60 protein-coding genes and 1 tRNA gene (1 of these 61 only partly in view) are annotated in these 55,126 nt (G+C 60.8%); 38 read left to right on the forward strand and 23 right to left on the reverse strand.

Translation table 11 applies throughout. The annotated features are described in order from the left end of the window. The 4 genes from ACM64M_RS06780 to purB all read right to left on the reverse strand — a co-directional run. A protein-coding gene (locus tag ACM64M_RS06780) for a phosphoribosylanthranilate isomerase (RefSeq protein WP_416227916.1) crosses the window boundary here: on the reverse strand, window position 1 shows a 1-nt sliver of it. 635 nt of this gene lie to the left of the window's left edge; just 1 of its 636 coding nucleotides falls inside the window; only part of the start codon is in view: it crosses the left edge, with 1 base visible at window position 1; its stop codon lies beyond the left edge, outside the window. 18 nt (window positions 2–19) lie between these two features. Further along, entirely contained in the window at window positions 20–694 is a 675-nt protein-coding gene (gene pyrF / locus ACM64M_RS06785; RefSeq protein WP_416227917.1) for an orotidine-5'-phosphate decarboxylase, read from the reverse strand. After that, entirely contained in the window at window positions 691–1,068 is a 378-nt protein-coding gene (locus ACM64M_RS06790; RefSeq protein WP_416227918.1) for a LapA family protein, read from the reverse strand. The genes pyrF and ACM64M_RS06790 overlap by 4 nt, the downstream gene beginning before the upstream one ends. Window positions 1,069–1,136: 68 nt before the next feature. Next, complete coding sequence (purB, locus tag ACM64M_RS06795; protein ID WP_416227919.1) at window positions 1,137–2,456, reverse strand: adenylosuccinate lyase; 1,320 nt, start codon at window positions 2,454–2,456, stop codon at window positions 1,137–1,139. 193 nt (window positions 2,457–2,649) lie between these two features. Here purB and ACM64M_RS06800 point away from each other — a divergent pair, with 193 nt between their 5' ends. Further along, window positions 2,650–4,863 carry an FAD-dependent oxidoreductase gene (locus ACM64M_RS06800; RefSeq protein WP_416227920.1) on the forward strand — a complete coding sequence of 738 codons (2,214 nt, stop codon included), beginning with the start codon at window positions 2,650–2,652 and terminating at the stop codon, window positions 4,861–4,863. A 2-nt stretch (window positions 4,864–4,865) separates the two neighbouring features. On the opposite strand, the gene radC is transcribed toward ACM64M_RS06800, so the two are convergent. Further along, the gene (radC, locus tag ACM64M_RS06805; RefSeq protein ID WP_416228060.1) at window positions 4,866–5,564 is read right to left on the reverse strand and encodes a RadC family protein; all 699 of its coding nucleotides are present in this window, start codon (window positions 5,562–5,564) and stop codon (window positions 4,866–4,868) included. A gap of 120 nt (window positions 5,565–5,684) precedes the next feature. Here radC and ACM64M_RS06810 point away from each other — a divergent pair, with 120 nt between their 5' ends. The 8 genes from ACM64M_RS06810 to ACM64M_RS06845 all read left to right on the forward strand — a co-directional run bounded on the left by ACM64M_RS06810 (window position 5,685) and on the right by ACM64M_RS06845 (window position 12,360). Continuing rightward, window positions 5,685–8,975, forward strand: coding sequence for an intermembrane phospholipid transport protein YdbH family protein (locus ACM64M_RS06810; RefSeq protein WP_416227921.1), 3,291 nt, complete (start codon window positions 5,685–5,687; stop codon window positions 8,973–8,975). Window positions 8,976–9,043: 68 nt separating this feature from the next. Next, window positions 9,044–9,232: a YnbE family lipoprotein gene (locus ACM64M_RS06815; RefSeq protein ID WP_416227922.1), complete on the forward strand. Its 189-nt coding sequence runs from the start codon at window positions 9,044–9,046 to the stop codon at window positions 9,230–9,232. A gap of 59 nt (window positions 9,233–9,291) precedes the next feature. After that, window positions 9,292–9,690, forward strand: coding sequence for a YdbL family protein (locus tag ACM64M_RS06820; protein WP_416227923.1), 399 nt, complete (start codon window positions 9,292–9,294; stop codon window positions 9,688–9,690). Between the two features lie 125 nt (window positions 9,691–9,815). Continuing rightward, entirely contained in the window at window positions 9,816–10,142 is a 327-nt protein-coding gene (locus ACM64M_RS06825) for an AtpZ/AtpI family protein (protein ID WP_416227924.1), read from the forward strand. 81 nt (window positions 10,143–10,223) lie between these two features. Continuing rightward, a complete protein-coding gene (locus ACM64M_RS06830; protein ID WP_416228061.1) occupies window positions 10,224–10,982 on the forward strand; it encodes a F0F1 ATP synthase subunit A in 759 nt (252 codons plus the stop codon). A gap of 50 nt (window positions 10,983–11,032) precedes the next feature. Next, on the forward strand, window positions 11,033–11,260 hold the full coding sequence (locus ACM64M_RS06835; protein ID WP_027442220.1) for a F0F1 ATP synthase subunit C: 228 nt from the start codon (window positions 11,033–11,035) through the stop codon (window positions 11,258–11,260). A 97-nt stretch (window positions 11,261–11,357) separates the two neighbouring features. Further along, window positions 11,358–11,852 (forward strand): ATPase, encoded by a 495-nt coding sequence (locus ACM64M_RS06840; protein WP_416227925.1) that lies wholly within the window; start codon window positions 11,358–11,360, stop codon window positions 11,850–11,852. Next, window positions 11,845–12,360, forward strand: coding sequence for a hypothetical protein (locus ACM64M_RS06845; protein ID WP_416227926.1), 516 nt, complete (start codon window positions 11,845–11,847; stop codon window positions 12,358–12,360). Before ACM64M_RS06840 ends, ACM64M_RS06845 begins: the two co-directional genes overlap by 8 nt. Here the strand turns inward: ACM64M_RS06845 and ACM64M_RS06850 are convergent. The 6 genes from ACM64M_RS06850 to aroA all read right to left on the reverse strand — a co-directional run bounded on the left by ACM64M_RS06850 (window position 12,357) and on the right by aroA (window position 18,611). Beyond that, a complete protein-coding gene (locus ACM64M_RS06850; RefSeq protein WP_416227927.1) occupies window positions 12,357–13,337 on the reverse strand; it encodes an NADPH:quinone oxidoreductase family protein in 981 nt (326 codons plus the stop codon). The two genes, ACM64M_RS06845 and ACM64M_RS06850, sit on opposite strands and share 4 nt — an antisense overlap. A 6-nt stretch (window positions 13,338–13,343) precedes the next feature. Further along, window positions 13,344–14,099 (reverse strand): hydroxyacylglutathione hydrolase, encoded by a 756-nt coding sequence (gene gloB, locus ACM64M_RS06855; RefSeq protein ID WP_416227928.1) that lies wholly within the window; start codon window positions 14,097–14,099, stop codon window positions 13,344–13,346. 95 nt (window positions 14,100–14,194) lie between these two features. Then, complete coding sequence (gene rpsA / locus ACM64M_RS06860) at window positions 14,195–15,901, reverse strand: 30S ribosomal protein S1 (protein ID WP_416227929.1); 1,707 nt, start codon at window positions 15,899–15,901, stop codon at window positions 14,195–14,197. Between the two features lie 370 nt (window positions 15,902–16,271). Beyond that, window positions 16,272–16,910: a (d)CMP kinase gene (cmk, locus tag ACM64M_RS06865; protein WP_416227930.1), complete on the reverse strand. Its 639-nt coding sequence runs from the start codon at window positions 16,908–16,910 to the stop codon at window positions 16,272–16,274. Next, window positions 16,907–17,167, reverse strand: coding sequence for a CBU_0592 family membrane protein (locus ACM64M_RS06870; RefSeq protein WP_416227931.1), 261 nt, complete (start codon window positions 17,165–17,167; stop codon window positions 16,907–16,909). Before ACM64M_RS06870 ends, cmk begins: the two co-directional genes overlap by 4 nt. 124 nt (window positions 17,168–17,291) lie before the next feature. Continuing rightward, window positions 17,292–18,611: a 3-phosphoshikimate 1-carboxyvinyltransferase gene (gene aroA, locus ACM64M_RS06875; RefSeq protein ID WP_416227932.1), complete on the reverse strand. Its 1,320-nt coding sequence runs from the start codon at window positions 18,609–18,611 to the stop codon at window positions 17,292–17,294. A gap of 158 nt (window positions 18,612–18,769) precedes the next feature. On the opposite strand from aroA, the gene ACM64M_RS06880 reads away from it, so the two are divergent. The 22 genes from ACM64M_RS06880 to ACM64M_RS06985 all read left to right on the forward strand — a co-directional run bounded on the left by ACM64M_RS06880 (window position 18,770) and on the right by ACM64M_RS06985 (window position 36,978). Beyond that, complete coding sequence (locus ACM64M_RS06880; RefSeq protein ID WP_416227933.1) at window positions 18,770–19,114, forward strand: TIGR02300 family protein; 345 nt, start codon at window positions 18,770–18,772, stop codon at window positions 19,112–19,114. A 121-nt stretch (window positions 19,115–19,235) separates the two neighbouring features. Beyond that, a tRNA-Ala gene (locus tag ACM64M_RS06885) sits at window positions 19,236–19,311 on the forward strand. 140 nt (window positions 19,312–19,451) lie between these two features. Then, window positions 19,452–20,915, forward strand: coding sequence for a signal recognition particle protein (ffh, locus tag ACM64M_RS06890; protein WP_416227934.1), 1,464 nt, complete (start codon window positions 19,452–19,454; stop codon window positions 20,913–20,915). Window positions 20,916–20,961: 46 nt separating this feature from the next. Continuing rightward, window positions 20,962–21,483 carry a 30S ribosomal protein S16 gene (rpsP, locus tag ACM64M_RS06895; protein ID WP_416227935.1) on the forward strand — a complete coding sequence of 174 codons (522 nt, stop codon included), beginning with the start codon at window positions 20,962–20,964 and terminating at the stop codon, window positions 21,481–21,483. A 30-nt stretch (window positions 21,484–21,513) separates the two neighbouring features. Continuing rightward, window positions 21,514–22,023: a ribosome maturation factor RimM gene (gene rimM, locus ACM64M_RS06900; RefSeq protein WP_416227936.1), complete on the forward strand. Its 510-nt coding sequence runs from the start codon at window positions 21,514–21,516 to the stop codon at window positions 22,021–22,023. Window positions 22,024–22,028: 5 nt separating this feature from the next. Further along, on the forward strand, window positions 22,029–22,610 hold the full coding sequence (locus ACM64M_RS06905; protein WP_416227937.1) for a glycine-rich domain-containing protein: 582 nt from the start codon (window positions 22,029–22,031) through the stop codon (window positions 22,608–22,610). Next, the gene (locus tag ACM64M_RS06910; RefSeq protein WP_416227938.1) at window positions 22,610–23,434 is read left to right on the forward strand and encodes a TIGR04222 domain-containing membrane protein; all 825 of its coding nucleotides are present in this window, start codon (window positions 22,610–22,612) and stop codon (window positions 23,432–23,434) included. The genes ACM64M_RS06905 and ACM64M_RS06910 overlap by 1 nt, the downstream gene beginning before the upstream one ends. A 22-nt stretch (window positions 23,435–23,456) precedes the next feature. Further along, window positions 23,457–23,783: a hypothetical protein gene (locus tag ACM64M_RS06915; RefSeq protein WP_416227939.1), complete on the forward strand. Its 327-nt coding sequence runs from the start codon at window positions 23,457–23,459 to the stop codon at window positions 23,781–23,783. Continuing rightward, a complete protein-coding gene (locus tag ACM64M_RS06920; protein WP_416227940.1) occupies window positions 23,780–24,736 on the forward strand; it encodes a carbon-nitrogen hydrolase family protein in 957 nt (318 codons plus the stop codon). Before ACM64M_RS06915 ends, ACM64M_RS06920 begins: the two co-directional genes overlap by 4 nt. Next, window positions 24,729–25,097: a hypothetical protein gene (locus tag ACM64M_RS06925; protein ID WP_416227941.1), complete on the forward strand. Its 369-nt coding sequence runs from the start codon at window positions 24,729–24,731 to the stop codon at window positions 25,095–25,097. Before ACM64M_RS06920 ends, ACM64M_RS06925 begins: the two co-directional genes overlap by 8 nt. Beyond that, window positions 25,094–25,948, forward strand: a complete 855-nt coding sequence (gene trmD / locus ACM64M_RS06930; RefSeq protein ID WP_416227942.1) for a tRNA (guanosine(37)-N1)-methyltransferase TrmD — start codon at window positions 25,094–25,096, stop codon at window positions 25,946–25,948. The genes ACM64M_RS06925 and trmD overlap by 4 nt, the downstream gene beginning before the upstream one ends. Then, entirely contained in the window at window positions 25,945–26,313 is a 369-nt protein-coding gene (gene rplS / locus ACM64M_RS06935; protein ID WP_416227943.1) for a 50S ribosomal protein L19, read from the forward strand. Before trmD ends, rplS begins: the two co-directional genes overlap by 4 nt. Window positions 26,314–26,516: 203 nt before the next feature. Beyond that, the gene (locus ACM64M_RS06940) at window positions 26,517–28,790 is read left to right on the forward strand and encodes a DPP IV N-terminal domain-containing protein (RefSeq protein WP_416227944.1); all 2,274 of its coding nucleotides are present in this window, start codon (window positions 26,517–26,519) and stop codon (window positions 28,788–28,790) included. 142 nt (window positions 28,791–28,932) lie between these two features. Then, window positions 28,933–29,958, forward strand: a complete 1,026-nt coding sequence (locus tag ACM64M_RS06945) for an aspartate-semialdehyde dehydrogenase (protein WP_416227945.1) — start codon at window positions 28,933–28,935, stop codon at window positions 29,956–29,958. A gap of 5 nt (window positions 29,959–29,963) precedes the next feature. Beyond that, a complete protein-coding gene (locus tag ACM64M_RS06950) occupies window positions 29,964–30,509 on the forward strand; it encodes an aspartate-semialdehyde dehydrogenase (RefSeq protein WP_416227946.1) in 546 nt (181 codons plus the stop codon). Between the two features lie 19 nt (window positions 30,510–30,528). Continuing rightward, window positions 30,529–31,179, forward strand: coding sequence for a 2-hydroxychromene-2-carboxylate isomerase (locus tag ACM64M_RS06955; protein ID WP_416227947.1), 651 nt, complete (start codon window positions 30,529–30,531; stop codon window positions 31,177–31,179). Continuing rightward, entirely contained in the window at window positions 31,176–31,931 is a 756-nt protein-coding gene (locus ACM64M_RS06960; RefSeq protein ID WP_416227948.1) for an alpha/beta fold hydrolase, read from the forward strand. The genes ACM64M_RS06955 and ACM64M_RS06960 overlap by 4 nt, the downstream gene beginning before the upstream one ends. Before the next feature lie 80 nt (window positions 31,932–32,011). Next, window positions 32,012–33,892 (forward strand): M2 family metallopeptidase, encoded by a 1,881-nt coding sequence (locus tag ACM64M_RS06965; RefSeq protein WP_416227949.1) that lies wholly within the window; start codon window positions 32,012–32,014, stop codon window positions 33,890–33,892. Next, on the forward strand, window positions 33,886–34,959 hold the full coding sequence (locus ACM64M_RS06970; RefSeq protein ID WP_416227950.1) for a beta-propeller fold lactonase family protein: 1,074 nt from the start codon (window positions 33,886–33,888) through the stop codon (window positions 34,957–34,959). The genes ACM64M_RS06965 and ACM64M_RS06970 overlap by 7 nt, the downstream gene beginning before the upstream one ends. A gap of 14 nt (window positions 34,960–34,973) precedes the next feature. Continuing rightward, window positions 34,974–35,444 carry an ATP-dependent zinc protease gene (locus ACM64M_RS06975; protein WP_416227951.1) on the forward strand — a complete coding sequence of 157 codons (471 nt, stop codon included), beginning with the start codon at window positions 34,974–34,976 and terminating at the stop codon, window positions 35,442–35,444. Next, window positions 35,441–36,346, forward strand: a complete 906-nt coding sequence (rimK, locus tag ACM64M_RS06980) for a 30S ribosomal protein S6--L-glutamate ligase (RefSeq protein WP_416227952.1) — start codon at window positions 35,441–35,443, stop codon at window positions 36,344–36,346. Before ACM64M_RS06975 ends, rimK begins: the two co-directional genes overlap by 4 nt. Window positions 36,347–36,456: 110 nt before the next feature. Continuing rightward, the gene (locus tag ACM64M_RS06985; RefSeq protein ID WP_416227953.1) at window positions 36,457–36,978 is read left to right on the forward strand and encodes a YbjN domain-containing protein; all 522 of its coding nucleotides are present in this window, start codon (window positions 36,457–36,459) and stop codon (window positions 36,976–36,978) included. A gap of 9 nt (window positions 36,979–36,987) precedes the next feature. On the opposite strand, the gene ACM64M_RS06990 is transcribed toward ACM64M_RS06985, so the two are convergent. The 8 genes from ACM64M_RS06990 to rpsF all read right to left on the reverse strand — a co-directional run bounded on the left by ACM64M_RS06990 (window position 36,988) and on the right by rpsF (window position 43,434). Then, entirely contained in the window at window positions 36,988–38,490 is a 1,503-nt protein-coding gene (locus tag ACM64M_RS06990; RefSeq protein WP_416227954.1) for a methyl-accepting chemotaxis protein, read from the reverse strand. Beyond that, a complete protein-coding gene (locus ACM64M_RS06995; protein ID WP_416227955.1) occupies window positions 38,487–38,750 on the reverse strand; it encodes a hypothetical protein in 264 nt (87 codons plus the stop codon). The genes ACM64M_RS06990 and ACM64M_RS06995 overlap by 4 nt, the downstream gene beginning before the upstream one ends. 145 nt (window positions 38,751–38,895) lie before the next feature. Continuing rightward, entirely contained in the window at window positions 38,896–40,332 is a 1,437-nt protein-coding gene (locus tag ACM64M_RS07000) for an AMP nucleosidase (protein WP_416227956.1), read from the reverse strand. Between the two features lie 97 nt (window positions 40,333–40,429). Then, on the reverse strand, window positions 40,430–41,092 hold the full coding sequence (locus ACM64M_RS07005; RefSeq protein ID WP_416227957.1) for a Fe2+-dependent dioxygenase: 663 nt from the start codon (window positions 41,090–41,092) through the stop codon (window positions 40,430–40,432). A 2-nt stretch (window positions 41,093–41,094) separates the two neighbouring features. Beyond that, a complete protein-coding gene (locus ACM64M_RS07010) occupies window positions 41,095–42,156 on the reverse strand; it encodes a hypothetical protein (RefSeq protein ID WP_416227958.1) in 1,062 nt (353 codons plus the stop codon). 49 nt (window positions 42,157–42,205) lie between these two features. Beyond that, complete coding sequence (gene rplI, locus ACM64M_RS07015) at window positions 42,206–42,832, reverse strand: 50S ribosomal protein L9 (RefSeq protein ID WP_416227959.1); 627 nt, start codon at window positions 42,830–42,832, stop codon at window positions 42,206–42,208. A 12-nt stretch (window positions 42,833–42,844) separates the two neighbouring features. Then, a complete protein-coding gene (rpsR, locus tag ACM64M_RS07020; protein WP_416227960.1) occupies window positions 42,845–43,069 on the reverse strand; it encodes a 30S ribosomal protein S18 in 225 nt (74 codons plus the stop codon). Next, the gene (gene rpsF / locus ACM64M_RS07025; RefSeq protein ID WP_416227961.1) at window positions 43,069–43,434 is read right to left on the reverse strand and encodes a 30S ribosomal protein S6; all 366 of its coding nucleotides are present in this window, start codon (window positions 43,432–43,434) and stop codon (window positions 43,069–43,071) included. The genes rpsR and rpsF overlap by 1 nt, the downstream gene beginning before the upstream one ends. 197 nt (window positions 43,435–43,631) lie before the next feature. Between rpsF and ACM64M_RS07030 the strand changes: the two genes are divergently transcribed. After that, window positions 43,632–44,573, forward strand: a complete 942-nt coding sequence (locus tag ACM64M_RS07030) for a DUF808 domain-containing protein (protein ID WP_416227962.1) — start codon at window positions 43,632–43,634, stop codon at window positions 44,571–44,573. On the opposite strand, the gene ACM64M_RS07035 is transcribed toward ACM64M_RS07030, so the two are convergent. The 3 genes from ACM64M_RS07035 to ACM64M_RS07045 are packed head-to-tail and all read right to left on the reverse strand — an operon-like array spanning window position 44,555 to window position 47,825. After that, entirely contained in the window at window positions 44,555–46,087 is a 1,533-nt protein-coding gene (locus ACM64M_RS07035; RefSeq protein WP_416227963.1) for a class I adenylate-forming enzyme family protein, read from the reverse strand. The genes ACM64M_RS07030 and ACM64M_RS07035 overlap by 19 nt on opposite strands. Before the next feature lie 35 nt (window positions 46,088–46,122). Beyond that, entirely contained in the window at window positions 46,123–46,404 is a 282-nt protein-coding gene (locus tag ACM64M_RS07040; protein WP_416227964.1) for a hypothetical protein, read from the reverse strand. Then, the gene (locus ACM64M_RS07045; protein ID WP_416227965.1) at window positions 46,401–47,825 is read right to left on the reverse strand and encodes a Mur ligase family protein; all 1,425 of its coding nucleotides are present in this window, start codon (window positions 47,823–47,825) and stop codon (window positions 46,401–46,403) included. Before ACM64M_RS07045 ends, ACM64M_RS07040 begins: the two co-directional genes overlap by 4 nt. Window positions 47,826–47,881: 56 nt before the next feature. Here ACM64M_RS07045 and ACM64M_RS07050 point away from each other — a divergent pair, with 56 nt between their 5' ends. The 6 genes from ACM64M_RS07050 to ACM64M_RS07075 all read left to right on the forward strand — a co-directional run bounded on the left by ACM64M_RS07050 (window position 47,882) and on the right by ACM64M_RS07075 (window position 53,351). Continuing rightward, a complete protein-coding gene (locus tag ACM64M_RS07050) occupies window positions 47,882–48,712 on the forward strand; it encodes an LD-carboxypeptidase (protein WP_416227966.1) in 831 nt (276 codons plus the stop codon). Window positions 48,713–48,738: 26 nt separating this feature from the next. After that, window positions 48,739–49,677: an ACP S-malonyltransferase gene (gene fabD, locus ACM64M_RS07055; protein ID WP_416227967.1), complete on the forward strand. Its 939-nt coding sequence runs from the start codon at window positions 48,739–48,741 to the stop codon at window positions 49,675–49,677. After that, the gene (gene fabG / locus ACM64M_RS07060; protein WP_416227968.1) at window positions 49,677–50,429 is read left to right on the forward strand and encodes a 3-oxoacyl-[acyl-carrier-protein] reductase; all 753 of its coding nucleotides are present in this window, start codon (window positions 49,677–49,679) and stop codon (window positions 50,427–50,429) included. Before fabD ends, fabG begins: the two co-directional genes overlap by 1 nt. Before the next feature lie 174 nt (window positions 50,430–50,603). Then, on the forward strand, window positions 50,604–51,731 hold the full coding sequence (dnaN, locus tag ACM64M_RS07065; RefSeq protein WP_416227969.1) for a DNA polymerase III subunit beta: 1,128 nt from the start codon (window positions 50,604–50,606) through the stop codon (window positions 51,729–51,731). A gap of 61 nt (window positions 51,732–51,792) precedes the next feature. Further along, on the forward strand, window positions 51,793–52,200 hold the full coding sequence (locus ACM64M_RS07070; RefSeq protein ID WP_416227970.1) for a hypothetical protein: 408 nt from the start codon (window positions 51,793–51,795) through the stop codon (window positions 52,198–52,200). Window positions 52,201–52,265: 65 nt separating this feature from the next. Beyond that, the gene (locus ACM64M_RS07075; RefSeq protein WP_416227971.1) at window positions 52,266–53,351 is read left to right on the forward strand and encodes a DUF2855 family protein; all 1,086 of its coding nucleotides are present in this window, start codon (window positions 52,266–52,268) and stop codon (window positions 53,349–53,351) included. 8 nt (window positions 53,352–53,359) lie between these two features. Here ACM64M_RS07075 and ACM64M_RS07080 read toward each other — a convergent pair whose 3' ends face one another. Then, the gene (locus tag ACM64M_RS07080; protein WP_416227972.1) at window positions 53,360–55,126 is read right to left on the reverse strand and encodes an N-acyl-D-amino-acid deacylase family protein; all 1,767 of its coding nucleotides are present in this window, start codon (window positions 55,124–55,126) and stop codon (window positions 53,360–53,362) included.

The raw sequence follows: 55,126 nt of genomic DNA on the forward strand, positions 1-55,126 counted from the left end.
TCGTCTAACCAGCCATTGTCTAAAGCGTCGCTTCGATCGCCCGTGCGGCTGCGACCGGGTCCTCTGCGCGGCTGATCGGGCGACCGATCACCAGCACGCTCGCGCCATCGTCGCGTGCTTGGCGCGGGGTGACAGTGCGTTTCTGGTCGCCCGTTTGCGAACCGGCAGGGCGCAGGCCGGGGACGACGAAAAATCCGTCTTTCCATTGGCGGCGCACCTGCTTCACTTCTTGCCCCGAACAGACAATACCATCCAGCCCGGCGGTGTGTGCGAGTTCGGCCAGCCGCAAGACGTGATCGTGCGGCGTCCCGCCAACTCCGGTGCGCGCCAGATCGGTTTCATCGAGGCTGGTTAGCATGGTTACGCCCACCACCTTGCAGCCTTCCGCTGCCGCCGCCTTGGCATCTTCCATCATTGCGCGTCCGCCGCTGGCATGGACGGTCACAATCCGCGGTTCATAGAGATGCACCGCTTGCATCGCGCTGGCGACGGTGTTGGGGATATCGTGAAATTTGAGGTCGAGGAAGACTGGCAGCCCCATATGCGCAATTTCGCGGACCCCGTGGGGACCATGCGCGCAGTAAAATTCCAGCCCGAGCTTTACCCCGCCGATATGCGATTTCACCTTTTCGATGAGCGCCTTGGCAGGTTCGATTTGCGGAACATCCAGTGCGAGATAGATGGGATTGCTCATGCTTCGGGGCGGTCCGGGTTGGGCTGCGATGGCGCAAGGTTGTTTTCGCTATCCGCCGCATTATCCTCCGGCCTGTCCACAGGCTGCTGAGCCGGTTCTGCCGTGCGCGGTTCGTGCCGATGCGCCAGCGCGGTGGATTTGATCGACGCCTCCAGACTGCGGATACGGCGCCCAAGGCTCCATTTGACGCTGCGGTGATACAGCCAGAGCGGCACCAGCCCCAGCAGGAAAGCGACAATCACCAGCACGGGAATCTTGGTTTCCAGCACCAGATTTTCCCACAGGTTCACTTCGACCGTATCCCAATTGAAGAAGGAAAAAGTCAAAATCCCGAACAGGATCAGGACCCAGATAATGGTGCGTATAATCTGCACTGGTTTCGACCCCCTCTTGGTCATTCTTCAATGGACAGAATCCTAGGGCTTTTGCGGCTCGAGTCCAGTCAGAGCGTTTTGCCGAACACCCGCGCAAAGATCGTATCGACCTGGCGGAAGTGATATTCGAGGTCGAATTTCTCCTCCAATTCGGCATGCGATAGCGCAGCTGTGACCTCTTCGTCGGCTTTCAGCAGGTCGAGCAGCGACAGTGCGCCGGACGATTCCCACACTTTCATCGCATTGCGCTGCACCAGTCGATAGGCGTCTTCGCGGCTGACCCCGGCCTGTGTCAAAGCCAGCAGCACGCGCTGTGAATGGACAAGCCCGCCCATCGCATCGAGGTTCTTCTGCATCCGTTCGGGGTAGACCAGCAGCTTTTCAACCACGCCCGTCAGCCGCGCGAGCGAGAAATCGAGCGCAATTGCCGCATCTGGGCCGATGTAACGCTCCACCGAAGAGTGTGAGATGTCGCGTTCATGCCACAGCGCGACATTCTCAAGCGCGGGCATGGCATAGGCGCGGATCATGCGCGCCTGTCCGGTCAGGTTTTCGGTCAGCACCGGGTTGCGCTTGTGCGGCATGGCGCTGGAGCCTTTTTGCCCCGGAGAGAAATACTCCTCTGCCTCCAGCACTTCTGTGCGCTGCAAGTGGCGGATTTCCACCGCGAGCCGTTCAATGCTGCCCGCAATCACGGCGAGTGTGGCGAAATACATCGCATGCCGGTCGCGCGGGATCACCTGCGTGCTGATCGGTTCTGGCGTCAGGCCAAGCTGCTGGGCAACATAGGCTTCGACCGCCGGGTCGATATTGGCGAAGGTGCCGACCGCGCCCGACACCGCGCAAGTGGCGATTTCGGCACGCGCTGCGATTAGGCGCGTCTTGCATCGGTCAAATTCGGCGTAAGCTTGTGCCAGTTTCAGCCCAAACGTTACCGGTTCGGCATGGATACCGTGGCTGCGACCGATGGTGGGTGTGTATTTGTGTTCCTCTGCGCGCATCCGAATCGCCGTCAGCAGCGCGTCGAGATCGGCCAGCAGAATATCCGATGCCCGCGCCAACTGCACCGCCAGCGTGGTGTCGAGCACGTCGGACGAGGTCATGCCCTGATGCATAAAGCGTGCTTCATCGCCGACCTGCTCTGCGACCCATGTCAGGAAGGCGATCACGTCATGCTTGGTAACGGCCTCGATCGCGTCGATGGCTTCGACGTCGATTTTGGGATTGGTCGCCCACCAATCCCACAGCGCCTTGGCCGCGCTGGCGGGGACGACGCCCATTTCGCCGAGTTTTTGCGTGGCATGCGCTTCAATCTCGAACCAAATGCGGAATTTCGCTTCCGGTTCCCACAGTGCGGACATTTCGGGGCGGGCATAACGCGGGACCATGGGGTGCGATCTTTCCTGAACTGGGATGGGCGACAGGCGGTGCTTTGCCGCGCGGCTATTCCCGCTGCGCGCATTTTGCAAGCGCATGGGCGGCGCGCAATGCATGCGTGTCCCCGGTTGCGCCGTTCAAGCGCGCGCTTTGGTGTAACGCATTGGCAGCTTTCTACGTAAGAGGCGGCAGGAGGAACAATTCATGTCAAGCGCATCGCAGACGGGCGAGAGGGGCGCAGCTGCGCCCACTTCGCAGCCGGAGAAATTGCAGGAGGAGCTCTATTCGCCCTTTGTCCGAGTGACTTTGCGGCGCTGGGTGAAATGGTATCTGGATGGGGCGGAGACGTTCTGGCCGTTCACCGATGCGATCACGCGATTGTTTATCGCCCTATGGTTTCTGCGTTCTGGAATGGTCAAGGCTGCGGATTGGGATACCGCGCTGTTCCTCGCCGCAAATGAATATCCTGTCACCTGGATGGAGCCGTCGACTGCGGCGGTCACCGGTCTTGCGATTGAGCTGATCGGACCGTTGCTGCTGATTGCCGGATTCTTCACCCGGCCAGCGGCAATTGCGATGGCGGCGCTGATGCTGGTTTCACAGGCGGTCTATGTTCCCACCACGAGCAATCTGATCGTTGCTGCGCTGTTGATCTGGTATGCGGCCCATGGACCGGGTGCGTTGTCGCTGGACCGGGCGATGGCATCGGGATTCAAATCCAGCGCCCTGCCTTTGGCGCGCCCGATGATCGCCGCAGGCGATTGGCTGCGGATGCATGCTGCGCCGCTGGTCATGGCGCTTACCCGGCTGTGGCTGGGAGCGACCCTGATCGCCCATGCCGGATTGATCGAGCCGTCAGTGGCAGTGCAAACATGGCTGCCGGTGACGGTTTTTGAAGGATTTCCCGCATGGCTCGCAGTCCTGACCGCCCTATTTTTCATTTCAGGCTTTGCTGCGACATTCGTGTCCTATGCGCTGGCTATCCTGATCGCAGTGTTGATGATAACCGGAGCGCATCCCGATGTGACGCTGTTCCCTTTTCTGTTTCTGGCGCTTTATGAAGCGCGCGGGGCTGGGGCGCTATCGGCTGACCGTGCAATTCTTGCATGGCTGGAAAAAAACATCCTGTTCGACCGCGAATATTCCGAGGTTCCCGCACGCTGGCCGCATATTGTCGTAGTGGGCGCCGGATTTGGCGGATTGGCGGCGGTGGAGCGGTTCAAGCGGCTGCCCTTGCGGATAACCTTGATCGACAAACGCAATTATCACCTGTTTCAGCCGCTGCTTTATCAAATTGCCACCGCCACGCTTAACCCGGCCGACATCGCCACGCCGATCCGCAGCCTGTTCCGCGGCGATGGCAACGTGCGCGTGTTGAAAGGTGAAGTCAGCGCTATTGATGCAACGGCAAAATCGGTCACTTATGGCGATGGTCAGACCCTGATCTATGATCGCCTCGTGCTGGCGACCGGGGCCACGCACAGCTATTTCGGGCGCGATGAATGGGGGCCATTTGCGCCCGGTTTGAAATCGGTTGAAGACGGTGTCGCGGTGCGCGGTTCGATCCTCAACGCATTTGAGGAAGCAGAAGCTTCGGGCGATCCGCTGCGGGTCAAGAGGTTGCTGACGTTTGTCATAGTTGGCGGCGGACCGACCGGGGTTGAACTCGCCGGTGCGATTGCCGAACTGGCAAAGGTCAGCGTGGAGCGCGAGTTTCGAACCATCGATCCGGCCAGCGCGCGGGTTATTCTGGTGCAATCGGGCCCGCGCATCCTTCCCGCTTTTCCAGAGGCCCTATCGCACGCCGCAACCCTTGCGCTCGAAAAGCTCGGCGTTGAAGTCCGCACCGAAAGCCGCGTGACCGAAATCGCAAAAGCGCATGTGCGCATTGATGAGGGCGATCAGATCGAGACTGAGACGGTGCTGTGGGCAGCGGGAGTGGCGGCATCGCCCGCAGCGCGCTGGCTTGGCGCAAAGGCAGACCGCGCGGGCCGCGCGCTGGTCGATGACCGGATGCGCGTGCTGGGCCCCGACGGCGAACCGATCAAGCATGTCTATGCGATTGGCGACACCGCTGGCAGCAATGGCTGGAATGGCAGACCAGTGCCGGGGCTTGCCCCGGCTGCGAAACAGGCGGGCGCCTATGTCAGCCGCGTTGTTGAGGCTGAATTGCTGGGCAAACCATGCCCCGGCCCGTTTTCCTATTGCCATCAGGGAAGTCTGGCGACGATCGGGCGCAAATCGGCGGTCGCGGATTTTGGCTCGATCAAGATGTCGGGCGCGCTTGCGTGGTGGCTGTGGGGCCTGGTCCACGTCGGATTCCTGACCGGGACGCGCAACCGGGTTACTGTTGTGGTGAATTGGGCTTGGAATTTCTTTGCACAGCATTCCGGCGTCCGGCTGATCACCGGGCGATAGATTCAGATCAGCCCTTTGGCGCGCAGGCTGACATGGCCTTCGCGTCCGATGATGACATGGTCATGGACAGTCACGCCCAACAGCCGTCCGGCTTCGGCGATGCGCTGAGTTATCTGGATGTCGGCACGGCTGGGTTCAGGGCTGCCGCTGGGGTGATTGTGAACCAGAATGAGCGCCGATGCCCCCAGATCCATCGCCCGGCGGATGACTTCGCGCGGATGGATCGCCGCCTCGTCGATTGACCCTTCGGAGGCGTGGTGATCGTCGATCAAGCGGTTTCTGGTGTCGAGATACAGCACCCGCACCCGTTCAAAGGTCAGGTGCGCCATGTCGATCGACAGATAATCGATCAGCGCCTGCCAGCTTCCCAGAACCGGCTTTTCGCTGACTTCGCTGCGGGCCATGCGGCGCGCGGCAATCGCCACAATCTTGAGCGCGGCGGCGCTCGATTCGCCCATGCCCTTGACCAACTGCAACGCTGCTGGGTCGGCATTAAGCACACCTGCAAGCGACCCGAAGCGCGCGATTAATGTCTTTGCCAAGGGCTTGGTATCGCCCTGCTTGATCGCGGCGAATAAAAGGTATTCGAGCACTTCGTAATCGGCCAATGCCTCTGCGCCGCCTTTCAGCAGGCGTTGGCGCAATCTTTCGCGGTGTCCTTTGCCTGCCGCCTTGCTCGAATCCGAGGCAGGCGCAACCACGGGTGCGCCGTTGACGCCGAAATCAAAAATGTCTTCAGATTGTGGCAATCTGCGCCTCACCACTTTTGTGACCCCGATCTCATTGCCTTTGGCAGGCGATCTGCGCAAGTGAAGACGAGAATGACCCTGGCCGCATCTTCATCAGAATCGAGCACAGCGCCGTCTGCACCCGGTCGCCGTCTTTGGCGGCAAGGGCGGTTAGCGCAGATTGCAGCGGTCATTCTGGGCGTTCTTGCAATTGCGCTGGCCATTGTGTGGTTCAGTCGGGATCGGATTGCGGCCGACTTCATCGATCAGGCGCTGACTGAATCTGGCATCGCCGCAACTTATGAGATTGAAGAGATTGGCCCGCAGCGGCAGGTCCTGCGCAATCTGGTGATCGGCGATCCCGCTGCGCCAGACCTGACCGCAGAACGGATTATCGTCGATATTGCTTATAGCTTTGGCTCGGCAGGAATCGGCGAGGTGCAATTGGTGAAGCCGCGCCTGTTTGGTCGCTATCGGGAAGGGGTGTTCAGCCTCGGTGCGCTTGATCCATTGATCTTTAGCGAAAGCGATGAGCCCGCGGCGTTACCCGCTCTCAACCTCAGGATTATCGATGGCCGCGCGCGGTTTGACAGCGATTTTGGTGTGATCGGGGTGAAGCTTGATGGAGCAGGGCGGCTGGACGATGGCTTTGCCGGGAAACTTGCAGCGACCGCTCCGGGGCTTGATTCAGATGGCTGCAAAGTCCGGACTGCGACGTTGTACGGCGATCTTTCCTCTGCCGCTGGGGCGCTGAAATTCGAGGGGCCCGTCCGCCTGCGCGGCGCGGCCTGCGCAGGGGCAAGCGCGGCCCGCATGGATGCGCAGATTACCGCCAATTTGCTCAAGGATTTCGGAGCAGTGACCGGCGAGGCGCGGTTAGTGGTGGAGGACGCGGCCTACGCCGACGCAACGCTTGACCGTGTCGCGGGACAGTTGAGCGGCGCGTGGCGCTTTGCCGGGGATGAGGGCAATGCGGCGGGCGAGATCAGCGCGACGCACGCACTGATCGCGACCGGGCTGCGCACGCCCTATTTGCGGCTGGAAAGGCTTGCCGCCTATGGCAATCTGGCCAGCACCACGGGACTTTCTCGGACCGAATGGACCACCTCGCTCAGCGGGGAGGCCATCGAACTGGAGCGTGACTATTTCGCCGGATTGACTGATGCCCGCGTGGGGGCCGCGGGCACACTGATGGGGCCGTTGCTGGAAAAATTTGAGCGCGCCCTTGATCGAGCCTTTCGGGGTGGGCGGCTTTCGGGCGATATGTCGCTGCGGGTCAATGACCAATCGTTCAATATCAATATCCCCGAAGCGCGCTTGCGAGGCGCGAGTGGTGAAACCGTGCTGGCGCTATCCCGCCTCGGCTACACCAGCCGCGACGCGCGGCTGTCGGGCAATATCATGACCGGGGGCGAGGATATGCCTCGCATCGCTGGACGGATGGAGCAGATCGCGGGGGGCGATTTCGCTTTGCGGCTGACCATGGCGGAATATCGCGCCGGGCAAAATGCACTGGCAATCCCTCGGTTGCAGGTGCGGCAGGATATTCGCGGCCAGTATGCATTTGATGGGGTCATAGAGGCCGAAGGAGCTATCCCCGGCGGTGCATTTCGGGGCGCGGTGGTGCCGGTCATAGGAAACTGGGCGCAGTCAACCGGTCTCGCCATCGCTCCGCGTTGCACTGATGTGCGCTTTTCTGGCCTTTCCTATTACAACCTCACCGTGTCAGGCCGCGCAATCACGTTTTGCCCGGTCGATGGCCAGCCGATGATTTCATACCGCGATCAATTGCGAATCGCTGCGCAAACCGTCTCACTCTCACTTGGCGGAGAAATTGGCGGTTCGCCCGCGCAAATAGACGCTGCTCGTGCCGTGCTGCGCTATCCCGGAACGTTCGAGGTTGAAGCGCTGGACGCAGCAATTGGCGCGCAGGACAATGCTGTGCGATTGTCGGCACGAACACTCTTGGGCGAAATTGGCGAGGCTACGGGCGGCACTTTCGAGGGCGGAACGGCGGCGCTTGACGTGGTGCCGCTCGACCTGACTGACCTGTCAGGCGCATGGAGTTTTGCCGACAGCGTGCTGAACATCGGTGGGGGGGCCTTTACCCTGACCGAACGCACCGGAGAGGGGCTCGCACCAGAGGCACGGTTTGAACCGCTGCTGGCCGAAGGGGCAACGCTAAGTCTGCGGGACAATGTCATCGAAGCCTATGCTCCGCTGCGGGCCAGAGCAGGGGGGCAGATCATTACCGCCGCTACCATCCGGCACGGTCTGTCCGACGGGATTGGCCATGCGGATATCGAAGTGCCCGGAATTCGGTTCAACAAATCGTTTCAGCCCGATAATCTCAGTTACCTGACCTTTGGTGTTATCTCGCTCGCCGAAGGGACGGTGCAGGGCGAGGGCCGGATCGACTGGAACGCCGATGACATCAGAAGTTCGGGAAGGTTCCGCACCGATAATTTCGATTTCGCCGCCGCCTTTGGCCCGGTGCGCGGTGTGGCGGGTGAAATCCATTTCACCGATCTCATCAATCTCACCACCGCACCGTCGCAGGTCATTGATATTGCTTCGGTCAATCCCGGGGTAGAGGCGCTGGGCGGGCGCATCACCTATTCGATGACTAATGGCGAGATCATCAATGTTGATGGCGGGCGCTGGCCGTTCATGGGCGGCGAATTGATCCTGCGCCCCACTTCGATCGAATATGGCACAAGCGGCGGACAAAGCTATGTGTTTGAGCTCATCGCGCTCGATGCGGCGACCTTTGTTTCGCAGATGGAACTGACCAATCTGGCGGCGAGCGGCACGTTCGACGGGACCATCCCGATCTATTTCGACGCAGAGGGCAATGGCTCGATTCAGGGCGGTCTGCTGATCTCGCGTCCGCCTGGCGGCAATGTCGCCTATGTTGGCGAACTGACCTACGAGGACCTCGGCACAATGGGGAATTATGCGTTCCAGACACTGCGCTCGCTCGATTACCGTCAGATGAGCGTTGAGCTCAACGGCGATCTGGCAGGTGAGATTGTCACCAATTTCCAGATTGACGGCGTGCGGCAGGGAAGTGGAACGAGTCAGAATTTCATCACCCGCGAAATCGCCAAGCTGCCGATCCGGTTCAAGATTAATGTTCGGTCGGACAATTTCTATCTGCTGGCGACGATTGTGCGCGGGCTTTTCGATCCGACGGTGTTTGGCAATCCGGTGGATCAAGGATTGCTGGGGGTCGAGGGTGGACGATTCGTGCCGCGCAGGCCGTTTGCCGGTCCACGTCCCGATACCCCGGTACCGCCGACTGAAAAAACGCCAGAGCCCGTCGATGCCGACCGGCGTGATGAATTGTCCGTTCAACCTCCAGAAAGCGATGACCTGCCATGAAAGAGCCGAAATTGACCCCAACCGGCGCTGATGCCACATTCGCAAACCGATCTGGCAGAGGGGCAGGGATGAACAGGATTGCGGCGCGGGCCGGATTGATGATTGCAGCCATTGCGGCGCTGGGCGGATGTATCAATATCGCCGCACCCGATGAACCGATTGTCATTCAGCTCGACATCAATATCCGGGCCGAAGTTCTTTACCGGCTGGCAGAGGACGCCAGCAACACGATTGACGAGAATGCGGATATTTTCTGATCCCGCGCAGACACGCCCGATGCGGCAAAAGGCCCGATGCGGCAAAAGGAACGATTGAAATGACCACTCTTCGCCATTTCGGGCTTGCCAGCGCCGCCGCGCTTGCGGCCATTGTTGCTGTCACGGGATTTGTTGCCCCGGCACAGGCGCAGCGCGATCCAGCCTATGCCGCAGCACGCGCAAGCGGCGCGATTGGTGAAAAAACCGATGGCTATATCGGTATCGTGGGTACGGCGACGCCCGAATTGCAGCGATTGGTGAACGATATCAACAACCGCCGCCGCACCGTTTACACAGACAAGGCCAACGAAAATGAGGCGACGGTCGAACAATATGCAATCACCGCCGGGTGTCAGGCGATTGCCCGCACCGTGCCAGGCGAGAAGTATCAGGCCCCCGATGGATCGTGGAAAACGCGCACCGACGCCCCGCCTGAACGGATGACGATCTGCCCTTAAGGCGCTTGCGTTCAAAACCACTGCGCCGCAGCCATTGACTTGAGTTTTGCCCTCTTCTAGGGGGCAGTCGCCCTCGGCGGGCACCTTTATGCTGTGTGCCTGGCGTCTCCTAACAGGAACCAAGCATGCGCGACGAGAAGCCCGCCCGAGAACCAATCGCTGAGGATGCGCGGATCGACGCGCTCGAAGCGCGGCTGAAAGCCGCACGCGAGCGTGAAGAGAAGCGCAATCGTTCGTCAGTGCAGGGGACCGATGCGAATTATCGCAGCGGAAACCGAGTGCTGGCGGATTTGTTAGGCGGTATTCTTGGCGGCACGGTTATCGGCTGGGCGTTTGATGCGCTCGCGGGAACCTTGCCCTGGGGTCTGTTGGTCGGCCTGTTCGTTGGAATTGGCGTCGCCTTCAGAAACATTATTCTTGCGGCAAACTCTCGCCCTGAGGACCCACAATAGGGTTCGCACATTCGGGGCGCGTTTTTACAGGTACTAGGGATACAAGAGATCGTGGCAGCCGAAGAAGGCAAAGTCGATCCAATGGCGCAATTCCAGATCGAGCCGATGTTCGGCTCGGCTGACTGGGAAATCGCAGGGTTCGACATCGCATTCACCAATTCCGCATTGTGGATGGCAATCACGGTCGCCCTGTTGTGGGTGTTCGTTGCCGGCGGCATGAAACGCGAACTGGTGCCGGGTCGCTGGCAGATGGCGGTGGAGACCTTCACTGGGTTTATCGACGATATGCTGGAGGCAAACGTTGGCAAGGAAGGGCGCAAATATGTGCCCTATATCTTCAGCCTGTTTATGTTCATCCTGTTCGCCAACCTGCTGGGTTTGCTGCCGATCGGGGTGTTGGGCCTGCATCCATTTACCTTCACGAGCCATTTCACAGTGACCGGCGTGCTCGCAGCGATCAGTTTCAGCATCGTGCTGATCGTGGGTTTCTGGAAGCACGGGATCAAGTTTTTCGCGCTGTTTGTGCCGCACGGCACACCGCTGCCGATGATCCCCGCGATTTTCCTGATCGAGTTGTTTTCGTTCATGATCCGCCCGTTCAGCCTCGCCTTGCGGCTGTTTGTGGCGATGATGGCAGGGCACGTTCTGCTCAAGGTGCTGTCGAGCTTTGTCATTGACGGGCTTAATTTCGGTATCGGCACCAGCCTGATCGTGGCAATTCCCAGCTTTGCGCTGATGGTGGCGATCAGCGCGCTCGAAATTCTGGTCGCAGGCATTCAGGCCTACGTCTTTGCCCTGCTTGCATCGCTGTATATCAACGACGCTGAGCATCTTCACTGATTTTCACAATTTCCCTTTCCAACAGAATTGATTTTTAAGGAGTTTTTATAATGGAAGCAGAAGCAGCCAAGCTCGTCGGCGCAGGCCTTGCAGCAATCGGTGCCGGTATGGCCGCGATTGGCGTGGGCAACGTCTTTGGATCGTTCCTTGAAAGCGCGCTGCGCAATCCGGGCGCTGCCGATGGTCAACAGGGCCGTCTGTTCATCGGCTTTGCCGCAGCCGAACTTCTCGGTCTGCTGGCATTCGTCGTTGCAATGATCCTGATCTTCGTCGCTTAATACGCGTGTGAAGATGTGCGGGCCGGTCTGCACGGCAGATCGGCCCGGCACGTTCTGATTTGACGATTTTCCGGACCCTCAAAAGGCAACACTGACCATGCCTCAGATAGCCCAATTGGCCGAGACCTATTCCAGCCAGATATTCTGGCTGCTGGTGTTCTTTGGCATCACCTTCTTTCTTATCGGTCGGGGCATGGTGCCCAAAGTGATGAGCACGGTGGCGCTGCGGGACAAACAGATCGCAGACGATCTTGCCGCTGCACAAGGCGCGCGGGAAGCTGCGAATGAACAGGAAGACGCCTGGCGTGAGCGCGAGAATGAAAATCGCGCCGCTGCGCAGGGCTTAATCGCGGAAGCCAAGGCCAAGGCGGCTGCGGCATCGGAAAAGAAGCTGGCGGCTGCACAAAAGCGGCTCGATACCAAACTTGCCAAGGCTGAAGCCGAGATCGAGGAAGCGCGCAACAGTGCGATGACCGAAGTTGAGGATGTCGCTGCCGAAGCCGCGCAGGACATCGTCGCGCGGCTCGCTGGTGCGAAGGTCGACATCCGTTCCGCGCGCTCTGCGGTAAAGAAAGTGCTCGCCCATGGTTGATATCATCACCCTGACCGTCGCCGAAGGGCCGTCGGCCTTTGGCATTCAGGATTACGTCTGGGTGTCGCTGTCGATGCTCGTGTTGATCGGCGTGTTTGTCTGGAAAAAAGTTCCGGGCATGATCGTGGCCGGGCTCGACAGCAAGATTGCCGAGATCAAGCAGCAGCTCGACGAAGCCAAGGCCCTGCGCGCCGAAGCCGAAGCCTTGCGCGACGAATATGCCGCCAAGATTGCGGGCGCTGAAAAAGACGCCGAGGCGATGATGGAAAACGCCGGCCGCGAAGCCGAAGCGATCCTCACCAAGGCCGAGGCCGATAGCGAAGCGATGGTTGCGCGCCGCAAACGAATGGCCGAAGACAAGATCGCCGCGGCCGAACGTGAAGCGGTCGACGCGGTCCGCGCCAGTGCCGCCAACGCCGCCGCAGCTGCCTCGCGCAGCCTGATCGCCGAACGTCACGACAGTGCAGCTGACAAGGCGCTCGCCGATGAGGTCATCGCCTCGCTCTAGACGCCCGGTTCGAACACCACTTTGCCAATCAGCGCGCGGTCAGCCATCGCGCGAAATCCTTCGCGCCAGCGGGTAAGGGGCAGGATCCGGTCGATCACCGGCGTGATACGCCCAGCGGCTGCGAGATCTGCGATGGCGGTGTTTATGGCTACTCCGCGATCGGGGAAGCGGCGCGCATATTCCCCCGCACGCAGACCGACGATGGAAAATCCTTTGATCAACGGGATGTTGGTCGCAACATCGGCGATCCTTCCGCTGGTGAAGCCGACCACCACCAGCTTCCCGCCGAAGGCTACGCAGCGGGTTGATTCGTCGAAAACGTCACCGCCCACCGGATCGAACACAAGGTCACACAGCGCGCCGCCAGTGATTTCGGTCACTGCTTCCCTAAATCTTCCCTGTGCCAGAACGACGGCATCGGCTTTGGAGCATTGGGCTAACTTTGCGCGCTTGGCTTCGCTCCCGGTTGCTACGATCACCCGTGCACCCATTGCTTTGGCGAGGTCAGCGGCGGCCAGTCCCACACCTCCGCTTGCGCCGTGGACCAGCACCCACTGGTTCTGTTTCAAGGCGCAGAGCTCGACAAGCCCGGTGTAAGCGGTGGAATAGGCCGCGCCCATTGCGGCAGCTTGAGCGAAATCCTGCCCCTCGGGAATGTGTGACAATCCGCGCGCCGGGATGCTTGAATACTCTGCAAAGCCCCCGGTCTTGTTACCGCCCATAACCCGGTCGCCAGCCGCAAAGCCGGTGTCAGCATCAGCTTCGATGACTTCGCCTGCGCATTCCAGCCCGCTGATGAAGGGCAACAGGGGTTTGAATTGGTAGGTGCCGCGCGTCATCAGCAGGTCAGGATAGTTGAGCGACGCCGCGCGCACCCGGATCAGCACCTCGCCTGCGCCGCGCCTAGGTTGGGGCGCATCGACCAGCGCTACGCCGGACAGATCCTGCGACAGAGATTCGACTCGCAATGCCTGCATCGGGTGCTAGAAATTGTCCTTGGCCGCACGCAGCGCCGCAAATGTCTCGTGCGGGGCATTGCCGCCCCAACGTGCCTGCATTGCCGGATCGTCGGCGCGCAGGAAGGGGTTGGTCGCCAACTCGCGTTTCAGCACTGTCGGCACTGTCCATTCGCCCCGCGCCCGTTTGGCGTCGATCTCGGCGGCATAGTCCCTGAGCTCGGCATTGTCCGGATCAGCATGCAGCGCGAATTTCGCATTCGCCTGCGTATATTCATGCGCGCAATAGAGGACCGTGGCGGTGGAAAGGCGCTTGATCCGCTCAAGACTGCGCCAGAACTGCTCCGGTTCGCCTTCGAACATGCGCCCGCATCCCAATGCGAACACGCTGTCGCCGACGAAGGCTATGCCTTCTTCGACGACGTGATAGGCAATGTGACCGTTGGTGTGGCCCGAAACGTCGATGACGTCGGCGCGGTGTTCGCCCAAATTCACCGTGTCACCGTGGCTCACAATCCGGTCAATCGGAGAAAGCTTCTCGACCTCTTGGGGAGCCAGTACCCGCGCACCGGTGGCCGCGACAATCTCGACATTGCCGCCAGCGTGATCGGGGTGCCAATGGGTGTTCCAGATGTGGGTGATGGTCCATCCCTTTGCCGCCGCTTGACGCAGATATTCCTTGGCATCGGGTGTGTCGATTGCGGCAGTCTCTCCCGTCACTGAATTGTTCAGGAGAAATCCGTAATTGTCGGACAGGCAGGGAAATTGATGAACGGTAAGCATGGCGGGCATAGTAACCCGTTCGCCGCACGTAGGAAAGGCCCGCTCTCCGTTTTGGAGAGCGGGCCTTTCTGTTTTCACGTGATGTGAAGTGGGCTTTACTCGCCCTTCTTCAGTGCCGCACCCAGAATATCGCCCAGCGATGCGCCGCTGTCGGACGAACCAAACTGCTGCACGGCTTCCTTTTCCTCGGCGATCTGACGCGCCTTGATCGAGAAGTTGGGCTTTTTCGAACGGTCGAAACCGATGACCATCGCGTCGACATGGCTGCCGACCTGGAACCGGTCGGGGCGCTGTTCGTCGCGGTCGCGGCCAAGGTCGCTGCGCTTGATAAAGCCGGTTGCGCCATCGTCGCCAACCTGCACTTCGAGCCCGCCATCGCGCACTTCGAGGACCGTGACGGTAACCGTCTGGTTCTTGCGGAGCGATCCGGCTGCGGCGGCACCGGCTTCGGTCGGCGCGCCCTTTTCAAGCTGCTTCATGCCGAGGCTGATGCGTTCCTTTTCGACGTCGACATCGAGCACGACCGCTTTGACCATTTCACCCTTGCGGTGAAGCGCCAGAGCGTCTTCGCCCGAGATACCCCAGGCGATATCCGACATGTGGACCATACCGTCGACATCGCCGTCGAGCCCGATGAACAGGCCAAACTCGGTGGCGTTCTTGACTTCGCCCTCGACTTCCGCGCCGACCGGGAACTTCTCGGCGAATTCGTCCCATGGATTGCGCTGAGCCTGCTTGAGGCCAAGCGAAATGCGGCGCTTTTCGCTGTCGACTTCGAGCACGATGACTTCGACTTCTTCCGAAGTGCTGACGATCTTGCCCGGGTGGACGTTCTTTTTGGTCCAGCTCATTTCGGAAACATGGACGAGGCCTTCAATGCCTGCTTCCAGTTCGACGAAAGCACCATATTCAGTGATGTTGGTGACCTGACCCGACAGCTTCATGCCAACCGGATATTTGGCTGCGACGCCGTCCCACGGATCGCTTTCAAGCTGTTTCATGCCAAGGCTGATGCGCTGCGTATCGGAATTGATGCGCACGATCTGCACGGTCACAGTCTGGCCGATTTCGATGATCTCGCTGGGGTGGTTGACCCGCTTGTAGCTCATGTCGGTGACGTGCAGCAGGCCGTCGATGCCGCCCAGATCCACAAACGCACCGTAATCGGTGATGTTCTTGACAACGCCGTCGATAACCTGACCTTCGACCAGATCGTTGATCAGTTCGCTGCGCTGTTCGGCGCGGGTTTCTTCGAGCACGGCGCGGCGCGAGACGACGATATTGCCGCGGCGACGATCCATCTTGAGGATCTGAAACGGCTGCGGCACTTCCATCAGCGGCGTGACATCGCGCACGGGGCGGATATCGACCTGGCTGCCGGGCAGAAACGCCACTGCGCCATCGAGATCGACCGTAAAGCCGCCCTTGACCCGGCCAAAGATGCGGCCATCGACGCGCTTGCCTTCGCCAAATTCGCTTTCCAGCTTGTCCCAGGCGGCTTCGCGGCGGGCGCGGTCGCGGCTGAGCATGGCTTCGCCATCGGCGTTTTCGACGCGGTCGACATAGACTTCGACTTCGTCACCGACCGACAGGCCGTGATCGTCATCGCCGCGCGCAAATTCCTTGAGGCTGACGCGGCCTTCGCTTTTGAGGCCAACGTCGATGACGGCGCTGCCGCCCTCGATTGCGGTGATCGTGCCTTTGACGACGCGGCCTTCAAAGCCGCCATCGTCGGCGCCGCCGAGTTGTTCGTTGAGAAGCGCTTCGAAATCGTCGCGCGTGGGCATGGGAGAAGTTGCCATAGGTTAAGGCGTATCCTGTTTCATTGTGCTACCGGCCACCGGTTTTTCCGGGGTCTTAAACTGTCTCCCTCGCACCATTGCGCAGGCTGACAGGGCAAGAGGCCGAAGTCTCCGCACCGCCGAATGCAAGTGCGAAGGTCCCTTCAATCCAGCAGATTGCGAGAACGAGCGCGCGCCTAGGCCAAAGGCGGGCGGAATGCAAGCCATTTGGGGCTTCGATTCCCTACAGGATGGAACACATGGAACACAGTCCAGCAGCAGAAATTGCGGGCTGGGCACAAGCTTGGAAAGCGGCGGATTTGCGCGGAAAAGAGCATTGGGTGAAGCCATCGCCAGACCTTGCCATCGCCGCAGAATGTAGGAAAGCCTGCTATTCCCCCGCCAGCACGGCTTCGACCGCTTCCAATACCGTTTCAAACGCCTGATCGGCATCAAAGCTGGTGGTGTCGATAATCAACGCATCCGGCGCGGCTTTCAGCGGTGCGTCCTTGCGGCTGATGTCGCGGGCATCGCGGCCCACGATGTCGCGTTCGATTTCGATCAACGGGATTTCCTCCTCATGATCGATCCGTTTGGCGACCATTTCCAGCCAGCGCCGCCGCGCGCGTTCAGTCACGCTGGCGGTGATGAACAGCTTTACGTCGGCGTCGGGCGCGATGACGGTGCCGATATCGCGCCCGTCGAGCACCGCGCCGCCGGGCTGGGTGGCAAAGGCGCGCTGGCGTTCAAACAAGGCCTTACGCACTTCGGGATGGACCGAGACCCGGCTTGCCAGCCCTCCGACTTCTTCGCTGCGCAGGATAACGTCCTGCATCAATTGATCGGGAAAGGCGCAGGCGCTGAACGCATCGGCGGGATTATCAGGATCGCCATCGTTGATCGCCACCTGCCGCCCGACCGCGCGATAGAGCAGTCCGGTATCAAGATGCGGAACACCAAAATGCGCGGCTAGCCGCCGTGCAATGGTGCCCTTTCCGCTAGCGGTGGGACCGTCGACCGCGATGATCATGGCACCGCCTTTCGCATCCGCATCGCCTTCACCAGCCCGAACACCGCAATCGCCGCCCAGAACCCTTCGAGCACAAGGCTGGGCCAGTTGGTGTGGACCAGCAGGCTGACCGTCAGCAAGGCCGCACCGAGCAGATTGGTGCCGTGCAGGAAATAGGGGTTCGGTTTGTCGACATAGGTCAGATAGGCATAGGCCCCGATGATGCAGACGGTTCCGGCAAAGCCTACCATGCTCGCCCAATCAAACGGTGCGGTCATGTCCGATCACCCCAATTCATCCCGTCACCCTGAACTTGTTTCAGGGTCCATTTTCCGGCTTGCGCAGCGCCTGAACGATCAATGGATGCAGAAACAAGTTCAGCATGACAAAGGAGGAAAGCCATTATCGCGCCGCCTCGTTCAGCAGGCCCATGAAGGTGGGAAAGCTGGTGTTGATCGGGCTGGTATCGTCAACGCCCACCCCGTCGCGGCTGACGAGGCCAGCGACCGCCATGCTCATCGCTATGCGGTGATCGAGCCGGGTGACGACGCTTGCGCCCGCAGCTGTGCCGGGGAACGGATCGCCGCCGGAGCCGTGGATGGTCAGCCCGTTTTCATGCTCTTCGACGCGCGCGCCTGCCAGCGTCAGCGCCGCCGCCATGGCTGCCAGCCGGTCGCTTTCCTTGACCCGCAATTCCTCTAGCCCCGTGGTCCGCGTAACGCCCTGCGCCATTGCGGCCGCGACAAACAGCACGGGAAATTCATCGACCATGCTGGGGACGATGGCGGGATCGACGTCAACACCGCTCAGCGCCGAATGCCGCACGCGCAAATCGGCCACCGGCTCGCCGCCGACTTCGCGGGGGTCAAGTTCCTCGATAGAGCCGCCCATTTGCCGCAGCACGGTGACGATCCCGGCGCGGGTCGGGTTGAGGCCGACGTTCTCGATCACCAGATCGCTGCCCGGCACCAGCAATGCAGCCACGATGAAAAACGCAGCGGAAGATGGATCGCCCGGCACGATCACGTCCAGCGGACGCAAATCGGCCTCTCCGTGGATGGCGATGATCCGTTCGCCTTTTTCCTCACCCACTTCCAGCGCCGCGCCAAAGCCGCGCAGCATCCTCTCAGTGTGGTCGCGCGTCGGCACCGGCTCGATCACGCGGGTGATTCCGGGGGTATTGAGCCCCGCCAGCAGCACCGCGCTTTTGACCTGCGCGCTGGCCACCGGCAGGCGATAGGTGATCGGCACCGCTGGCGATGCGCCGCGGAGCATACAGGGCAGCGTGCCGCCTGACGAAGCCTCGAACGAGGCACCCATCTGGCTCAGCGGTTCGATCACCCGGTTCATCGGGCGGCCCGACAGGCTGGCATCGCCGGTAAAGGTCGCGGTAATGTCGTGGCTGGCCAGCAGACCCATCATCAACCGGGTCGAAGTGCCCGAATTGCCCATGTCGAGCGCGCCTGCAGGTTCCAGCAGGCTGCCGACCCCAACGCCGTGCACGGTCCATGTGCTGTCCGCGCCGCGTTCGATCTGCGCACCGAGTTGCCGCATGGCGGCGGCGGTGGCGAGCACGTCCTCGCCTTCGAGCAGGCCGGTGATCCGGCTTTCGCCAATTGCAAGCCCTGCAAACATAAGCGCGCGGTGGCTGATCGACTTGTCGCCCGGAACGCGCAGGCGGCCGGTCAGCGGGGGTGAAGCGGTGAAAGTATGACGTGGCATTTCAGGCGCGGTCTTTGACAGCGCCTTACCCTTCTGGCAAGGCGCGCCAGCTTTGGGCTGGGGCTCTTGATTCCCGCTCTTGAATGTGATCGAGCCCGATCCCACTACACAGCGTTGCAACACTCTCCGCGATGCGGAGTGACGAAGGATTTACACGAATGGCGAAGCCAGAATGGGGCACCAAGCGTTCCTGCCCCAAATGCGGGACGCGCTTCTACGATCTTGGCAAGGATAATCCCGTGGCCTGCATCGAATGCGGCGAGGAATGGGAACCGGAACCCGTGCTGAAGTCCAAGCAGCCGATCCCGTATGAAGCCGATGAAAAGAAGAAGGATATCGATCCCGACAGCGATCTTGGCGGCGACGATGACGATGATCTGAAGGACATCGAAAATATCGACGATGATGACGATTCGCCCGATAACGACGTCGATCTTGGCGGCGACGATGACCTTGGCGTGGCCAAGGGCAAGGGCGATGACGACGGGAATGACGATAGCTGATCTGACAGCCAAATAGCACTTGCCTTTCGTGGGGGCGGGCCTTAATGCGCCCGCTCTTGCGAAAGCAGGTATCGGCCTTATCTTCGGTAAGGCCACACATCGATGCACCAAAGTATTTTGGGGGGCCTTAGCTCAGCTGGGAGAGCGCAACACTGGCAGTGTTGAGGTCAGCGGTTCGATCCCGCTAGGCTCCACCATCGAAACAGTTTCAGTCGGGTGATTTTCCGGATCATCCGCAACGCTGGCCAACGAGGTTTCGTTCGCCGGCGTTTTTCGCGTTTGTCTCTGGTTGGCGATGCAGTCCCAGCTGCCGCTGCCAAGAGAGGAGTTGAAGACGATGTTTGACAATCTGTCTGACCGCCTTGGCGGCGTCTTTGACAAGCTCAAAGGCCGCGGTGCGTTAAGGGAACAAGACGTGCGCGACGCCATGCGCGAAGTGCGCGTCGCCTTGCTAGAAGCCGACGTCGCGCTGCCGGTTGCGCGCCGGTTTATCGACGCGGTGACGGAAAAGGCCGTGGGCGCATCGGTGCTGCGCTCGGTCACACCGGGCCAGCAAGTGGTCAAGATCGTCCATGACGAACTGGTCGCCATGCTTTCGGGTGACGTGGGCGATGCGGGCGATGCGGGCGACACGGGCGCGGTGGGCCTGACGCTGGATGCCAAACCGCCGGTGGTCATCATGATGGTCGGTCTGCAAGGTTCGGGCAAGACGACCACGACCGCCAAGCTGGGCAAGCTGATCCGCGAAAAGCACGGCAAAAAGGCCATGATGGCCTCGCTCGACGTCAATCGCCCGGCGGCGCAGGAACAGCTCAAAGTGTTGGGCGAACAGGCCGATGTGGCGACCCTGCCGATCGTTGCTGGGCAGCAACCGGTCGATATTGCGCGGCGCGCGATGGAAGCGGCGCGGCTCCAGAATTTCGATGTGCTGTTGCTTGATACGGCGGGCCGCCTGCATGTCGATGCCGCGCTGATGGCCGAAATGAAGGCGGTTTCCAGCGTCTCTGCCCCGACCGAAGTGTTGCTGGTGGTCGATTCGCTCACCGGTCAGGACGCGGTGAACGTGGCGCAGAGCTTCTCTGGCGAGGTTCCGCTGACCGGGGTTGTGCTGACGCGGATGGACGGCGATGCGCGCGGCGGCGCGGCGCTGTCGATGCGCGCGGTGACGGGCAAGCCGATCAAATTTGCTGGGACCGGCGAGAAACTCGACGCGATCGAGCCGTTTCGTCCCGGCTCTGTCGCTGACCGCATCCTGGGCATGGGCGATGTCGTCAGCCTGGTCGAACGCGCAGCCGCAACGATCAAGGAAGACGAAGCGGCCAAGCTCGCCGAGAATTTCGAGAAGGGCAAATTCGACCTCAACGACCTGCGAATGCAACTGCGGCAGATGCAGAACATGGGCGGGCTGGGCATGCTTGCCGGCATGATGCCCGGCATGAAGAAAGCAAAGGCGGCGATGGCTGCCTCCAATATGGACGACAAGGTGCTGATCCATATGGATGCGATCATTGGGTCGATGACCGCGAAAGAACGTGCGCGGCCCGAACTGATGAACGCCAAACGCAAGAAGCGGGTTGCAGCGGGCAGCGGCACCGACGTGCAATCGGTCAACAAGCTTCTGAAAATGCATCAGGAAATGGGCCGCGCGATGAAGCAGCTCAGAAAGATGGGCGGGCTGAAAAGTCTGGCCGCGATGTTTGGCGGCGGCGGCATGGGCGGACCGGGCGGCATGGGCAGCTTGGGCGGACCCGGAGCGATGGGCGGGCTTCCCGGACTCCCCGGCCCCAGAGGCAAGAAATAATTTCAATATTAAAATTCAGACAGTTAAACTTGAAAGGTAATACACAATGTCAGTAGCAATCCGGCTTTCGCGCGGCGGTGCCAAGAAGCGCCCCTATTATCGTATCGTCGTTTCCGATGCCCGCGCCCCGCGCGACGGCAAGTATCTTGAGCAGATCGGCACCTACAACCCGCTGCTCGCCAAGGACAACGAGGGCCGCGTCAAGCTGAACGAGGACCGCGCCCGTTATTGGCTGGGCGTTGGTGCCAAGCCATCCGACCGGGTCGCGCGTTTCTTTGACGCTGCCGGAATTCTCGAACGCGCCGCGCGCAGCAACCCGAACAAGGGCAAGCCCGGCGAAAAGGCGACCGAACGCGCCGAGGAAAAGGCTGAAAAGCTGAAGGAAGCCGAAGAAGCCGCAAAGGCTGCCGAGGAAGAAGCCAAGGCCGCAGCGGCGGCTCCGGCTGAAGAAGCGCCCGCAGACGAAGCACCGGCCGAAGAAGCCGCCGCTGACGAAGCGACCGCAGACGAAGCTCCGGCCGCAGAGGCTCCGGCAGATGCCGCTGGCGAAGAAAAGGCCGAGGGCTAAGCCGCTCCCGCGCATGACCGGACGGGCCGCATGGTGAGCACGAAGGAACCCATCACGATTGCCGCCATTACCGGCGCGCATGGCGTGGCGGGGGAAGTGCGCCTGAAATTGCTGGGGGAGGGCCTCGATGCCCTCCGCCAGCACCGCGCGTTCAACGACGGCACCCTGACGCTCAGGAAAATTCGCTCCGACAACAAAGGGGGCGCGATCGCCAGCTTTGCCGAGGTGCAGGGCCGGGCGGCGGCGGAAAAGCTGCGCGGCACCGCGATCACCGTTGCCCGCGATGAACTGCCGCCTCTGGCTGAGGGCGAATATTATCACCGCGACCTGATCGGTCTGGCGGTCGTCACCGACACCGGAGCGGCGATTGGCCGGATCATCGCGGTCGAGAATTTCGGCGCCAGCGATGTGCTTGAAATCGAACGCGATCCTGCCCCGGATAAGGGGATGAAGACGTTCATGGTCCCGATGACCGCGGCGGCGGTGATTGAATGGGATGAAACACGGCTTGTGATTTCGCAGGATTTCGCCGACGAATAGCGCCCATGCGCGCTCGCCGATCCGCCCTGGCTCCGGCCCTTTCCTCCGACCTCTGGCACCGGCTTGCCGCGTATGAGGTGGGACCAGATGCGGCGGCGCTTACTTTTGCTGCGCGGCTGGCGCGGGAAAACCGTTGGTCCGATGACCACGCCGCCCGCGTCATCCACGAATACAAGCGGTTCTGCTATCTTGCGGTGACCGCCGGGCATGAAGTCACCCCGTCCGACGCGGTCGATCAGGCATGGCACCTGCATCTGACCTACAGCCGCGATTACTGGCAAAGCTTTTGCCCGAATGTGCTGCGCATCGACCTTCATCACGGCCCCACCAACGGGGGCAAGGCAGAGCGCGCCCGTTATTACGATCAATACGCCGCCACACTGCTCGCGTATGAGGCGGCGTTTGACGAACCGCCGCCAGATGACATCTGGCCCGCTGCGCAAAAGCGGTTTCATTCCGATCCAAAGGGACTTCGCGTTAACCCCGAGGATGTTATGATCCTCGACAGGCGGGTGGCCATTTTGGGCGCGGCTGGATGGACAGGGCTGGGCGTGGTCATTGCCGTTTTGGTGGGAGTGATGTTCTGATGGAGTTCTTCTCTTCTTATACCGGTGCTGATTTTCTCGCTTTCTATGTGGTGATGCTGGCGACCTGTGTGGCCGCCGGTCTGTGGATCCCGGCCAATCTGCGTGAACCGGGACGGCGTGGGCAGGTGGAGGATATGGAAGAGGTTGCGGTGCTTTCGGGCGGTCATGAACGCCACACCGCTGCGATCCTCGCCGATCTGTTCACGCGCGGCGCGCTAACGGAAGCTGGCAAGGGCAAGCTGCGCGTGGCGCGCACCGGGCTGGAGGCGGGCGAGGCCGAGCGTGCGGTGCTGAACAAGGTGGGCGATTTCAAACTGTCTGAGGCGAAGAGTTCGCTGGATACCCATGCCAAGCGGGTGGAGGCGCGGCTGATCCGGCGCGGGCTGATGATGGACGCAGGCGAGCGGCGCAAGCTCGCGCTGTTTTCGGTCCTGCCATATCTCGCACTGTTCGTGATCGGGCTTTATCGCCAGCAGGCAGGTTCAGCCGCTGGAGAGCCGACCGGGTTCCTCATCGCGCTGTTGGTCGCCACCGCGATTTTCGCCGCGATCCGATATTCCAACACCAACCCGCGGACTGTTGCCGGAAATCTGTTGCTGCGCGAGATCGAGGATCAGGGCAGCCGCATGAAACGCGCGCCGCAACAGGCGGAGGCAGGCTATGCCGTGGCGATATTTGGCACCGGCGTGCTGGTCGGCACTCCGTGGGAGCCGCTCCATGCCATGCGGCAGGCGGGCAGCGGCGATGGCGGCTCCAGCGGGGACAGCGGCGATAGCGACGGCGGAGGAGGCTGCGGCGGCGGCTGCGGCGGTTGCGGGGGATGATGTGCGAGGCTAGGGCGCGGGGATGATTGCCGGAATTGTCAGCATTGCCTTGCTAATCATTATCCTTGCGATGATGACTCTGGGAGCAGTGCTGCTCACCAAATTCTTCGCATTGCGCCTATCTCGTAGCGCTCGGATCGCGATTGCCGCGATTGTCGGCCCTGTTTCGTTTTTGGTGCCTGTTTTCTCGATCGGCCTGTTTGAGGGCGAGAGCGACTATTTGGCAATCTTTCTGGGTATCACGATTGGCGGCGTAATGCTGTTCGGCCTGATTTCCTTGCCTGTGGCGCTGTTCGCTACGCGGCGGCTCGATCGGCTGACGCAGTTCGATCTGGAGACATTCAAATGACCTTGCTGCCCGTCGCCATCTGCCAAGCCGCCCCGATCCCCCTCGATTTCGCTGGCGGGATCGACAAGGCTGTGCGGCTGGCCCGCGAAGCCATCGAAGGTGGGGCGCGGTTTGTGGCCTTTGGGGAGACGTTTCTGGGCGGCTATCCGCTGTGGCTGGATGAAGCACCCGGAGCGGCTTTGTGGGATCATCCGGGGACCAAGGCGCTCCACGCGATCATGCTCGAACAGGCGATTGTTCCGGGGGATGAACGCCTGCTGCCCTTGCAAGAGCTGTGCGATGTGAGCGGTGCCTGCATCTCGCTCGGCGCGCATGAGCGGGTGCGCCAGAGCCTTTACAACAACCAGCTCCTATTCCGCCCCGGCGAAGCGCCGCTCGACCACCGCAAGCTGGTGCCCACCCATGGCGAGCGCCTTATCTGGATGCGCGGCGACGGCTCGACATTGGGCGTGCATCATGCCGAATGGGGCCGGGCGGGCAACCTCATCTGCTGGGAGCACTGGATGCCCTTGGCGCGCGCGGCGATGCACAATCTGGGCGAGAGCCTGCATGTGGCGGCGTGGCCGACCGTGCGCGAGGAATATGCGCTCGCCTCGCGGCATTACGCGATGGAGGGGCGGTGCTTTGTGCTGGCGGCGGGGCTGGTGCAGCGGCGCGAGGATTTGTTTGAGGGGTTGGAGCGGGTTGGTGGGTCTGCGGAGGCCAAGGCGCTTTTTGAAGCGATTGAAGGCGAGCAGCTGAACCGTGGCGGCTCGATGGTTATTGCGCCTGACGCGAGGGTTCTGGCGCAGGCGGGCGAGGGTGAGGAAGTGCTCCACGCCGAATTGGACCTCTCCGAGATCGGACAGGGTCTGGCGAGCCTCGACACCGACGGGCATTACTCGCGGCCCGATGTGTTTGAGCTGAATGTGGATATGCGGGCGAGGGATGGGGTTAATTGGGAACGTGCGTGAACCTCCACCTGAAAGTGATGGTGCGCTCGCGTTTGTCTTGTGGGTCGTACGAGAGTCTCATGGTTGCACTAAAGCCGAACCCAATTCCGCAATCGAGCAAGACTTGGATATAGTTGGCGATGATGTCGATGACTTCGCTCAAAGGCTGGCCGAACGCTTCGGCGATCATGTCGCTGATTGGCCGTGGCAACGCTTCACCGACCTCAATGAGGGCGTATCGCCACTATTTCCGTTCGCTCTAGTTTGGCAATTGGCGACTTGGCCGTTACGCAGTCGTTTTAGCTACCCAAGTCCGTTTGAACGGCTTGAGCTAAGCCACATTGCTTTTGTGCTCGAACGTGGCGAATGGGTCGATCCATGACCTTCGCCGCCACCATCCTCACGCTCTACCCGGAGATGTTTCCCGGCCCGCTGGGCATATCGCTCGCGGGCAAGGCGCTCGAACGCGGCGACTGGTCATGCGCGACTGTGAACCCGCGCGATTTTACCACCGACAAGCACCGCACTGTTGATGATACGCCCGCAGGCGGCGGGGCGGGGATGGTGCTTAAGGCGGATGTGATGGCGGCGGCTTTGGATTCGGTCGCAAAGCCCCTTCCCCATGGGGAAGGGGTTGGGGATGGGGGGGCTGCGGTCAAGGGAGGCTCTTTGCCTGATACCTCGCGCACCCACCCCACAATCCCCTCCCTTAAGGGAGGGGAGGTCAAAGTCCCCATCCTTGCCATGACCCCGCGCGGGAAACCGATCACGCAGGCGCGCATCCGTGAACTCGCCCAAGGCCCCGGTGTCACCATCATCTGCGGGCGGTTCGAAGGCTTTGACGAGCGCCTGTTCGACGCGCGGCCGCAGATTGAGCAGGTCAGCCTCGCCGACATCGTCCTGTCGGGCGGAGAAACCGCTGCCATCGCCATACTCGATGCTTGCATTCGGCTGCTTCCCGGCGTAATGGGCGCGGCTTCTAGCGGGACCGAGGAGTCGTTTGAGGACGGCCTTCTCGAATACCCGCAATACACCCGACCTCAGGAATGGGAAGGGCGCACGATCCCCGAAGTGCTGCGATCGGGGGATCATGCGAAGATCGCGGCGTGGCGCAAAGCCATGGCCGAAGATCACACACGGTTATGCAGGCCGGACCTTTGGGAACGCTATGAGGGCGTTCGGGTTCAGTCTGCCTCTGGCGCGCGGCGAAAAAACAAGGAACGCAGGCCATGAACCTGATCCAGCAGATCGAAGCCGAGGAAATCGCCAAGGCTTCCAAAGATATTCCCGATTTCCGCGCCGGTGACACCGTGCGCGTCGGGGTGAAAGTTGTCGAAGGCACGCGTGAGCGTATCCAGATGTTCGAAGGCGTGTGCATCGCCCGTTCGAACCGCAGCATCAACAGCAATTTCACCGTGCGCAAGATGAGCTTTGGCGAAGGGGTGGAACGCGTCTTCCCGCTCTATGCGCCGATCGTCGACAGCATCACCGTGGTGCGCCGCGGCGTTGTGCGCCGTGCGAAGCTGTATTATCTGCGTGGCCGCACCGGTAAGCGTGCGCGCATCGCTGAACGCCGGGATAACACGCCCAAAGCGTAAGCCATCGCATCAGCGAATTTGTGAAAAGGGCGGCTCGGTTGGGCCGCCCTTTTTCGTTGGAGCGCCCTTTTTCGTTGGACCTTTGCAATCGCTTCGATTTTTCGTCATTGCGAGCATCCATGAGGTCGCGCGGCAATCCAGAGCGCTACGCAAGACGTTCTGGATCGCTCCGCTCCGCCCGCAAAGACGAGGTGAGTTTTGGAATGCGTTTTTTTCTTGCCGCTGCCGCTGTTCTGCTTGCCAGCCCGATCCATGCGGACAATCCTTCAGTGACCACCGCAGCAGAACTCACCTTCGAACGCGTCTTTGCCTCGCCGTCGCTCAATGGCCCGGTGCCGCGGCAGACCAAGTTTTCGCCCGATGGCCGCTATCTGACTTTGCTGAAAAACCGCGCGGATGATCTGCAACGCTATGATCTGTGGGGCTTCGATATTCAAACCGGCGAGTGGCGGATGCTGGTCGATTCCGAAGTGCTGGGCACGGGCCGCGAACTCTCAGAAGACGAAAAGATGCAGCGCGAGCGCGCGCGGGTCGGCGGGCTGACGGGAATCATTTCTTATCAATGGACCGCCGATAGTTCGGGCGTGCTTGTTCCGCTCGACGGAGACATCTACCTTGTTCAGATTGGCATCACCCGCACCATGCCGGTTGTGGGAGGCCCGCCGGCTGTCAGCGCCCCGGAGAACCGGATTACTCGATTGACGGATTCTGAAGAAACCGAGCTGAATGCCTCTCTCAGCAGTTTGAGCAACTATCTCACCTATGTCAGTGATCGCCAATTGTGGGTTGGTGCTGTTGGTGAACCGCCTCACGCGATCACACCAAAGGAAGCCGACACCATCCGCTGGGGCGAGGCGGAGTTCGTTGCTCAGGAGGAAATGAACCGCCTCACCGGATATTGGTGGAACGGCACCGACACGCGGCTGGCGGTGCAACGCACCGACGAAAGCCCGGTCGGCATCGTCACGCGCGCCGCGATCGGTGCGACGGGGACCAAAGTGTACGATCAACGATACCCCGTGGCGGGCAGCGACAATGCCATTGTCGAGCTGTTCATCATGGACCCCGATGGCGGCAACCGGGTCAAGGTCGATCTGGGCGCGGACACCGACATCTATGTTGCGCGGGTCGACTGGGGCCCGGACGATTACCTCTATGTCCAGCGCCAGAACCGCGAACAGACCGTGCTCGATATGCTCAAAGTTGACCCTTCGACAGGTGCCAGCGTGGTGTGGTTCACCGAACAGGCGGCGCGCGAAGATTACTGGATCAACCTGTCCGACAATTACCGCTTCCTGCAAGACGGCAGTCTGTTGTGGTGGTCGGAGCGCAACGGCTTCGGCAATTTCTACCGCTTCGATGGGAGCGAATGGACGCAGCTAACCAGCTATGATGAGCCGGTGACGACGCTGGTTGGTGTAAACGAGGAAGCGGGCGAGTTCTATTTCCAGCGGACCAGCGAAGTGCTTGCTCAGCGGATTTTTCGGGCACGCCTCGATGGAACGCTTACCCAGGAACAACTCACCGACCCCGAATACACCAACAGCGCCAGCATGGACCCCAGCGGCAAATTTCTGCTCATCACCCGCTCCGCCCCCGATCAACCTCCGCAGAGCTATCTTGCCGGGCGGATGGGGCAGCGGATCACCTGGGTGGAGGAAAATGCGCTGGGCGAGGATCACCCCTATACGCCCTATCTGATGAGCCATGTGATGCCCGAATACGGCACTATTCGGGCAGAGGATGGCACCCCGCTGCACTACATGATGCTGAAACCCGAAATGGAGCCGGGGAAGCAATATCCGGTGTTCTTCTCGCATTACGGCGGTCCGGGTCCGCAAATGGTGGACAAGGGCTGGGACGGCGCGCTGGCGCAGGCGATTGTTGACCGGGGCTATATCTACTTCGTGCTCGACAATCGCGGCAGCGCCAATCGCGGCGTTGACTTCGAACAACCGATCTACCGCGCGATGGGCGGGGTCGAGGTGCGCGATCAAAGGTTAGGGGCGGAGTTCCTGAAATCGCTCGATTTCGTCGATCCGGCCAAGATTGCGATTTTTGGCTGGTCCTATGGCGGCTATATGACGCTGAAACAGCTACAGGCTGATCCGGGCCTCTATGCCGCGGGGATTGCGGGTGCGCCGGTGACCCGCTGGGAACTCTATGACACCCATTACACCGAACGCTATATGGGGAACCCGCGCGAAGTGCCCGAAGCCTATGACGCGGCCAGCGCGATCCCCGCAGCCACCAAGATCAGCGATCCATTGCTGCTGATCCACGGCATGGCGGATGACAATGTAGTGTTCGAAAACTCGTCCGGGCTGATTTCCGTCTTTCAGGAAAACAACGTGCCCTTCGAAATGATGCTCTACCCCGGCTACACCCACCGCGTCGGGGGTGAGAAGATCAGCCCGCATGTGTGGAATTCGATTTTCCGCTTTCTTGAGGCGCATGGAGTAACGCCGCCGGAATAGAGGCAAAACGAACATGCAGGTCATGCTGAACTTGTTTCGACATCCATCCCGCACCATAGAGCATCGGCAAGCACGGCTCGATGGACTCTGAAACCAGCTCAGGGTGACGGGTTGGCCCTTATGTTTGTCAGGAGAATGTGAATTGGGTTACCGGGTGGTAGTCGTCGGCGCGACGGGCAATGTCGGCCGCGAAATGATGCAGGTTCTTTCCGAGCGCGAGTTTCCCTGTGACGAGGTGGCTGCGGTCGCCTCCTCACGTTCGCATGGCAGCGAGGTTGAATTCGGCGACACCGGCAAGATGCTCAAATGCAAGAATATCGAGCATTTCGACTGGGCCGGCTGGGACATTGCCCTGTTCGCGGCGGGCAGCGGTGCTGCGCGCGAATATGCCCCCAAGGCAGCGGCGGCGGGCTGCGTCGTGATCGACAATTCCTCGCTTTACCGGATGGACCCGGATGTGCCTCTGATCGTGCCAGAGGTGAACCCCGAGGCAATTGACGGTTATTCAAGGCGCAACATCATCGCCAATCCCAACTGCTCGACCGCGCAGCTTGTGGTGGCATTGAAGCCGCTGCACGATGCTGTGACGATCAAGCGCGTGGTCGTCTCGACCTATCAGTCGGTTTCCGGCGCGGGCAAGGCGGGGATGGACGAATTGTTCGAACAAAGCCGCGCGATTTTCGTCGGTGACCCGGTCGAAGCGCGCGCCTTTACCAAACAGATCGCGTTCAACGTGATCCCGCATATTGACGTGTTCCTTGACGATGGATCGACCAAGGAAGAATGGAAAATGGTGGTCGAGACAAAGAAGATTCTCGACCCCAAGATCAAACTCACCGCAACCTGCGTGCGGGTCCCCGTGTTCGTCGGCCATTCCGAGGCGGTGAATATCGAATTCGAGCGGGAAATCTCGGCAAGCCAGGCGCAGGACATCCTGCGCGAGGCGCCCGGGATCATGTTGATCGATAAACGCGAGGACGAGGGATACATCACCCCGGTCGAAGCCGCCGGTGACAGCGCCACCTATGTCAGCCGGGTGCGCGAGGACCCGACGGTTGAAAACGGCCTGACTTTGTGGTGTGTTTCGGACAATCTCCGCAAGGGCGCGGCGCTTAACGCGGTGCAGATTGCGGAATTGCTGGGACGGCGGCATCTGAAGAAGGGGTAATGGCCATGCGGGCAAAAGGATTTGTGATCGCTGCATTTGCTTTGGCAGCGTGCGATTCGCAAAACGCCCCTTCGCCCGCAGAGCGTCCTGATGATCGCACTGGCGTCAGCGATCAGGCCGTGCCTTCAGGGGTAACACTCGGCAGCGACAGCTTGAGCGTAGGCGGAGAGGCGTTCTATTTCGCGGCAGGTCAAACCGAGGTCGAGGCCGCGCTGGCCCGCTTGCTTGGCAAGGCGTCCGACAGCGGAGAAATGGCCGAATGCGGGGCTGGCCCCATGTGGAGCTCAACCTATGCAGGCGGGCTCACCGTGAATTTTCAGAACGGCGCGCTGGCTGGCTGGCTGCTTGACGAGCAAGGCGGTGAGACTGCGCTGGAAAACGGCATCGCAATCGGAGCGCCGCGTGCCGAGGTCGAACGTATGAGCGGGTTTGCCATGATCGAAGACAGCGCGCTGGGCGAGGAATTTGTCGTCGGCGATGAACTTGCGGGTTTCTTTGAGGATGGCAAAGTCTCGATGCTCTATTCAGGCTTGCAATGTTTCTTCCGCTAAAACAGGCTAGGCTCGCGCAATGACACTCAACGCCGATTTGTTTTTCAGCTTTCGCTCGCCCTATTCCTATCTCGCCGTCGGGCGTTACCGCGCCATGGCGGCGGAATATGATCTCGACATCACATTGCGCACCGTGTTGCCGATTGCGATCCGCGATCCGGGTATCTTGTTCTCGGGCAGCCCCAATGTCGGGCGCTATATCTTTATCGACGCCGCCCGCAGCGCGCGGGTGCTGGGCATGCCTTTTCGCTGGCCGCGTCCCGACCCGGTGGTGCAGAACCTTGCGACGCGCGAGATTGCGACGGAGCAGCCGTATATCCACCGGATCTGCCGCCTTGGACAGGCGGCCACGCGCCGGGGAAAGGGGCTGGCTTTTGCTGCGGAGGTCGCTCCGCTGATATGGTCGGGCACGGTCGATAATTGGCACGAAGGCGACCATCTGGCGAGCGCGACCGAGCGCGCGGCACTGAACTTTGTCGAGCTTGAGGCGGAAGCCGCCAATGACGCACCGGCGCTGGACGAGGAAATCGCCGCCAATCAGGCCGCGCTTGAGGCGGCGGGCCATTGGGGCGTTCCGACGCTGGTGTTCGAAGGCGAACCCTTCTTCGGGCAGGACCGCATCGCCATGGCGCGCTGGCGGATGGAGCAGAAAGGACTGGCGAAGCGGTGAGCCCGGAGTTTTTCGAATCCTTTGACTCCACCCGCCTTGCCATCCACCGCGCGGGTGAGGGTCGCCCGGTCGTTTTCCTGCACGGCCTATTCTCAAGCGCTTACATGAACTGGATCAAGTGGGGACATCACACCCGCCTCGCCGATGCGGGGTTTGAGGCGATCATGCTCGATTTCCGGGTGCATGGCGACAGCGAGGCGCCGCATGACCCGGCGGCCTATCCCGAAGGCGTGCTGGTGCGCGATGCGGCGGCGCTGGTGGAACATCTGGGGCTGGAGCCGGGCGAGTTTGATCTGGTCGGATTCTCACTCGGCGCGCGCACTGCGATCCATGCGGCCGGGCACGGAATACTCGAACCGCGCAGGCTGGCGATCTGCGGCATGGGCGTGGCGGGCCTTGCCCAATGGGAGCGGCGCGCGGCGCATTTCAAGCGGGTGATCGACGAATTCGACACGATCAAACCGGGCGATCCGGCATACGTGGCGCGCACCTTCCTCAAATCTCAGGGGGTGGACCGGGTTGCTGCGCGACTGTTGCTGGATGCGATGGACGATTTTGATCTTGCCCGGCTTGCCAATATCACGATGCCGACAGGCGTGATCTGCGGCGATGAAGATCACGACAATGGCTCTGCCGAGGAACTCGCCGCGATGTTGCCCGATGCGATCTATATCGAAGTGCCCGGCAGTCATCTCAACAGCGTGACCAAGCCCGATTTGGGCGAAGCGATCGTGCGTTTTCTGAAGCCTTGATTACCGCCGCGCGCAGGTCCAAACTCGCTTCCAGTCAAAATTGCATGAATTTATGAAACCAGAATAGAGGATCGCCTCCCATGAAATTTACCCACCTCAGCCTAAAGGCTTCCGCTGCCGCGCTTGCGATCGCGCTGGCGGCGGCTTCCGCGCCTGCGCTCGCCGATGGACACGCCGAAGCCACTGCCGACATGGCCGAAGAAAGCGCAACCCGCTTCCCCCTAACGCCCGCCGGTGCCGAACAATTTCTCGCCGCTGTTGAGGAGGAATTGAACGAATTTTCCAAAACCTTCGCGCATGTCTCCTGGATCAACGCGACCTATATCAATCACGATTCGAACACGCTTGCCTCGCAATATGGTGCGGAATTGACTCTGATGAGCGTCGGTCACGCGACCGAAGCGGCGAAATATGCCGAGCTTGAGGGCCTTTCCCCCGAGGCCGAGCGCAAGCTGGCGATGCTGCGTTATGGCATTGGCCTGCCAGCGCCCGCTCGCGAAGGCGCGGCAGAGGAGCTGTCCGAGATCACCACAAGCATGGGCTCGCAATATGGGGCAGGTAAAGGCACGCTGAACGGCGAACCGATCAACGGCTCCGACATTGAGGCCGAAATGGGCAATCTCGAACGCACGCCCGCAGAATTGGCCGAAATGTGGGCGAGCTGGCACGACAATGTCGGCGCGCCGATGCGCGAGGAATACACCCAATATGTCGGCCTTGCGAATGAGGGTGCGCAGGAGCTGGGCTTTGACAATCTCGGCACGATGTGGCGGTCAGGCTATGACATGACCCCCGAACAATTCTCCGCCGAGACGGAACGGATGTGGCAGGAGGTCAAGCCGCTTTACGTTGCGCTGCACACTTATGTCCGGCGCAAGCTGAACGAGCATCATGGCGACGCGGTGCAGCCCGCGACCGGCCCGATCCGCGCCGATTTGCTGGGCAATATGTGGGCGCAGGAATGGGGCAACATCTACCCGTTGGTCGCGCCCGAAGGGGCCGGCGACATCGGCTATGACTTGACCGAGCTGATCGAAGAGCGCGATCTCGATGCGGTCGAAATGACCCGGATTGGCGAACAGTTTTTCAGCTCGCTGGGTTTTGAACCGCTGCCCGAAACTTTCTGGGAGCGTTCACAGTTCACCAAGCCTGCCGACCGCGAAGTCGTTTGCCATGCGAGCGCGTGGAACCTCGACAATGTCGATGACCTGCGGATAAAAATGTGTATCAAGCCCAACGCCGATGACTTCATCACGATCCATCACGAGCTGGGCCACAATTACTACCAACGCGCCTATAATGAGCAGGACTTCCTGCATCTGAACGGGGCGAATGACGGGTTTCACGAGGCAATCGGCGACACGGTCGCGCTGTCGATCACGCCCGAATATCTCGTGCAGATCGGCATGTTGACGCCTGAACAAGTGCCGAGCGCTGACAAGGACATCGGCCTTTTGCTGCGTCAGGCAATGGACAAGGTGGCGTTCCTGCCGTTTGGTCTGCTGATCGACCGGTATCGGTGGAGCCTTTTCGATGGCTCGGTCGCGCCAGAAGATTACAACACCGCATGGACCGCCATCCGCGAAGAATATCAGGGCATTGTCCCGCCGGTTGAACGCCCCGCCGACGCCTTTGATCCGGGTGCAAAGTATCACGTTCCCGGCAATGTTAGTTACACCCGATATTTCCTTGCGCGGTTGCTGCAGTTTCAGTTTTACAAGGCCGCCTGCGATCAGGCCGGATGGGAAGGGCCGCTGCACCGCTGTTCGTTCTATGGCAGCGAGGAAGTCGGCGCGCGGTTCAACGCAATGCTAGAATTGGGCGCGAGCGTGCCATGGCCCGATGCCTTGGAAGCTTTCACGGGCGAGCGGCAAATGAACGGCACCGCGATGGTGGAGTATTTCGCGCCGCTGAAAGCGTGGCTGGATGAACAGAACGAGGGTCAGACTGCGGGATGGTGACCAGCCGCTTCGGCATCGTCGCTGTGCTTGTTGCAGCTACCGCCTGCGTGCCAGCAGGCGGTGGCCATTTAACTGATGGCGCATCTCGATCGGTCTCAGAGGCCTGTGGCGCCGGGGAGGGGTGGACCGTCTATGCGCCGCTTGCATCTGGCTGCGGCACGCTGTTCGTCGCCAACAAGCGCGGCGATACGCTGTCCAAGGTTGATCTTGAGACGGGCGAGGTGGTTTTGCAGCGCGAAAGCTGCACCAACCCGCACGAATTGGTGACCTCGCCCGATGGCAAGCATGTCGCGCTGGCCTGTTATGGCGGGACGACGGTCGACATCTTTAGCACCGATACGCTGGAACGCGTGGCCAGCATCGACCTTGGCGAAAATGCCCGCCCGCATGGAATTGTCTGGCATGCGAATGGCGATCTTTATGCCACGGCTGAAGGGCGACAAAGCGTCGCGTGGATCCGCAATCCTCTTTCGGAAACGCCTGAGGTGTTCGAATCCGCCACGGGCAAAATGGGCAGCCACATGCTGGTCGTGTCGCCCGACGCGCGCACCGCATGGACTACCGATCTTGGCTCGCGCACGGTCACGCGGGTCGATCTGGTGACGCGGCGGGCCCCCTTGTCAGTGACGGTGGGAGAGGAGCCCGAAGGCATTGCCATGACCATTGACGGCGCCGCTTTGTGGGTCTCCGCGCGCGGCTCCAATCAGGCCTTTGCGCTTGATCCGATAACGATGGAAGTGCGCTCCACTCTTGAAACGGGCGCATTTCCGCTGCGGCTCGCGATCCGTCCGCAGGGCGATGTGGCGGTGACCTCAGACCTTCAGGATGGCGGCCTCAGCGTGATCGATCTGGCCACCGCCACAATGATCCGCCAGATCGCCGTCTCCTCACCCGAGGAAGCGCAAGAAAGATTTCAGGTGACGATCCTGTGGTCTGACGACGGGTCGAAAATCTACGTCGCCGAAACCGCGAGCGACACGGTGGCGGAGGTCGATTACGCCAGCGGCACGGTGCTGCGGCGGTTCGAGGTTGGCGATGGCGGCGATGGAATGGCAATCCTGCCGTGATACCACCGAGTAAAGTGCTGAAATCGCATGCAGTGGTAGGCTGGCGGGAGCTGGTTGACCTGCCGGGCATCGGGCTGTCCAGTATCCCGGCCAAGATCGACACTGGCGCGCGCACGTCTTCACTCCACGCCCGCGTGCTCGATCAATATGAGCGTGAGGGCAGGCCGTTTGTCCTATTCGCGGTGGATTGGGACAATATCGAACATATTGGCGAGGCAGTGCAGGTCGATCTGCGCGGCATCACCAGCTCCAATGGTGAAACGCAGCGGCGCTTTGTCATCAAGACGCCGCTGCGAATTGGCAATATCACGTTTCGGGCCGAACTCAGCCTTGCCGACAGGAGCGACATGAGATTTCCCATGCTGATCGGTAGAACTGCCCTGCGCCGCCGGTTTGTGGTCGATAGCGGACATTCGTGGCTACAATCGCCCGATGCGCGTAAGGAGGGCCTCAGCGTGTCCTTGAAAGAATCGACCCGAACATGAAAATTGCCCTGCTTGCGCGCAATCCGAACCTTTATTCGCACCGGCGTCTGGTCGAAGCGGCAGAAATTCGCGGACATTCCTGCGACATTCTCAACACCACCCGCTGCACCGTTAATATCGCCAGCCATCGCCCGACGCTGACCTACAAGGGGGAGACGCTGAAGGGCTATGATGCGGTTATCCCGCGCATCGGTGCCTCGATCACGAGTTACGGTCTGGCGGTGCTGCGCCAGTTTGAAATGAGCGGGGTGTGGTCGCTAAACGAAAGCGTCGCCATCGGGCGCAGCCGCGACAAGCTGCGATCGACGCAGATCATGGCGAAATACGGGCTGGGCCTGCCGCTGACTGCCTATGCCAACGATCCCAAGCAGGCCGAAGAGATCATCAAGGCGGTCAATGGTCCGCCTGTGGTCATCAAACTGCTCGAAGGAACTCAGGGCATCGGGGTGGTGCTGGCCGAAACGCTGAAAGGCGGCGCGTCGATCATCGAGGCGTTTCGCGGGGCCAATATTGCGATCATGGTGCAGGAATTCATCAAAGAGGCGGGCGGTTCCGACATTCGCTGTCTGGTTGTCGGCGGCAAGGTTGTCGCGGCGATGAAGCGGCAGGGCGCTGAGGGCGATTTCCGATCGAACCTGCATCGCGGCGGCACGGCTCAATTGATCAAGATCACCCCCGAAGAACGCTCCACTGCGGTGCGCGCGGCCAAGCATATGGGGCTGAATGTCTGCGGTGTTGATCTGCTGCGCAGCAATCACGGGCCGGTGATTATGGAGGTGAATTCCTCCCCCGGTCTAGAAGGGATCGAAACAGCCACGGGCAAAGACATTGCCGGTCAGATCATCGAATTCATGGAAACCAAGGCCAAGGTTGGAGCCACCAAGACCAAGGGCAAAGGTTGATCGCCGCAGGCCATTGAAACTTCGTCAACCAATCCCGCGCCACAAGAGCATGCCTGCAAGGGCTTTGCCGTATTCCACAAATGCTCTATCGGAAAACTATGCGAAACTTCATGAATAAATCCGCCGCATTTGCCGCCTTGGCGATGTTAACCGCCCCCGTTTCGGCTCAGCAACAGGAACAGCCAGCAGGGCAGACCCCGCAGGTTGTGTCGCAATTCGATGATGCTACCATCACACGGTTGCTCCGCGATGTACAGGCGACCTGGCGGACCGAAACCAATGCGCAGGGTGAGATCAATTACCGCGCCAGCGCCGAAGGGGAGATCAATTTCACGCTCGCCCCGCGCGCCTGTTCGCCGCAGACCGGGTGTCTGGGCCTGATGATGATTGCGGTCTACACCGGGATTGATACGAGCAATCCAGCGCAGCTTGATGCCTTCCTCCACGATCTCAACGATCGCAGCGCCACTGCCAAAGTGTATCGCAGCAGTGGCGGCGTCGTGATCTTGCAGGCCTATATCAATTCGTCCTACGGCATCAGTTACGCCAATGCGCAGGCGCAATTGCTGGTGTTCGGGCAGAATATCGTGGCGGTGAGCCAGGCGCTTGCCGAATTTGAACAGGGCCGCTGAGCGCCGGTTTTAGGCCGCTTTCAGGCGAGAGACAAAGCTCTCAGTTGACCGTTCCAGATTGCGAATGTTCTGCATCAGGCCGGCGGTGGTGGTTTCGAGCTCGCTCGACAGATCGCGCGCCGCGCCGGAGCGTTCGGACAGCACTTTGATCCGGCTCATCATGGAATCGGCATCGCCAGCCGCGCCTCGGGCATAGTTTTCAATTGTTTCAGCCGATTGGCGCTGGCTTTCAACATCAAGTCGGATCGTGCGGGCGGCTTGATTGAGCTGTGCAATAGCCTCATCAATGGCTTTGAAACTGTGCTCTGCCTCGACCGTGCCGCTGCGAACGCCGGTCAGGAATGCGTCGATCTCGCTCGCCGCCTGCGACGCCTGCGCCGCCAAGGCCTTTACCTCATGCGCCACAATGGTGAAGCCGCGCCCCGATGCGCCCGCCGATGCCGCTTCGATGGCCGCGTTCAGCGACAGCAAATTCGTGCGTTCCGCGATACGCGCTATGGCGCGGGTAGCCTCGCCGATGGTTTGCGATTGATGAGAGAGAGAACCGATTGCCCGCCCGCCGCCGCCAGACCGCGCCGTAGCACGCGCGGTCAACTCGCTTTGCTGGCCAACATTGACGGCGACATGCGCGATCGAACGTGACATTTCACCAATTCCGGCGGCGACCGTGTTTGCCGCTCTGCTGGTGGCTGCGGCGTTGGATGCGACTTCGCGGGTTTCCTCATCCGCTTCGGCCGCGATTGTCTTGAGGTCAAAAGTGGAGCGTACAAGCAATGCCGCGGTTTCCGCGACGCATCGTGTGACTGCGCCAAAGGTGGTTTCGAATTCCGCAGCGATCTGGTCCAATTGAGCCTTGCGCAATTTTTCGGCATCGACCTGAGCTTGGGCAGAGATCTGACGTTCGCTTTCGGTTTCACCGCGCGCACGCTCCAGCGCCGCATTGGCTTCAATCAGCAATTGGTCCTGTTCCTCACTAAGCCTGCGGCCGTGCTCGACCGATTCGAACATTTGCGTCAGGCTGAACGTGATCCAGCACAGCACCGACCCGATTGTCACCGTAGCAAGCGCATGCATCAGCACCCTGACGAACCGGCCTCCGCCCCAGAAAACCCAATCGGGCGCGGCAAAGGACAGCACGGCGTGATGCACCAGAATGATCGCGCAGGCGGTTATGATCGGGCGCATGTCCCACAGCAAGGCAAGCGCGGCAAGCGCGACGAAGAAATACAGATGCATGTCGATCTGCCACAGCGTACCCTGCATCGCATACAGCAGCAGAGCGGGCTGAACCGCTGCCATGATCCCGATTGCCAGTCGCGCTTGCAGATCGGTGCGTCCTTTAAAAGCGCACCATGTCGGGATCAGATTGGCAGCGGCGCTGAGCGCGGCGGCAAGGGCTGCATCTTCCCCCCGGTCCAGCGCCATCAGACCGAGCGCAAGGACTACGCACCAGCCCAGCAACGTGACGATGATGATGCCGCGCTGCCTTAGCGTTTCAAGATCAGGGTTCATGCGATTTGTCCCGCAACAGCCGCGCCGCAGCCGGGGGCGTCGGCATTCAAGACCAAGACCCTGTGTGCGGTCAGGGCCGTTGCAAAATCGGGGAGGTTGCCGACGATGACATACGAACCGCTGACCTGGCCGCGCGCCAGAATCTGCACCTCCGGATGCGAAAGCAAGGCGGGAATTGCACCAGCAGCCTCCGCGTCCAGGGGCACCAACAGCGCGGGCTCACCGCTGCGCGGGGCATAGACCGTCACCGCGATTGCCATTGTGCAGAGCAAGATCTGACAGATTATGGCTGTCTGACCCGCGCTATGAGGCTGCTTTGCTGTTTCAGACACCATGCGCCGATATATGATCGGTTTTGGTTAGCGCCCGCAGACCGACTGTATTCGTAGGTTTACCGCAGTGAATTTACCTAAACGGCGGTTCGTTGAACGCGCGCAGCTTGCGCGAGTGCAGCCGATCACCTTCGTCGCGCAGGCGCGCAACCGCTTCCAATCCGATCTGCAGATGCGCTGCAATCGCCTCTTCATAGAATTTGTTGGCCTGACCCGGCAGCTTGATCTCACCATGCAGCGGCTTGTCCGAAACGCACAGCAGGGTGCCATAGGGCACGCGAAACCGGTATCCCTGCGCTGCGATGGTCGCGCTTTCCATCTCGACGGCAATCGCGCGGCTTTGCGAGAAACGCTTTGCGCTGGTTGAGTAATGCAGTTCCCAATTGCGGTCGTCGGTGGTGACCACGGTGCCGGTGCGCATCCGTTGCTTGAGATTGGCCCCCTGAACCCCGGAAACAGCCTCTGCCGCGCGCGCCAGCGCCAGCTGCACCTCGGCAATCGGCGGGATCGGAATTTCTGGCGGTAGAACCGCGTCGAGCACATGATCGTCGCGCAAATAGGCATGGGCCAGCACGAAATCGCCGATCTTCTGGCTGGATCGCACCCCGCCGCAATGTCCGATCATCATCCATGCATGCGGGCGCAGCACGGCCAGATGGTCGCAGATCGTCTTTGCATTAGAGGGGCCAACCCCGATATTGACCAAAGTGATCCCGCGATTGTCCGCGCGTTTGAGGTGATAGGCGGGCATTTGATGCCGCCGCCAAGCGGTATCGTTGAGCTGATCCTGCGCATTGTCCGCCGGGTCCGCTATATCGAGCCCGCCTGCACCGGTCAGCCCGGTATAGCCAGCGGTCCCGATCTGCCGCGCGCCCCAATTCACAAATTCGTCGACATAGCGGTGATAGTTGGTGAACAGGATGAAGTCCTGAAAATCCTCAACCTTGGTCCCGGTGTAATGCGCCAGCCGCGCCAGCGAATAATCGGTGCGCAATCCGTCAAACAGCGACAACGGCATATCGGCATTGTCGTCAAATTCGATCCCGTCGGCCAGTTCGTCGCCGATCAGAGCAAGGTCGGTCGACGGAAAATGTTGAGCAATATCCGAAGGCGCAATCCCCTGCATCGCGGCACCCGCCTCGCCGTCGAGGACATAGGGAAAGGGGATTTCCTGCCGCGATCGCTCTACCGTGACCTCGATTTCATATTCGGCGCTGATCAGTTCAAGCTGTTCAGCCAGATAGCGTGCGAACAGATCGGGCCGGGTGATTGTGGTGGTGTAGGTCCCCGGCATTTCCAGGCGCCCAAAGGCACGGCTGCGATCCAGCGGCTCTCCCACGCCCGAATAATGCAGCCTCAGACGCGGATAGGCATAGCTGCCATCGGTGCGCCGCGTTTCCGGCGGAACGGTGCCGTCGCGGCCAAAGGCGATAACATCGGCACGCAGGACGGCGACCGCATCGCTGTAGTGGCGCTGCAATTGGTCGAGGATTTTCGCAGAATCGATCATGTCTTGCCGATAGCGCTGCAAAGCCGGGGTGACAAAGCCTGTTGCATGCAGGGCAACGGAAATTTCGCGGCTGGGCAGGTTTGACGGCGGGGTGCGATCAGGACCGCGTCCAAAGCCGTTTGAGGTTAAATTGCACCGCCTGCAGCTTGGTGAAGTTTTCGTGGCTCATGTTCAGCCCTTCGAGCGCGGCGACCTCGTTGAGTTCGTAAAGCAGTTCGCGGTGAAAAGTGTCGGCGATCTGGCTCTGGATAAAGGTCAACCCGACCAGCCGCTGACCGCTCAGCACTTCTTCGACTTCGTGCAGTGTATGCGAAGGATAGACGATAGCAGAGCCCGCAGGGCCCTTGATCCGCACTTCTTCTGTTCCCAGCTGGATCCTGAGCGCGCCGCCATCGTAACTCGCTGGATCACCTAAGAAAATCGTGCAGGACAAATCGGACCGGATGGTGACATTGCCAATTGTCATCAGCGCCGAATCCGGATGCAGACCATACCGCATTCCGGGCTCATATCGGGTAATCAGCGGCGGCGCGAATTGTGCAGGCACCGCGAAATTGACGAAATCCTCATTGCCGAGCAGCGCGTTGGCCATGATTTGCACGGCCTGCTGTTGCAGCCGTTCGTCATGCATATGAAGGTTTTTCTTCGCCTTGTTGTGCGGATTGCTGATCCGGCCATCGACGTAACTCGCCTGATCCGCGATCCGTTTAAGCTCGGATAATTGCTGAGAGGACAGCACGTTTTCGATCAGCCTGAACATTTCTATCCCTTCTTCGCGCGGGTCAGCGCGCGCTCAATTGCGGCATGATCGCGCGCGGCGGCGTCCAGCCATTCGAGCGCCGCATGAATTTCCTGACGGTAGTCCGCGGCTGCCCCGGCCAATACTTCCTCGCGCAATTGCGGAGAATAGCCATGTTCGGGCGCTTTGGAATATTGCTGCATTATCGGCCCAGCGACGAGCGCTTGCGCCTGTTGCGCAGGCATGGCGATGTTCAGGAAAGCGGCGATTTCTGCGAGCATTTCGGCAGGCTGCGCCAAAAAGGCATCGAAATCGACCCACCGCACATTGTCGCTGGCGGCGGATTCAAGCGCGGTCATTTCGCAGGCCCATGACAGCGCAGCGCGCTGCGCTTCGCCCAGTTCCCAAAGCTTGAAGGGTGCGCTGTCGAGCCGCCGGTGCAGCCGTTCCAGCCGCGGACCGGATAGCACCGCCAGTTCGGCGCGCGAGTTCTCACCAGCCAGAATTGTCTGCAAATAGCGCTCCGGTGAAAGCATAAGGAACACCGCCTTGTGTCTCCCTGCCAGCAAATCGGGCGCAATCTCGCTGGCGAAACTCGTTGCCTTGATAAGCGCGCGCTGATCGGGGCGGAACGTGCGCGCCAGCCATTGCCTTGCGAGGTTCAGGCGGCGGTCAAAATCTTCGGGCGACCACGGCGAATGAGGCAGGCCGCGCTGGCCCTTTAGCTCGGCAAACTGGCGCAGGATCTGCGGCTCGCGCAGCGCCAGCGTGTCCGATGCCTCGCCTAGCAGCCGTGCAATCAGCGTCGAACCGACATGGCCAATATGAAAGATGAATTGCGCATCGTTGCGGGTTTCGCCTGCCGGTGCAGCGGCGGTCTGCGCGGCCAGATCGCTCCACCCGGCCCATTGCATTGGACGCTGAATTGGCTGCGCTCCCGCCGTGCCGGGCTGCGGTTGCAACAGACGATTGTCGAGGAAACTGGCGGCGCGGTAATCCGCCTCGCTCATCGCGACCAGCAGCGCACGATCAGAGGCGAGGTCGATCTGATGAACAAAAAGGCCGGCATCGAGAGCGAAACTCATCGGGTGCCGGCCTTTCTGTTAAGTGCCAAATTCAATCGAAGTGCTGCGATCAAGCTTCGGCGGTGTCCTCGCCGCTATCGGCCGTATCGTCGAGCAGCTCTGCGGGGATTTCGCCCGGTTCAAGGTTGGGGTCGATGCGGTTGGCATCGGCCTGTTCCTCAATTTCGCGTTGCTCGTCTTCGAACATCTGCGCGAGCACGTCGACACCCTGCGATTGCAGCTCAGCCTCGTCATCGCTGCGCGCGACGTTCGCCTTGACGGTGACATGCACTTCGGGGTGCAGCGCCACGGTCACTTCGTGCACGCCGATCGTCTTGATCGGGGCGCCCATGATGACCTGACGCTTGTCGATGTCAAAGCCCTGTTCCACGAGCCCTGCGACCATGTCACGGACGTTGACCGATCCGTAAAGCTGACCGGCGTTGGAAGCAGCGCGGATCAGGATGACCTGTGCGCCTGCAACCTTTTCGCCAGCGACCGATGCTTCAGCGCGCTTTTCTGCGTTTTCCTTTTCCAGCCGTTCACGGTTGGCTTCGAACACTTTCTTGTTCGCGGCGTTGGCGCGCAGGGCTTTCTTCTGCGGAAGCAGGAAATTGCGGGCAAACCCGTCTTTCACAGTGACAACGTCACCGATCGATCCGAGTTTTTCGATCCGTTCTAGGAGAATGATATCCATAATGCCTTCTCCCTACTTCACGATATACGGCAGCAGGCCGATCTGGCGCGAGCGCTTGATCGCCTTGGAAAGCTCACGCTGCTTCTTTGCAGAAACGGCGGTGATGCGCGAAGGCACGATCTTACCGCGTTCGGACATAAAGCCCTGCAGCAGACGCACGTCTTTGTAATCGATCTTTGGGGCGTCCTTGGCCGCGAACGGGCAGGACTTGCGGCGGCGGAAAAACGGGCGGGCCATCAGTCGCGCTCCTCTCTGTCGGTGCGGCGCTTACGCTCGCGTTCGTTCTTGCGCATCATCACGCTGGGGCCATCTTCGTGTTCGTCAACGCGGATGGTGAGATAGCGGATGACGTCTTCGTTAATCCGCGTCTGGCGTTCGAGTTCGGCAACGACCGAGCCGGGGGCGTCAATGTTGAGCAGGACGAAATGCGCCTTGCGGTTGCGCTCGATCTTGTAAGCGAGACTTTTGAGACCCCAGGTTTCGGTCTTTGTGACCTTGCCCTGGTTTGCTTCGACGATTTCGGTCGCCGCGGCCGCCAGCGCATCAACCTGAGCCTGGCTCAAATCCTGACGCGCGAGGAAGATATGCTCATACAGAGCCATCTTTCATCCTTTCACATTTACGCCGATCGCTGGCTGATCCGTCCGGATGACGGGGCCCCTCCGGCTTTCTTGGCTCCGCCCGGTAAAAGGCGGAAGCGCGCCCATAGCGGCTTTACCGGGTAATGCAAGTCTTGCGCGAAGGCGGCGCTGCGGGCAGGCAGCGGACGGGACAGTTTAATCCGCAGGAGCTGCGTGCAATGCCATCGGGTCTGGTTGCTTTATTTGATGATGTGGCGGTGCTCGCGCGTGCAGCGGCGGCTTCGGCAGATGATGTCGCGGCGGCGGCGGGCAGGGCGGGTTCAAAGACCGCAGGCGTGGTTATCGATGATGCGGCAGTAACGCCCAGCTATGTCACCGGCCTGTCGCCCGCGCGCGAATTGCCAATCATCTGGGCGATCACCAAGGGCAGCCTGTTCAACAAGCTGATCATTCTGTTGCCCGGCGCATTGCTGTTGTCAGAGTTTCTGCCTTGGGCGATCATCTATTTGCTGATCATAGGCGGCGCGTTCCTGTGTTACGAAGGCGCGGAAAAGGTGATGGAAAAACTTGGCGCGCAAAAGCATGGCAAGACTTTGGAAGATGAAATCACGGATCCGGTTGCCTTTGAAAAACAGCGTATAGCAGGAGCGGTGCGCACCGATTTCATCCTCTCGGCGGAGATCATGGCGATCGCTCTGGCCGAGGTCGCCGATGAAACGCTGGTGCTGCGCGCAGGGGTTTTGGCTGTGGTCGGATTTGTCGTGACTGTGGCCGTTTACGGCGTGGTCGCGCTGATCGTGAAACTTGACGACATGGGGCTTGCACTGACTCGGAGAGGCAGCGGATTTGAGCGCAATCTGGGCGAATTTCTGGTCAATATGGTTCCCCCGTTGCTCGCGCTGCTATCGCTGGTCGGCACGGCGGCGATGCTGTGGGTGGGCGGCGGGATCATCGTTCACGGCACCCATGAACTGGGTTTCGACGCGCTCTATGACATGGCGCATGGCGCGGAATATTGGGTCGCCGGCATGTCGGGTGCCTTGGGCGGGGTCCTGGGCTGGATAAGCTATGCCGCGATTTGCGCGGTGCTGGGGCTTGCATTGGGCGCGGTGATCGCTTTTGTCCTGCACAAGGTGATCGGTTATGAAGGGGCGCATTGATCCTGCGTAACGGGGCGCGCTGACAATTCGCGGCGCAGCAATTTGCCGATCGGGTCGCGCGGCAAGCTTTCGACGAATTCAATGTAGCGCGGGCGTTTGTATCCGGCGATCTTGCTTTTGAAGCGCGAGGTGATTTCTTCGCGGGTTAGCGTTTCGCCCGGTTTCAGCACGACAAACGCCTTGACCGCTTCGCCCCATTGCTTGTCAGGCACGCCGCAGCAGCCGGCATCGGCAACTTCGGGCATATCGGCGAACACGGCATCGACTTCTGCCGGATAGACATTCTCGCCGCCGGTCTTGATCAATTCCTTGGCGCGGCCGAGCAGATAGCCAAGCCCGCGCGCATCCATCGTGCCAAGATCGCCGGTGCGCAGCCAGCCGTGACCCAGCGCTGCCTCACTCGCATCGGGATTGCGCCAATAGCCGAGCATGACCGAAGGCCCGCGCAGGCAAATCTCTCCTTCCTCGCCGGGACCAAGGTGATTGCCATCCGGGTCGAGCACAGTCATTTCGACATGCGGCATGGTCCAACCGATTGAGCGCGGATGCAGAATCATTTCGGGATAATCGATGAAGGTAGCAAAACCGCACACTTCGGTCTGACCATATCCGCCCACGACGCGCGCATCCCAATCACGCTCGATAAAGTCGTATATCTGCGGGCGGCCCATGCCCGCACCGCCGGTATAATTGGTGAGCGGCATTACTCCGCCGCGCACCGGCTTCATCGTCTGCCACGGGAAACAGATGGTGGGAAAGGCGCTGGTGGTGGTGCAGGCCTCACGGTGGAGCAGATCGAGCATCGCGCCGCTGTCATAGTCGCGCCCGGCAAACACGCTGCATCCGCCGCAGGCGAGCATCGCCGCAACCTGCTGCATCCCCACCACATGAAACAGCGGATTGACCGAGAGCAGGCGCTCTTCGCGGGTAAAGCCGCGCCGCACCGCATAACCCAGCGCTGATGCGGCCACTGCGCTGCCCGATTGCAGGCATCCCTTTGGTCGACCTGTCGTACCGCTGGTGTACATCATATAGAGCGGGCGTTCGGATTTCAGGTCAGGCAAAGGCCTTGCGCCATGCGGTGAGGTGGCGATGTTTTCAAATTGCCCGTGCGGATCGTGAGCTTCGTCAATTGCAATCACTTCGCCCGCATTCGCTTCGGCCAGCAGGGCCATGAAGCGCGGGTTGGCGAAGGTTAGCGCAGGCTCCGCATTGCTCGCGACCCAGGCGATCTCTGCCGGTGCGAGCCGCCAGTTGAGCAGCACTGCAATTGCTCCAATTCGTCCGCAGGCGAGCAGCAAAGTTACGAATGGCGCGCCGTCGGTCAGCAGCAGCGCGGCCCGGTTGCCCGGACCGACCCCTTTGGCCAGGAGCCACCGCGCGGTTCGTTCGACCCGCTCATCCAGCTCAGCATAGGTCAACCGCTGCGTGCCATCGACAATGGCCAGCCGGTTGGCGTGCTGCGTGGAGCAAGCTTTTAACAGGGTATTGAGCGAGAAATCACGGGCATCCATCGGGCAGGCCTATCGCGACAAGGCGCACCATTCCATCAGCGATTTTGAGGGCGCGACAGGTCGTTTCCGCATTTGCTACAGTTTCGGTTGGGCCAAGGAACAACAAATATCCCGCGAAAGAACATGTTCTTGCCGCAGTTTGGGCAATTAAAGCCCAACATTCGCGCATTGGCCAGCACCAGGCCGACAATGGCGACACCAAAGGCGATTGTGGAATGACCTGCAAATTGCTCGACCACGACTACGAACAGGATCGCCAGCCCTAGCGCTGCGGCCATGAACCAAGCGTGCCGCTGCGCGCGTTCGTAAAAGCTCACGTCAGCTGCTCGAACAGGCCCTTGGCAAAGCTGGTGAGTGTGTCGTCGCGCGCGCCCATGATAACGATCCGGTCGCCGGGCTGTGCCAATTCGGCCATGCGATCCCCGCAAGCGCTGCGTTCAGGGACGTGTTCAGCATTGCCGCCTGCCTGCACGATGAGCTTGATTATCCGCTCGGTCCCCTCGCTGCGGTCAACCGTGCCGCCGAAATAGACCGGGTCGCACATGATCGTGATGTCATCCGGGCCAAGCTCGCGCGCAAAGGTTTCCGCCAGTTCATCGCCCATCTGGCGCAAGGGGCCATATCCGTGCGGCTGGAAAAACGCGATCACTCGTCCCGGTGCGGCCTTGAGCGTGCGCAGGGTCGCAGCGCATTTTTCGGGATTGTGGCCGAAATCGTCGATCACGGTAATGCCCGATGCGGTGGTGCCAATCACATCGAAGCGGCGCGCAAGGCCAGCGAATCCCCGCAAGGCGGCGGCGGCGGCCCCGATTTCGACTCCCGCTGCGCTGACGGCGGCGATGGCGGCAAGCGCGTTCGACAGATTATGAAGGCCTGGCATCGGCAGGATCAGCGGAAACACCTCGCGGGTGCGGTTGTCGATCACCGCGGCGCTGATTCCGAACGCGCTTTGTTCGACCGAACCGGGTTCGGCGGTGATGTCCGCACTGCTTTCGTGCAAGGCAAAGCTGATCGATTGGCCTGCCTGAGGGGCAAGGTGGCGGGCCTCTTCATTGTCGAAATTGATGACCGCGCACCCCGATTCGCGTACGAATTGGCCAAACAAAACGCGCAGTTCCTCGATCGATTTGTGATCGAGACTAACGTTCAGCAGGACCCCGATGGTGGGTCTGTAGAGCGCGATCGAACCGTCGCTTTCATCCACTTCGCTGATGAAAATGCGCGGATTGCCGACACGCGCGCTGGCAAAGGGATTTTCTGCACTGGTGAAATTCTTCATCACCGCGCCGTTCATCACGGTGGGATCGAAATGCGCTTCGGAAAGGATCCATGCGATCATCCCGGTGACGGTGGATTTGCCCGAGGTGCCCCCGACTGCAATCGAATATCCGGCCTCGTTAAAGAAGGCTGAGAGCAATTCGGCGCGGCTCATCCGTGCGCAGCCCAGTTCCTTTGCCCGCGCGACTTCGGGCACACTGTCCTCGACCGCAGCAGAAGCGATCAGGATCTGATCGGGCGAAGTGATCCCGCTGCCGTCCTGCGGGAACAGCGCAAAGCCATTGCCAGCCAGCCAGGCGAATTTTTCGGGCGTACGGCCCTGATCGTAGGAACGATCCGACCCGGCGACTTGATGGCCAAATCCATGCGCGATTTGTGCCAGCGGAAGCATCCCCGACCCGCCGATTCCGCAGAAGAAGAACGGTCGCCCTGATAGCGCCGAATTGTCTGATCCATCCATGGTAAACACGGATATTGGCTTGCAAGGATACTGACAAGCGCCATAGGCTGACGCGCATGACGAATATCGCCATTTGTGCCCCGGCCACGCCAATCACCCGCGACCATGCCGCCGCGCTGGAAGCGCTGGTGGCGGCGGAATTTCCGACCCACAGTGTGACCTTTCACGAACAATGTTTTGCCAGCAGTGGGCATTTTGCGGGCGATGATCTGACCCGCCTTGGCGCTTTGCTCGATTGTGCCAATGACCCGGCGTTTGATGCGGTGTGGTTTGCGCGAGGAGGCTATGGCTCCAACCGCATTGCTGAGGCAGCAGTGGCGCGGATGAACGCCTCTGCTCGGTCCAAGACCTATGTTGGTTTCTCCGATTGCGGCTATCTGCTTGCCGCGCTCTACCGCGCCGGGATCGGGCAATGCGCGCATGGTTCGATGCCGGTCAGTGCGGGCTCGGAAGGCGGGCGAGAGGCGGTGCGCCGGGTGCTGCGCTGGTTCGCGGGCGACAATTCGGGGCTGGAGCCGAGCCTGGACGGGGTGATCCCTGCAGCCGCCTTCAACCTAATCACGCTGACGATGCTGGCGCGCACGCCGATCATGCCCGACCTCACCGATCATGTGGTGATGGTGGAGGAAGTGAGTGAGCATCTTTATGCCGTGGACCGGATGTTCTTCGCGCTTTCCAGCAGCCTGCCGCGCATCGCTGGTTTGCGATTGGGAGCGATCACTGCCGTGCCTGAAAACTACGTCGAATTCGGTCAGAGCGCCGACGAAATAGCGCGTTTTTGGTGCGACCGCGCGGGCATCCGCTATCTGGGCCGCGCCGAAATCGGCCATAGCGCTGCCAACAGAGTTGTGCCCTTCGGACTTGCAGGGCCAGCGGGCGCGGCTTAGGCGCGCGGACCTACAGGAGGTTTTTCATGCGAGCATTCGTTTTCCCCGGTCAGGGCAGCCAGAAGGTCGGCATGGGCGCAGAGCTTTCCGCCGTCAGCCCGGCTGCGCGCGCCGTGTTTGAAGAGGTCGATGAGTCACTCGGTCAGAAATTGTCGGCAATCATGCGCGATGGGTCGGAAGATCAACTGACTCTGACCGAGAATGCTCAGCCCGCGATTATGGCCAATGCGATTGCGACCCTGCGCGTGCTGGAGGCGGAGTTCGGCGTGCGATTGGCGGAGCGCGCGGCCTGTGTCGCAGGGCACTCGCTGGGCGAATACACCGCGCTGTGTGCTGTTGGCGCGTTCGATCTGGCGACGACTGCGCGGCTGCTGAAACTGCGCGGGCAGGCGATGCAGGCCGCCGTTCCGGTGGGCGAGGGCGCGATGGCGGCATTGCTGGGGGCCGACATCGAAAAGGCGACCGCGCTTGCCGCCATGGCCTCAGAACAGGACATTTGCGAAGTCGCCAATGACAATGATCCAACGCAGGTGGTGATTTCGGGACATCGCAGCGCGGTGGAACGCGCGGTTGCGATGGTGAAGGATCACGGAATAAAGCGCGGGGTGTTGCTGCCGGTCTCCGCCCCCTTCCACTGCTCGTTGATGCAGCCGGCGGCGGACCGGATGGCGGAGGCGCTAGCTGAATCCCCGCCGGGGGCGCTCGCGCTGCCGATCTTTGCCAACGTCACCGCCGCCAAGGTCACCGACCCCGAAGAAGAACGCGCGCTGCTGATTGAGCAGGTGACGGGACGCGTGCGCTGGCGCGAAAGCGTGCTGGCAATGCGCGCCGACGGGGCGGAGAGCTTCATCGAGCTCGGCGGCAAGGTGCTCGGCCCGATGATCGGCCGGATCGACAAGGAAGCGGTGACGCAAAGCCTGGTTACGATGGAAGACCTTGAAGCGTTTGCAAAGGAGATCAACTGATGTTCAGGCTTGATGGAATGAACGCACTGGTGACGGGTGCGAGCGGGGGGATTGGTTCGGCGATTGCGATTGCGCTGGCCAAACAGGGCGCGCGGGTGGCGATCTCTGGTTCCAATGGGTCAAAGCTGCGGTCCTTCCGCGAACAATTGCACGAAGAATTCGGCGGTGAGCATGTCGAGATCACCTGCAATCTGTCTGACCGGGTGCAGGTCGAAGAATTGATCCCCGCCACGCTCGATACGCTGGGCGGGATCGACATTCTGGTGAACAACGCGGGGATCACCCGCGATAACCTCGGCATGCGGATGAAGGACGAAGAATGGGACGAAGTGATCGCAATCAACCTTGAATCTTCGTTCCGCCTGATGCGTGCCAGCGCCAAGCCGATGATGAAGGCGCGATTTGGCCGCATTATCAATATCACCAGCGTCGTTGGGCACACAGGCAATCCGGGTCAGATGAACTATTGTGCTGCCAAGGCCGGCCTTACCGGCATGACCAAAAGCTTTGCGCAGGAAATCGCCAGTCGCGGGATCACCGCCAATTGCATTGCGCCGGGGTTTATCAGCACGCCGATGACCTCTGCTCTGGACGAAAAACAACAGGCCGCGATCAATGCGCGCATTCCGATGGGCAAGATGGGCAGCGGCGATCATATCGGCGCGGCTGCGGCATTTCTGGCGAGCCGCGAGGCGGGCTATATCACCGGCGAAACGCTGCATGTGAACGGCGGAATGGCGATGCTGGGGTGATTACCGGTGGAAGTGGTGTCAGTTTGGCCCTTATCCCCAATCGAATCTGCCCTCGCGCAACCGCAAACTTGCCCGTATTGTGCGGGACGCTAAGGTTTTCCGACAGTCCGGCACCACAGGGGCGATTCCGCCACTATCGGTGCCGCGCAAGGCACAAGAAGATAGGCAAAGCTGATGAAGGCCACGATCGAACGCGCGACGCTGCTGGGGTGTCTTTCCCATGTGCAGTCGGTGGTTGAACGCCGCAACACCATTCCGATCCTTTCCAACGTCCTGATCGACGCCAGCGCAGGCGGCAGCGTCAAGGTGATGGCGACCGACCTTGATCTGCAAGTGGTCGAAACCATGGCGGCGGCCTCGGTTGAAGTGCCCGGCGCGATCACGGTGTCGGCGCATCTGCTGTTCGATATTGCGCGCAAATTGCCCGATGGCAGCCAGGTAAGTCTGGAAACCAATGAAAATCGCATGGAGGTGAAAGCGGGGCGCAGCCGGTTCAAACTGCCAACGCTGCCGCGCGATGATTTCCCGGTGATCGTTGAAGGCGATTTGCCAACCAGTTTTGAGATTCCCGCGCGCACTTTGGCGCAGATGATCGACGCCACGCGCTTTGCCATCTCGACCGAAGAAACACGCTATTATCTCAACGGCATATTCCTGCATGTTACCGATGCGGATGAGCCCGTTCTGAAGGCCGCTGCGACCGATGGTCACCGGCTGGCGCGTTTCACTATGGCACGGCCTGACGGGGCGGAGGGGATGCCCGATGTCATCATCCCGCGTAAAGCCGTTGGGGAGTTGCGCAAATTGCTCGAGGAAAAGCTTGACGGTCAGGTGCAGGTCGATCTTTCCGCCAGCAAGATCCGCTTCACCTTCTCAGGCGAAAGCGGCACGGTGCTGACCAGCAAGCTTATCGACGGGACTTTCCCCGATTACAGCCGCGTTATCCCGACCGGCAATGACAAGCTGCTGAAGGTTGATCCCAAGCTGTTTTTCCAAGGGGTAGACCGTGTAGCCACCATCGCCACAGAAAAAACCCGCGCGGTGAAAATGGGGCTGGAACCGGACAAGGTCACGCTGTCGGTCACCTCTCCCGACAATGGCAATGCCGCCGAGGAGCTTGCCGCGACTTACAACAGCGAAGGGTTCGAGATCGGGTTCAACGCCAATTATCTCAAGGATATTCTGGGGCAATTCGATTCCGCAGAGATTGAACTGCACCTTGCTGACGCGGGCGCGCCAACGCTGATCCGGGAGAGCGAGGATAGTCCGGCGCTCTACGTTCTCATGCCGATGCGGGTTTGACGGGGCTGTGATGCGGGGGTCAGCGAAGGTTTCATCCGCTCGTGCGGTGATGGGGGCGGTCATGGCACTGCTGGTGTTGGGCGCTTCGGCTCCGCTACTCGCGCAGTCGCCGGAGACGTTTGAACCGGCGTTCAGCGCCGACGATGATCTCGACTGCGCAATTTTCGTTGGCGCATTGATGGCGGAAATGGATGCTGAGATGACGCCCGACAACCGCGTCGGGCTGACCTCGGCCTTTACCTATTTCGTTGGCCGCTATGAGGCGCAGCGCGGGATCAAGCTGACCGAGGCATTCACCGCGCGCTATCCGGTCTATCTGGCGAGCAATCCGGCAGAGATCGAACAGACCTGCTCGATCCGCATGCGTGCCTTTGGTGCCCGGTTGCAGGCTGCGGGCAGCGCGCTGTCGCAATTGCAGCCTTCGCCTGCCAGCACAGATGAACAGGCTGATACGCCGCCGCAGGAATAATCCTCAGTATGATGGGATTGGGCGGTCTGATCGGGTAATGTGCCCCCGAAAAGGAGAATCCGGTAATGACTCAGGCTCAGGTCCACGTCCGCAAGGCTGAACTCACCCATGCCGTGCTGGCTCACTCGCCGCTTGGCGAATTGGCTGATGGCGCGGTGCGGTTGAAGGTCGAAAGCTTTTCAGTCACTGCCAACAACATCACTTATGCCGTGGTCGGCGACGGGTTCGGCTATTGGAATTTCTTTCCCGCGCCAGAGGGTCTGGGCATTGTCCCGATGTGGGGTCACGCGCAGGTGATCGAAAGCAAGTGCCCCGACATCGCCGTAGGAGAGCGGGTTTACGGTTACCTGCCGATGGCCACGCATCTCGATGCGGTGCCGGGCAAGGTCCACCCCGGCGGCTTTTCTGACATGACCGACTATCGCCAGCCGATGAGCCCGGTTTACAACAATTACACCCGGCTCTCCGCTGATCCGGAGCATGATCCCGCGCGTGAGAATGAGCGGATGATCTATGGTCCGCTGTTCAAGACCGGGTTTATCATCGATTATTTCATGCGCAGTGAGGAGTGGTTCGGCGCGGGCCAGGTGGTGATGACCAGCGCATCGTCGAAAACCGCGATGGGACTGGCCAGCTGCGCGAAACAGGCGTCACCCGGCATCAAGCGGATTGGCCTGACCTCGGCGGGCAATCTGGACTTCGTTCGTTCAACCGGGCTGTATGATGAGGTCGTGGCTTATGATGACCTCGGCAGCATCGCGGCCGAACCGACCGTCAGCGTCGATTTTGCAGGGAATGCGAAACTCCTCGCCAGCATCCACCACCATTTTGGTCATGCCCTCAAATATTCCTGCCTTGTCGGCGCGACCCATATCGAGGAACGCGGCTCTGGCTTCGGTGGGACGGCGAGCCTACCCGGACCCAAACCTGCGCTGTTCTTTGCCCCCGATCACTTCGTCGCCTTCTTCAAAGAGCACGGTGCAAACGAAGGCGGGCAGATGGCCGCCGCCGCCTGGCGCGGTTTCCTCAAATCGGTCGAAGGCGCAGTCGATATCGTCCCGCAAAAGGGCCTCGACGCTGCGCGCACGACCTTTCTGGAAATGGTCGGCGGCAGTGTCGATCCGGCCAAGGGCATCGTGATCGAGCCTTAGGCCGCAGTTTACTCCGCCGCTTCGGCCAGCTCGGCGCGTTGTGGTCCGCGGATCAGGCCGCCGGGAGTTTCGCCGGTCCATTTACCCTCTTCGAAGGTGACGGTGCCATTCTTGATCGTGCAGACATAGCCATCGGCTTTTTGCAGCAACCGCTTGCCGCCTGCGGGCAGGTCGAAAGCGAGCCACGGCCGACCGAGTTTCAGCCGGTCCATGTCGATCACGTTTATGTCGGCCAGAAAACCGGGCGCGATAAGGCCGCGATCCTCCAGCCCGTAAAGCACAGCGGTGTCGCGGCACTGGCGCTTGATTGCGTTTTCGAGGCTGATCCGGTCCCCGCGCTTACGATTCTTCACCCAATGTTCGAGCATGAAGGTGGGCGAGGCCGCGTCGCAGATTGTCCCACAATGCGCTCCGCCATCCGACAACGAATTGACGGTATCGTCGGCGTGCTGCAGCGGGTGCAGGAAATCGAGATTGCCATCGGCATAATTCAGGATCGGCAGATAGATGAAGCCAGTCGCGCCGTCTGCGCACAGCATGTCATAGGCGTATTCCTGCGGGTCCACCCCGGCGGCGCGGGCGCGGGCATTCACGCTGGCGCTGGCATCGGGTTCGTAATCGAAATCGGGGTCCATTTCATACTGCAGCGCCCACCCTTGGGTGATGACCATCACCACGCCGATGATGTCCATTGGTGCCTCGGAATAGTCATTGGCTTCGGACAGCAATTGCTTTTTGAACGCCGGATCGAGCAGTTTGGCCTTTTGCTCGTTCCATGGCAGTTCCTTGATCGCCTGCCAGCTCGGGCGAAAGGCGAAGGGGTTTACCGTGCCCTGCCATGCCATAATGATGCCGTTGCCGCGCAGCGCGATCTGCGCAACGATGTTGGCGCCATTGTCGTTTTCGGCGCGCATCGTGGCGATCTGTTCGGCCAGCGGCATTTCCTTGGCGATGCTTTCCAGCGCGGCGAAGGTAACGGGGATGCCTGCCTCGCGGCTCAATCGGCCCATCCATTCAAATTCATTCCAGTCGCGTTGCAGATCGCTCGCCATTTCGAACACGGCGTGACCGCCTGCTGCCCGCGCGCGGCCCATCGCATGGCCGATGGCGACCAGTTCTTCGGGCGTGGCTGTCGTGCCGGGGACCAGCTCCCCATCGACCGATTTGTGCAGCACTGTGCGCGAGGTGGAAAAGCCCAGAGCGCCAGCGCGCACGCCTTCTTCGACAATGTCCGCCATCGCTTTGATGTCGGCCTCGGTTGGCACTGCGCCGGGCTGCTCGCGCTCTCCCAGGACATAGGCGCGCACTGCGCCGTGAGGGACATGGGTGCCAATATCGACGCTGCGCGGCAGTTTCTCCAGCGCGTCAAGATATTCGGGGAAAGTCTCCCAATCCCATGTCATCCCTTCGGACAGCGCGGTGCCGGGAATGTCCTCGACCCCCTCCATCAGGCTGATGAGCCATTCGTGACGGTCGGGCTTGGCGGGCGCGAATCCGACCCCGCAATTGCCCACTACGACGGTTGTGACGCCGTGCCAGCTCGACGGGGCCATTTCCTGATCCCAGGTTGCTTGACCGTCGTAATGGGTGTGAATGTCAACAAAACCGGGGGCGACGATCCTGCCGGTTGCGTCGATTTCGCGCTTTGCCGCGCCATTCACCGCGCCGACCGCCGCGATCAGACCGTCCTTTATTGCGACATCGCCGGTGAAGCGCTGCGCTCCGGTACCATCGACAATTGTGCCGCCCCTGATGATGAGGTCAAACTGCGCCAT

It is taken from the genome of Qipengyuania sp. ASV99 (assembly GCF_047872805.1).
Taxonomy (GTDB): Bacteria; Pseudomonadota; Alphaproteobacteria; order Sphingomonadales; family Sphingomonadaceae; genus Erythrobacter.

Bases quoted from the DNA above. Each gene is read 5' to 3' on its own strand.
- pyrF (WP_416227917.1), bottom strand. From the start codon at position 694: ATGAGCAATCCCATCTATCTCGCACTGGATGTTCCGCAAATCGAACCT.
- purB (WP_416227919.1), bottom strand. From the start codon at position 2,456: ATGGTCCCGCGTTATGCCCGCCCCGAAATGTCCGCACTGTGGGAACCG.
- ACM64M_RS06800 (WP_416227920.1), top strand. From the start codon at position 2,650: ATGTCAAGCGCATCGCAGACGGGCGAGAGGGGCGCAGCTGCGCCCACT.
- ACM64M_RS06810 (WP_416227921.1), top strand. From the start codon at position 5,685: ATGACCCTGGCCGCATCTTCATCAGAATCGAGCACAGCGCCGTCTGCA.
- ACM64M_RS06815 (WP_416227922.1), top strand. From the start codon at position 9,044: ATGAACAGGATTGCGGCGCGGGCCGGATTGATGATTGCAGCCATTGCG.
- ACM64M_RS06820 (WP_416227923.1), top strand. From the start codon at position 9,292: ATGACCACTCTTCGCCATTTCGGGCTTGCCAGCGCCGCCGCGCTTGCG.
- ACM64M_RS06825 (WP_416227924.1), top strand. From the start codon at position 9,816: ATGCGCGACGAGAAGCCCGCCCGAGAACCAATCGCTGAGGATGCGCGG.
- ACM64M_RS06830 (WP_416228061.1), top strand. From the start codon at position 10,224: ATGGCGCAATTCCAGATCGAGCCGATGTTCGGCTCGGCTGACTGGGAA.
- ACM64M_RS06835 (WP_027442220.1), top strand. From the start codon at position 11,033: ATGGAAGCAGAAGCAGCCAAGCTCGTCGGCGCAGGCCTTGCAGCAATC.
- ACM64M_RS06840 (WP_416227925.1), top strand. From the start codon at position 11,358: ATGCCTCAGATAGCCCAATTGGCCGAGACCTATTCCAGCCAGATATTC.
- ACM64M_RS06845 (WP_416227926.1), top strand. From the start codon at position 11,845: ATGGTTGATATCATCACCCTGACCGTCGCCGAAGGGCCGTCGGCCTTT.
- ACM64M_RS06850 (WP_416227927.1), bottom strand. From the start codon at position 13,337: ATGCAGGCATTGCGAGTCGAATCTCTGTCGCAGGATCTGTCCGGCGTA.
- gloB (WP_416227928.1), bottom strand. From the start codon at position 14,099: ATGCTTACCGTTCATCAATTTCCCTGCCTGTCCGACAATTACGGATTT.
- rpsA (WP_416227929.1), bottom strand. From the start codon at position 15,901: ATGGCAACTTCTCCCATGCCCACGCGCGACGATTTCGAAGCGCTTCTC.
- cmk (WP_416227930.1), bottom strand. From the start codon at position 16,910: ATGATCATCGCGGTCGACGGTCCCACCGCTAGCGGAAAGGGCACCATT.
- ACM64M_RS06870 (WP_416227931.1), bottom strand. From the start codon at position 17,167: ATGACCGCACCGTTTGATTGGGCGAGCATGGTAGGCTTTGCCGGAACC.
- aroA (WP_416227932.1), bottom strand. From the start codon at position 18,611: ATGCCACGTCATACTTTCACCGCTTCACCCCCGCTGACCGGCCGCCTG.
- ACM64M_RS06880 (WP_416227933.1), top strand. From the start codon at position 18,770: ATGGCGAAGCCAGAATGGGGCACCAAGCGTTCCTGCCCCAAATGCGGG.
- ffh (WP_416227934.1), top strand. From the start codon at position 19,452: ATGTTTGACAATCTGTCTGACCGCCTTGGCGGCGTCTTTGACAAGCTC.
- rpsP (WP_416227935.1), top strand. From the start codon at position 20,962: ATGTCAGTAGCAATCCGGCTTTCGCGCGGCGGTGCCAAGAAGCGCCCC.
- rimM (WP_416227936.1), top strand. From the start codon at position 21,514: ATGGTGAGCACGAAGGAACCCATCACGATTGCCGCCATTACCGGCGCG.
- ACM64M_RS06905 (WP_416227937.1), top strand. From the start codon at position 22,029: ATGCGCGCTCGCCGATCCGCCCTGGCTCCGGCCCTTTCCTCCGACCTC.
- ACM64M_RS06910 (WP_416227938.1), top strand. From the start codon at position 22,610: ATGGAGTTCTTCTCTTCTTATACCGGTGCTGATTTTCTCGCTTTCTAT.
- ACM64M_RS06915 (WP_416227939.1), top strand. From the start codon at position 23,457: ATGATTGCCGGAATTGTCAGCATTGCCTTGCTAATCATTATCCTTGCG.
- ACM64M_RS06920 (WP_416227940.1), top strand. From the start codon at position 23,780: ATGACCTTGCTGCCCGTCGCCATCTGCCAAGCCGCCCCGATCCCCCTC.
- trmD (WP_416227942.1), top strand. From the start codon at position 25,094: ATGACCTTCGCCGCCACCATCCTCACGCTCTACCCGGAGATGTTTCCC.
- rplS (WP_416227943.1), top strand. From the start codon at position 25,945: ATGAACCTGATCCAGCAGATCGAAGCCGAGGAAATCGCCAAGGCTTCC.
- ACM64M_RS06940 (WP_416227944.1), top strand. From the start codon at position 26,517: ATGCGTTTTTTTCTTGCCGCTGCCGCTGTTCTGCTTGCCAGCCCGATC.
- ACM64M_RS06950 (WP_416227946.1), top strand. From the start codon at position 29,964: ATGCGGGCAAAAGGATTTGTGATCGCTGCATTTGCTTTGGCAGCGTGC.
- ACM64M_RS06955 (WP_416227947.1), top strand. From the start codon at position 30,529: ATGACACTCAACGCCGATTTGTTTTTCAGCTTTCGCTCGCCCTATTCC.
- ACM64M_RS06965 (WP_416227949.1), top strand. From the start codon at position 32,012: ATGAAATTTACCCACCTCAGCCTAAAGGCTTCCGCTGCCGCGCTTGCG.
- ACM64M_RS06970 (WP_416227950.1), top strand. From the start codon at position 33,886: ATGGTGACCAGCCGCTTCGGCATCGTCGCTGTGCTTGTTGCAGCTACC.
- rimK (WP_416227952.1), top strand. From the start codon at position 35,441: ATGAAAATTGCCCTGCTTGCGCGCAATCCGAACCTTTATTCGCACCGG.
- ACM64M_RS06985 (WP_416227953.1), top strand. From the start codon at position 36,457: ATGAATAAATCCGCCGCATTTGCCGCCTTGGCGATGTTAACCGCCCCC.
- ACM64M_RS06990 (WP_416227954.1), bottom strand. From the start codon at position 38,490: ATGAACCCTGATCTTGAAACGCTAAGGCAGCGCGGCATCATCATCGTC.
- ACM64M_RS06995 (WP_416227955.1), bottom strand. From the start codon at position 38,750: ATGGCAATCGCGGTGACGGTCTATGCCCCGCGCAGCGGTGAGCCCGCG.
- ACM64M_RS07000 (WP_416227956.1), bottom strand. From the start codon at position 40,332: ATGATCGATTCTGCGAAAATCCTCGACCAATTGCAGCGCCACTACAGC.
- ACM64M_RS07005 (WP_416227957.1), bottom strand. From the start codon at position 41,092: ATGTTCAGGCTGATCGAAAACGTGCTGTCCTCTCAGCAATTATCCGAG.
- ACM64M_RS07010 (WP_416227958.1), bottom strand. From the start codon at position 42,156: ATGAGTTTCGCTCTCGATGCCGGCCTTTTTGTTCATCAGATCGACCTC.
- rplI (WP_416227959.1), bottom strand. From the start codon at position 42,832: ATGGATATCATTCTCCTAGAACGGATCGAAAAACTCGGATCGATCGGT.
- rpsR (WP_416227960.1), bottom strand. From the start codon at position 43,069: ATGGCCCGCCCGTTTTTCCGCCGCCGCAAGTCCTGCCCGTTCGCGGCC.
- rpsF (WP_416227961.1), bottom strand. From the start codon at position 43,434: ATGGCTCTGTATGAGCATATCTTCCTCGCGCGTCAGGATTTGAGCCAG.
- ACM64M_RS07030 (WP_416227962.1), top strand. From the start codon at position 43,632: ATGCCATCGGGTCTGGTTGCTTTATTTGATGATGTGGCGGTGCTCGCG.
- ACM64M_RS07035 (WP_416227963.1), bottom strand. From the start codon at position 46,087: ATGGATGCCCGTGATTTCTCGCTCAATACCCTGTTAAAAGCTTGCTCC.
- ACM64M_RS07045 (WP_416227965.1), bottom strand. From the start codon at position 47,825: ATGGATGGATCAGACAATTCGGCGCTATCAGGGCGACCGTTCTTCTTC.
- ACM64M_RS07050 (WP_416227966.1), top strand. From the start codon at position 47,882: ATGACGAATATCGCCATTTGTGCCCCGGCCACGCCAATCACCCGCGAC.
- fabD (WP_416227967.1), top strand. From the start codon at position 48,739: ATGCGAGCATTCGTTTTCCCCGGTCAGGGCAGCCAGAAGGTCGGCATG.
- fabG (WP_416227968.1), top strand. From the start codon at position 49,677: ATGTTCAGGCTTGATGGAATGAACGCACTGGTGACGGGTGCGAGCGGG.
- dnaN (WP_416227969.1), top strand. From the start codon at position 50,604: ATGAAGGCCACGATCGAACGCGCGACGCTGCTGGGGTGTCTTTCCCAT.
- ACM64M_RS07070 (WP_416227970.1), top strand. From the start codon at position 51,793: ATGGCACTGCTGGTGTTGGGCGCTTCGGCTCCGCTACTCGCGCAGTCG.
- ACM64M_RS07075 (WP_416227971.1), top strand. From the start codon at position 52,266: ATGACTCAGGCTCAGGTCCACGTCCGCAAGGCTGAACTCACCCATGCC.
- ACM64M_RS07080 (WP_416227972.1), bottom strand. From the start codon at position 55,126: ATGGCGCAGTTTGACCTCATCATCAGGGGCGGCACAATTGTCGATGGT.